This window comes from Cupriavidus sp. 05L411 (assembly GCF_056398045.1).
The window spans coordinates 1-57477 of the sequence record NZ_JBFTOQ010000008.1 but is presented as its reverse complement, the minus strand read 5'-3'; the positions used below and the strand labels follow the sequence as shown (position 1 = coordinate 57477).

At 66.2% G+C, this 57477-nt stretch carries 47 protein-coding genes (1 of these 47 only partly in view); 14 read left to right on the top strand and 33 right to left on the bottom strand.

Going from position 1 to position 57477, the window contains the following annotated elements; translation table 11 throughout:
- The 4 genes from AC1DQR_RS11550 to AC1DQR_RS11535 all read left to right on the top strand — a co-directional run.
- Positions 1 to 560, top strand: partial view of a prepilin peptidase gene (locus AC1DQR_RS11550; protein WP_416049738.1) — the 3' portion only. The gene continues 358 nt to the left of window position 1, outside the view; the window shows 560 of its 918 coding nt (coding positions 359-918); the start codon falls outside the window, past its left edge; its stop codon occupies positions 558 to 560.
- Between the two features lie 60 nt (positions 561 to 620).
- Positions 621 to 1232: a dephospho-CoA kinase gene (gene coaE / locus AC1DQR_RS11545; protein ID WP_416049739.1), complete on the top strand. Its 612-nt coding sequence runs from the start codon at positions 621 to 623 to the stop codon at positions 1230 to 1232.
- Between the two features lie 274 nt (positions 1233 to 1506).
- Positions 1507 to 2265: a cell division protein ZapD gene (zapD, locus tag AC1DQR_RS11540; protein WP_150986821.1), complete on the top strand. Its 759-nt coding sequence runs from the start codon at positions 1507 to 1509 to the stop codon at positions 2263 to 2265.
- Between the two features lie 4 nt (positions 2266 to 2269).
- Positions 2270 to 2455 carry a DNA gyrase inhibitor YacG gene (locus AC1DQR_RS11535; protein WP_043349767.1) on the top strand — a complete coding sequence of 62 codons (186 nt, stop codon included), beginning with the start codon at positions 2270 to 2272 and terminating at the stop codon, positions 2453 to 2455.
- 39 nt (positions 2456 to 2494) lie between these two features.
- Here the strand turns inward: AC1DQR_RS11535 and AC1DQR_RS11530 are convergent, their stop codons facing one another.
- The 5 genes from AC1DQR_RS11530 to AC1DQR_RS11510 all read right to left on the bottom strand — a co-directional run bounded on the left by AC1DQR_RS11530 (position 2495) and on the right by AC1DQR_RS11510 (position 9295).
- Entirely contained in the window at positions 2495 to 2935 is a 441-nt protein-coding gene (locus tag AC1DQR_RS11530) for an NUDIX domain-containing protein (RefSeq protein WP_183037048.1), read from the bottom strand.
- Positions 2932 to 3834 carry an ATP-binding protein gene (locus AC1DQR_RS11525; RefSeq protein WP_150986818.1) on the bottom strand — a complete coding sequence of 301 codons (903 nt, stop codon included), beginning with the start codon at positions 3832 to 3834 and terminating at the stop codon, positions 2932 to 2934. Before AC1DQR_RS11525 ends, AC1DQR_RS11530 begins: the two co-directional genes overlap by 4 nt.
- Positions 3835 to 3935: 101 nt before the next feature.
- Complete coding sequence (gene argJ / locus AC1DQR_RS11520; RefSeq protein ID WP_416049740.1) at positions 3936 to 5165, bottom strand: bifunctional glutamate N-acetyltransferase/amino-acid acetyltransferase ArgJ; 1230 nt, start codon at positions 5163 to 5165, stop codon at positions 3936 to 3938.
- Positions 5166 to 5305: 140 nt separating this feature from the next.
- On the bottom strand, positions 5306 to 8089 hold the full coding sequence (gene secA / locus AC1DQR_RS11515; protein ID WP_416049741.1) for a preprotein translocase subunit SecA: 2784 nt from the start codon (positions 8087 to 8089) through the stop codon (positions 5306 to 5308).
- Between the two features lie 270 nt (positions 8090 to 8359).
- A complete protein-coding gene (locus AC1DQR_RS11510; RefSeq protein WP_416049742.1) occupies positions 8360 to 9295 on the bottom strand; it encodes a M23 family metallopeptidase in 936 nt (311 codons plus the stop codon).
- 94 nt (positions 9296 to 9389) lie between these two features.
- Here AC1DQR_RS11510 and AC1DQR_RS11505 point away from each other — a divergent pair, with 94 nt between their 5' ends.
- Positions 9390 to 9902, top strand: a complete 513-nt coding sequence (locus AC1DQR_RS11505; protein ID WP_150986814.1) for a DciA family protein — start codon at positions 9390 to 9392, stop codon at positions 9900 to 9902.
- Positions 9903 to 10030: 128 nt separating this feature from the next.
- Here the strand turns inward: AC1DQR_RS11505 and lpxC are convergent, their stop codons facing one another.
- The 18 genes from lpxC to coq7 all read right to left on the bottom strand — a co-directional run bounded on the left by lpxC (position 10031) and on the right by coq7 (position 30935).
- Positions 10031 to 10948 (bottom strand): UDP-3-O-acyl-N-acetylglucosamine deacetylase, encoded by a 918-nt coding sequence (gene lpxC, locus AC1DQR_RS11500; protein WP_150986813.1) that lies wholly within the window; start codon positions 10946 to 10948, stop codon positions 10031 to 10033.
- Between the two features lie 173 nt (positions 10949 to 11121).
- Positions 11122 to 11628: a redoxin family protein gene (locus AC1DQR_RS11495; RefSeq protein ID WP_477133056.1), complete on the bottom strand. Its 507-nt coding sequence runs from the start codon at positions 11626 to 11628 to the stop codon at positions 11122 to 11124.
- A gap of 492 nt (positions 11629 to 12120) precedes the next feature.
- A complete protein-coding gene (gene ftsZ / locus AC1DQR_RS11490) occupies positions 12121 to 13320 on the bottom strand; it encodes a cell division protein FtsZ (RefSeq protein WP_006162527.1) in 1200 nt (399 codons plus the stop codon).
- Positions 13321 to 13484: 164 nt separating this feature from the next.
- The gene (gene ftsA / locus AC1DQR_RS11485; RefSeq protein ID WP_035875601.1) at positions 13485 to 14717 is read right to left on the bottom strand and encodes a cell division protein FtsA; all 1233 of its coding nucleotides are present in this window, start codon (positions 14715 to 14717) and stop codon (positions 13485 to 13487) included.
- The gene (locus AC1DQR_RS11480; protein ID WP_416049743.1) at positions 14714 to 15616 is read right to left on the bottom strand and encodes a cell division protein FtsQ/DivIB; all 903 of its coding nucleotides are present in this window, start codon (positions 15614 to 15616) and stop codon (positions 14714 to 14716) included. Before AC1DQR_RS11480 ends, ftsA begins: the two co-directional genes overlap by 4 nt.
- Positions 15617 to 15673: 57 nt before the next feature.
- Complete coding sequence (locus tag AC1DQR_RS11475) at positions 15674 to 16657, bottom strand: D-alanine--D-alanine ligase (RefSeq protein ID WP_416049744.1); 984 nt, start codon at positions 16655 to 16657, stop codon at positions 15674 to 15676.
- Positions 16654 to 18093 (bottom strand): UDP-N-acetylmuramate--L-alanine ligase, encoded by a 1440-nt coding sequence (murC, locus tag AC1DQR_RS11470; protein ID WP_416049745.1) that lies wholly within the window; start codon positions 18091 to 18093, stop codon positions 16654 to 16656. Before murC ends, AC1DQR_RS11475 begins: the two co-directional genes overlap by 4 nt.
- Positions 18094 to 18105: 12 nt before the next feature.
- Positions 18106 to 19176, bottom strand: a complete 1071-nt coding sequence (gene murG / locus AC1DQR_RS11465; protein ID WP_416049746.1) for an undecaprenyldiphospho-muramoylpentapeptide beta-N-acetylglucosaminyltransferase — start codon at positions 19174 to 19176, stop codon at positions 18106 to 18108.
- Positions 19177 to 19285: 109 nt separating this feature from the next.
- Entirely contained in the window at positions 19286 to 20527 is a 1242-nt protein-coding gene (gene ftsW, locus AC1DQR_RS11460; protein ID WP_006162532.1) for a putative lipid II flippase FtsW, read from the bottom strand.
- The gene (murD, locus tag AC1DQR_RS11455; RefSeq protein ID WP_416049747.1) at positions 20524 to 22050 is read right to left on the bottom strand and encodes a UDP-N-acetylmuramoyl-L-alanine--D-glutamate ligase; all 1527 of its coding nucleotides are present in this window, start codon (positions 22048 to 22050) and stop codon (positions 20524 to 20526) included. The genes ftsW and murD overlap by 4 nt, the downstream gene beginning before the upstream one ends.
- A 56-nt stretch (positions 22051 to 22106) precedes the next feature.
- Positions 22107 to 23276: a phospho-N-acetylmuramoyl-pentapeptide-transferase gene (gene mraY, locus AC1DQR_RS11450; RefSeq protein ID WP_017227540.1), complete on the bottom strand. Its 1170-nt coding sequence runs from the start codon at positions 23274 to 23276 to the stop codon at positions 22107 to 22109.
- Positions 23277 to 23356: 80 nt separating this feature from the next.
- Complete coding sequence (locus AC1DQR_RS11445) at positions 23357 to 24772, bottom strand: UDP-N-acetylmuramoyl-tripeptide--D-alanyl-D-alanine ligase (RefSeq protein ID WP_416049748.1); 1416 nt, start codon at positions 24770 to 24772, stop codon at positions 23357 to 23359.
- A complete protein-coding gene (locus AC1DQR_RS11440; RefSeq protein WP_416049749.1) occupies positions 24769 to 26316 on the bottom strand; it encodes a UDP-N-acetylmuramoyl-L-alanyl-D-glutamate--2,6-diaminopimelate ligase in 1548 nt (515 codons plus the stop codon). Before AC1DQR_RS11440 ends, AC1DQR_RS11445 begins: the two co-directional genes overlap by 4 nt.
- Positions 26313 to 28112 carry a peptidoglycan D,D-transpeptidase FtsI family protein gene (locus AC1DQR_RS11435; protein WP_150986803.1) on the bottom strand — a complete coding sequence of 600 codons (1800 nt, stop codon included), beginning with the start codon at positions 28110 to 28112 and terminating at the stop codon, positions 26313 to 26315. Before AC1DQR_RS11435 ends, AC1DQR_RS11440 begins: the two co-directional genes overlap by 4 nt.
- Positions 28109 to 28432 carry a cell division protein FtsL gene (gene ftsL / locus AC1DQR_RS11430; RefSeq protein ID WP_043349840.1) on the bottom strand — a complete coding sequence of 108 codons (324 nt, stop codon included), beginning with the start codon at positions 28430 to 28432 and terminating at the stop codon, positions 28109 to 28111. Before ftsL ends, AC1DQR_RS11435 begins: the two co-directional genes overlap by 4 nt.
- Positions 28429 to 29442: a 16S rRNA (cytosine(1402)-N(4))-methyltransferase RsmH gene (gene rsmH / locus AC1DQR_RS11425; RefSeq protein WP_416049750.1), complete on the bottom strand. Its 1014-nt coding sequence runs from the start codon at positions 29440 to 29442 to the stop codon at positions 28429 to 28431. Before rsmH ends, ftsL begins: the two co-directional genes overlap by 4 nt.
- Positions 29443 to 29449: 7 nt before the next feature.
- Entirely contained in the window at positions 29450 to 29878 is a 429-nt protein-coding gene (gene mraZ / locus AC1DQR_RS11420; protein WP_150986800.1) for a division/cell wall cluster transcriptional repressor MraZ, read from the bottom strand.
- 433 nt (positions 29879 to 30311) lie between these two features.
- Positions 30312 to 30935 carry a 2-polyprenyl-3-methyl-6-methoxy-1,4-benzoquinone monooxygenase gene (coq7, locus tag AC1DQR_RS11415; RefSeq protein WP_477133055.1) on the bottom strand — a complete coding sequence of 208 codons (624 nt, stop codon included), beginning with the start codon at positions 30933 to 30935 and terminating at the stop codon, positions 30312 to 30314.
- A 330-nt stretch (positions 30936 to 31265) separates the two neighbouring features.
- Here coq7 and AC1DQR_RS11410 point away from each other — a divergent pair, with 330 nt between their 5' ends.
- From AC1DQR_RS11410 to AC1DQR_RS11395, 4 genes are all read left to right on the top strand, one after another.
- Complete coding sequence (locus AC1DQR_RS11410) at positions 31266 to 32378, top strand: porin (RefSeq protein WP_416049751.1); 1113 nt, start codon at positions 31266 to 31268, stop codon at positions 32376 to 32378.
- A gap of 200 nt (positions 32379 to 32578) precedes the next feature.
- Positions 32579 to 33595: a Bug family tripartite tricarboxylate transporter substrate binding protein gene (locus AC1DQR_RS11405; protein WP_416049752.1), complete on the top strand. Its 1017-nt coding sequence runs from the start codon at positions 32579 to 32581 to the stop codon at positions 33593 to 33595.
- Positions 33596 to 33663: 68 nt separating this feature from the next.
- The gene (locus AC1DQR_RS11400; RefSeq protein WP_150986796.1) at positions 33664 to 34182 is read left to right on the top strand and encodes a MarR family winged helix-turn-helix transcriptional regulator; all 519 of its coding nucleotides are present in this window, start codon (positions 33664 to 33666) and stop codon (positions 34180 to 34182) included.
- Positions 34179 to 34637 carry a hypothetical protein gene (locus AC1DQR_RS11395; RefSeq protein WP_416049753.1) on the top strand — a complete coding sequence of 153 codons (459 nt, stop codon included), beginning with the start codon at positions 34179 to 34181 and terminating at the stop codon, positions 34635 to 34637. The genes AC1DQR_RS11400 and AC1DQR_RS11395 overlap by 4 nt, the downstream gene beginning before the upstream one ends.
- 82 nt (positions 34638 to 34719) lie before the next feature.
- On the opposite strand, the gene AC1DQR_RS11390 is transcribed toward AC1DQR_RS11395, so the two are convergent.
- Positions 34720 to 36402: a long-chain fatty acid--CoA ligase gene (locus tag AC1DQR_RS11390; protein ID WP_416049754.1), complete on the bottom strand. Its 1683-nt coding sequence runs from the start codon at positions 36400 to 36402 to the stop codon at positions 34720 to 34722.
- Positions 36403 to 36600: 198 nt separating this feature from the next.
- Positions 36601 to 37266, bottom strand: a complete 666-nt coding sequence (locus tag AC1DQR_RS11385) for a TetR/AcrR family transcriptional regulator (protein WP_477133054.1) — start codon at positions 37264 to 37266, stop codon at positions 36601 to 36603.
- Between the two features lie 217 nt (positions 37267 to 37483).
- Between AC1DQR_RS11385 and AC1DQR_RS11380 the strand changes: the two genes are divergently transcribed.
- From AC1DQR_RS11380 to AC1DQR_RS11370, 3 genes are read left to right on the top strand one after another with little or no spacing between them, the layout of a single operon-like run.
- Complete coding sequence (locus AC1DQR_RS11380; protein WP_477133053.1) at positions 37484 to 39214, top strand: AMP-binding protein; 1731 nt, start codon at positions 37484 to 37486, stop codon at positions 39212 to 39214.
- A gap of 51 nt (positions 39215 to 39265) precedes the next feature.
- On the top strand, positions 39266 to 42604 hold the full coding sequence (locus AC1DQR_RS11375; RefSeq protein WP_477133052.1) for an acetyl-CoA carboxylase family protein: 3339 nt from the start codon (positions 39266 to 39268) through the stop codon (positions 42602 to 42604).
- A gap of 20 nt (positions 42605 to 42624) precedes the next feature.
- Positions 42625 to 43968, top strand: a complete 1344-nt coding sequence (locus AC1DQR_RS11370) for a branched-chain amino acid ABC transporter substrate-binding protein (RefSeq protein WP_416049758.1) — start codon at positions 42625 to 42627, stop codon at positions 43966 to 43968.
- 8 nt (positions 43969 to 43976) lie between these two features.
- Here AC1DQR_RS11370 and AC1DQR_RS11365 read toward each other — a convergent pair whose 3' ends face one another.
- The gene (locus AC1DQR_RS11365; RefSeq protein WP_416049759.1) at positions 43977 to 45170 is read right to left on the bottom strand and encodes an aminopeptidase; all 1194 of its coding nucleotides are present in this window, start codon (positions 45168 to 45170) and stop codon (positions 43977 to 43979) included.
- A 5-nt stretch (positions 45171 to 45175) separates the two neighbouring features.
- Positions 45176 to 47302, bottom strand: a complete 2127-nt coding sequence (locus AC1DQR_RS11360) for a molybdopterin-containing oxidoreductase family protein (RefSeq protein ID WP_477133051.1) — start codon at positions 47300 to 47302, stop codon at positions 45176 to 45178.
- 312 nt (positions 47303 to 47614) lie between these two features.
- Here AC1DQR_RS11360 and AC1DQR_RS11355 point away from each other — a divergent pair, with 312 nt between their 5' ends.
- A complete protein-coding gene (locus tag AC1DQR_RS11355; protein WP_416049761.1) occupies positions 47615 to 48784 on the top strand; it encodes an ABC transporter substrate-binding protein in 1170 nt (389 codons plus the stop codon).
- 54 nt (positions 48785 to 48838) lie between these two features.
- Here the strand turns inward: AC1DQR_RS11355 and AC1DQR_RS11350 are convergent, their stop codons facing one another.
- From AC1DQR_RS11350 to AC1DQR_RS11330, 5 genes are all read right to left on the bottom strand, one after another.
- Positions 48839 to 49903: an ABC transporter ATP-binding protein gene (locus AC1DQR_RS11350; protein WP_416049762.1), complete on the bottom strand. Its 1065-nt coding sequence runs from the start codon at positions 49901 to 49903 to the stop codon at positions 48839 to 48841.
- Positions 49900 to 50898 carry an ABC transporter ATP-binding protein gene (locus tag AC1DQR_RS11345; protein WP_253930354.1) on the bottom strand — a complete coding sequence of 333 codons (999 nt, stop codon included), beginning with the start codon at positions 50896 to 50898 and terminating at the stop codon, positions 49900 to 49902. Before AC1DQR_RS11345 ends, AC1DQR_RS11350 begins: the two co-directional genes overlap by 4 nt.
- Before the next feature lie 21 nt (positions 50899 to 50919).
- Positions 50920 to 51837: an ABC transporter permease gene (locus AC1DQR_RS11340; RefSeq protein WP_150993204.1), complete on the bottom strand. Its 918-nt coding sequence runs from the start codon at positions 51835 to 51837 to the stop codon at positions 50920 to 50922.
- Positions 51838 to 51841: 4 nt separating this feature from the next.
- On the bottom strand, positions 51842 to 52819 hold the full coding sequence (locus AC1DQR_RS11335) for an ABC transporter permease (RefSeq protein WP_006163472.1): 978 nt from the start codon (positions 52817 to 52819) through the stop codon (positions 51842 to 51844).
- A gap of 240 nt (positions 52820 to 53059) precedes the next feature.
- Entirely contained in the window at positions 53060 to 54646 is a 1587-nt protein-coding gene (locus AC1DQR_RS11330) for an ABC transporter substrate-binding protein (protein WP_416049764.1), read from the bottom strand.
- A 311-nt stretch (positions 54647 to 54957) separates the two neighbouring features.
- Between AC1DQR_RS11330 and AC1DQR_RS11325 the strand changes: the two genes are divergently transcribed.
- Positions 54958 to 56151 (top strand): M20 aminoacylase family protein, encoded by a 1194-nt coding sequence (locus AC1DQR_RS11325; RefSeq protein ID WP_416049765.1) that lies wholly within the window; start codon positions 54958 to 54960, stop codon positions 56149 to 56151.
- 7 nt (positions 56152 to 56158) lie between these two features.
- Here AC1DQR_RS11325 and AC1DQR_RS11320 read toward each other — a convergent pair whose 3' ends face one another.
- Complete coding sequence (locus tag AC1DQR_RS11320) at positions 56159 to 57115, bottom strand: DUF3047 domain-containing protein (protein WP_416049766.1); 957 nt, start codon at positions 57113 to 57115, stop codon at positions 56159 to 56161.
- Positions 57116 to 57477: the final 362 nt, after the last annotated feature.

Sequence of the window (57477 nt, the reverse complement as noted above, 5' to 3'; positions counted from 1 at the left end):
CCGCGCCCATCGGCGCGCGCTATCCGCTGGTGGAAGCGGGCACCGCGGTGCTCACCGCGCTGGCCGCCGCGCACTTCGGCCCGACCTGGCAGGCTCTCGCGGCCATCGCCCTGATCTGGGCCCTGATCGCCCTCACCCTGATCGACGCCGACACGCAGCTACTGCCCGACCAGATCACGCTGCCGCTGGTATGGCTGGGCCTGCTGCTCAATCTCGGCGGGCTGTTCGCGCCGCTGGCGGATGCCGTGATCGGCGCGGCCGCCGGCTACCTGCTGCTGTGGACGGTGTACTGGATCTTCAAGCTGGTGCGGGGCAAGGAAGGCATGGGCTATGGCGACTTCAAGCTGATGGGCGCGCTGGGCGCCTGGTTCGGCTGGCAGGCCCTGCCGGCGCTGGTGCTGCTCTCCTCCGTGGTGGGGCTGGTTTTCGCGCTTGCCAATATCGCGCTGCGCCGTCAGGATCGCGATACGCACTTCGCCTTCGGCCCTTATATCGCCGGAGCCGGGCTGCTTGTGCTGTTCTTTGGGCCCAATGTGCTGCCGCTGGGCATTGCGGGCTGAACGGGCGCCGGCCACCCTAAGGCTGCCTTTATCACACCCACAGCAAGCTTCGAGACCTACATGCTGCAAATCGGACTGACCGGAGGCATCGGCTCTGGCAAGACCCGCGTGGCGGACCTGTTCGCCGCGCGCGGCGCCGCTCTGATCGACACCGACCTGCTCGCGCACGAGATCACCGCGCCGGGCGGGCTGGCCATCCCTGCCCTGCTGGAAGCCTTTGGCCCCGCCTGCCTGCGCGCCGACGGCGCCATGGACCGCAATGCCATGCGCGAGCTGGTGTTCTCGGACCCGGCGGCCAAGGCCCGGCTGGAGGGCATCACCCACCCCCTGATCCGCCAGTTGACCGAGGCGCGCGCCGCCGCGATCCGCGCCTCCGGACTGCATCCCTACCTGATCTACGTGGTCCCGCTGCTGGTCGAGTCGGGCTCATGGCGCACGCGGGTGGACCGGGTGCTGGTGGTGGATTGCAGCGAGGCCACGCAGGTTGCGCGGGTCATGGCACGCAACGGCTTTTCCCAGGGCCAGGTCGAGGCCATCATGGCCAGGCAGGCCAGGCGCAGCGAACGCCTGGTTGCCGCCGATGATGTGGTCGACAACGAGGGCCCGCCGGAAGCCCTGCCCGCCCAGGTGGATCGCCTGGATCAGTTGTACCGCACCCTGGCTCGCGGCTAGACAGTCGCAAGCCGAGTGACTGGCAGCATCCGGCACCATCTTTGTGCGGTGCTGCATGCGACACCCCAAGTCGGCTGTTTCATTGTCCTGTTTGGCGGTCTCGCATAGAATGCGCTGGAATCACGCGGGAAATGGCCGCATACTGCCGATATTGCGGGCCCGGGCCGAGTCGCATCGCGCAGGCCCGGATACACCGGGAGCCTCGCTGCTCCGGCAATGCCGCCCGGGTCAGATTGCCCACCCGCCAACCCGCCCTGTTGCACGGATACACCCATTGATTCTGTACGAATATCCTTTTAACGAACGCATCAGGACTCTCCTGCGCCTGGAAGACCTGTTCGATCGGCTGGATTATTTTCTCGGCCAGGATCACGCCCTGCAGCATCACGTGGCGTTGACGACGCTGTTCGAGATCATCGACGTCGCCGGCCGCGCGGACCTGAAGACCGACTTGCTCAAGGAACTGGAACGCCAACGCCAGGCGCTTGCCGCGCTGCGCGCCAATCCGCAGATCGACCAGGGTGCGCTGGATGGCGTCATCAGCGAGATCGAGCAGGCGGTCACCCAGCTTAACCAGTCGGTTGGCAAGGCCGGCCAGCTGCTGACCGATAACGAGTGGCTGACCAGCATCCGCAGCCGCGCCATCATCCCAGGCGGCACCTGCGAGTTCGATCTGCCGGCCTACTACGCCTGGCAGCACCGTCCCGTCGAAGACCGCCGCGCGGACATCCTCAAGTGGGCGCGCCCGCTGGTGCCGCTGCGCCTTGGCACCAACACCGTGTTGCGCCTGCTGCGCGAGTCCGGCCAGAGCGGCAAGGTCATCGCCACCGGCGGCAGCTACCAGCAGATGCTGTCCGGTCGCAGCTACCAGCTGATGCAGGTGCTGCTGGATGAATCGCTGTTGGCCTTTATCCCCGAGATGAGCGCCAACAAGTACATGCTGTGGGTCCGTTTCACGCAGCAGGATGGCGATTTGCGCCCCCGTTCGGTCGACGCCGACATCCCCTTCCTGCTCAAGCTCTGCAATTTCTGAAGCAATGACAACCGTAGTCAAATGCCCCACCTGCGGCACGGACGTGGCCTGGGTACCCGAGAGTAAATTCCGTCCCTTCTGCTCGAACCGCTGCAAGCAGATCGATCTGGGCGCGTGGGCGTCCGAGAAATACGTGATTGGCGGCAAACCCGGCGAGGAACCCTCGCCGGACGAGCAAGACGAGGACTAAGCACCGCGCGACCGTTGCGGCCCCGACGGCCCCGACGGTTCAGGCGGTGCCGCTCTCGGCTGCCAGCCAGTCCACCACGGGGATGGTAGCGGGCAGCAAGGGGCCCACGTCCACCGGCGCCGATTGCCATGAGAAGGCCTGGCCCTCGCGGCCAACCAGCTCGCCCGTCCACGCAGTGACCTTGCAGAAATGCAGGCGCACATAGGCATGCGGGTAATCATGCTCCAGCACGTGCCAGCGCACGCTGGCGCCCACCTCGATGCCGAGCTCCTCATGCAGCTCGCGCGCCAGCGCCTCTTCCACCGATTCGCCCGGCTCCAGCTTGCCGCCCGGGAACTCCCAGTAGCCTTCATAGGGCTTGCCCGCCGGCCGCTGCGCCAGCAGGAAGCGCCCGTCGGGCTGCACCAGCACGCCAACGGCAACCTCGGTCACCTTGCGCGCCGGCGCCGCCGCATCAGTCACCTGCGACGCCTCGCTCATGCCTGGCCGTCCTGCGCCGAGGCCATATAAGGCTTGCCATGCTTACCGCCCCAGTCGCGGGCGAACTGCCAGGCCACCCGCCCTGAGCGCGAGCCGCGCTCCAGCGCCCACACCAGCGCATCGCCACGCGCGGCAGCGATATCTTCGGCGCTGCAGCCAAAGTGCCCTAGCCAGTGGCCGACGATGGCCAGGTACTCGTCCTGCTTGGGCGGGTAGAACGACAGCCACAGCCCGAAGCGCTCGGACAGCGAGATCTTTTCCTCCACCACTTCGCCGGGATGGATCTCGCCATCGTCGGTGTGCCGGTAGGTCTCGTTGTCCTTCATGTACTCGGGCAACAGATGGCGGCGATTGGAGGTAGCGTAGATCAGCACATTGTCCGACTGCGCGGCCACCGAGCCGTCCAGCGCCGACTTCAGCGACTTGTAGCCCGACTCGCCTTCTTCGAACGACAGGTCGTCGCAAAAGATGGCAAAACGCTCGGGACGCCCCGACAACTGCTCGACGATATCGCCGAGGTCGCCCAGGTCATCCTTGTCCACTTCCACCAGGCGCAGGCCATCCTTGACGAAGGCATTGAGGCAGGCCTTGATCAGCGAGGACTTGCCGGTGCCGCGCGCGCCTGTCAGCAACACGTTGTTGGCCGGCAGGCGCTGCACGAACTGGCGCGTATTGGCCACGATGGCATCCTTCTGCCGCTCGATGTTCTTCAGGTCGTCGAGATGGATCGGCGGCAGCTGGCGGATCGCCTGCAGGTAGCCAATGTTGCCGAACAGGCTCTGCCGCTTGCGCCAGCGGAAGGCGACGGCCTGCTCCCAGTCAGCGTCGGTCAGCTGGGGCGGCAGCCATTGTTCAAGGCGGGCGAGGAAACTATCGAGGCGGGCAGCAAGATCTGACATGGCGGCTTGGGGGAAAAGCGGATCGTTGGCAGGAGAGCGAGGGGCTGGCGTGCCGTGCCCGCGCTGGCGGGAACGGCACGCAATGCGTGCCGGGCCGGTGCTTACGAACGATAGTCCGCGTTGATCGAAACGTAGTCGTGCGACAGGTCGCAGGTCCAGACCGTGGCGGTGGCGTCGCCACGGCCCAGCGCGATGCGCACGGTGATTTCGGCCTGCTTCATCACACGCTGGCCGTCTTCCTCACGATACTCGGGGTTGCGGCCACCATCGCGCGCGACCAGGACATCGTCCAGCCACAGATTGACGCGCTCCACGTCGAGATCGTCCACGCCGGCATAGCCCACCGCGGCCAGGATGCGGCCCAGGTTGGGGTCCGAGGCGTAGAAGGCGGTCTTGACCAGCGGCGAATGCGCCACCGCGTAGGCGATCAGGCGGCATTCGGCCACGTCCTTGCCGCCCTCGACCTGGATGGTCATCAACTTGGTGGCGCCTTCGCCATCGCGCACGATCATCTGCGCCAGTTCCTGCGACAGGTCGGTCAGCGCGGCACGCAGGGCCTCGAAGTCCGCACCCTCGGCACGGTCGACGGCCGGCGCGCCGGCCTTGCCGCTGGCGATCAGCACGAAGGAGTCATTGGTCGACGTGTCGCCATCGATGGTGATGCTGTTGAAGGAGTGATCCGCCGCGTACGACACCAGCGCCTGCAGCACATCCTGCGACACGGTGGCATCGGTGGCGACGAAGCCGAGCATGGTGGCCATATTGGGGCGGATCATGCCCGCGCCCTTGCTGATGCCGGACAACGTCACGGTCTTGCCGCCGATCTGCACGGTGCGCGAGGCGGCCTTGGGCTGGGTGTCGGTGGTCATGATCGACTCTGCTGCGGCCAGCCAGTTGTCGGGCTTGGCATTGGCGATGGCGGCAGGCAGCGCGGCGGTGATGCGGTCCACCGGCAGCGGCTCGAGAATCACGCCCGTCGAGAACGGCAGCACTTGCTCGGGTGCAATGCCGAGCTGCGCGGCCAGCGCATCACAGGTGGCGCGCGCATTGGCCAGGCCCGGCTCGCCGGTGCCGGCATTGGCGTTGCCGGTGTTGACCACGATCGCGCGGATGCCCTTGCCGGCGGCCAGGTGCTCGCGGCAGACCTGCACCGGTGCGGCGCAGAAGCGGTTGCGGGTGAACACGCCCGCCACGGTGCTGCCTTGGGCAACGCGCACCACCAGCACGTCCTTGCGGTTGGCCTTGCGGACACCCGCTTCGGCCCAGCCGAGCTCGACGCCGGCGACAGGTTTCAGGTTTTCTGCCAGCGGCAGGGGCAGGTTGACGGCCATGTGCGTTCCTCTATGCGTTCGACGTTGCTGGTTTTGCTGTTTCTGCTGCTGCCAGACGGCGGCGCTTTCTATTGAATGCGCCGCCCCTGACGAACATGCCCGCTTGCGCGGGCATGTTTGCTGACTTCACGGTGCGCGGCTTAGCTGAGCTTGCCGTGGCACTGCTTGAACTTCTTGCCGGAGCCGCATGGGCAGGGATCGTTGCGCCCCACCTTGGCCATGCCCGCGGCTTCCGCCGCGGCGGCGTAGGCAATGCCGGCGCGCTCGGGCGCGCTGCTGCCCACGCTCTCCGCGCCCTGCGTGGCCTCGTCGAACTCCTCGTGCTTGTACTGCACGTTGGCGAGGTGCGACAGGCCTTCCTCGATCTGCTCCGAGGCTTGCTCGAGCTCTTCCGGCGACTGGATCTGCACGTTGAAGATCACGCGGGTGACTTCCACCTTGATCACGTCCAGCAGGCGGGCGAACAACTCGAACGACTCGCGCTTGTATTCCTGCTTGGGATCCTTCTGCGCATAGCCGCGCAGGTGGATACCCTGGCGCAGGTGATCCAGCGCGGCCAGGTGCTCACGCCAGTGCGTATCGATGCTTTGCAGCATCACCGAACGCTCGAAGCCGGCAAACGATTCGCGGCCAACCTGCTTGACCTTGGCATCGTAGCGCTCGTCGGCCGCGTGCATGATCTTGTCCAGCAGCACCTCGTCCTCGATGCTCTGGGCGGCCTCGATGGTCGCGGCCAGCGGCACGTCCAGGGACCATTCCTCGCGCAGCTTGGTCTCCAGGCCCTTGATGTCCCACTGCTCTTCCATGGTGTCGGCCGGCACGTGGTCGCGGAACATCTCGACCAGCACGCTCTGGCGCAGGTTCTTCACCATCTCGCCAACGTCTTGCGACTCGAGCACCTCGTTGCGCAGCTTGTAGATTTCCTTGCGCTGGTCGTTGGCCACGTCGTCGTACTGCAGCAGCTGCTTGCGGATATCGAAGTTGCGGCCTTCCACCTTGCGCTGGGCGGATTCGATCGAGCGCGTGACGATGCCCGCTTCGATCGGCTCGCCTTCCGGCATCTTCAGGCGCTCCATGATGGCGCGCACGCGGTCGCCGGCGAAGATGCGCAGCAACTGGTCGTCCAGCGACAGGTAGAAGCGGGACGAGCCCGGATCGCCCTGACGGCCGGCACGGCCGCGCAGCTGGTTGTCGATACGGCGCGACTCATGGCGCTCGGTGCCCACGATATGCAGGCCGCCGGCGGCCTTGACCTGCTCGTGCAGCGACTGCCACTCGCCTTCCAGATGGGCGATGCGCGCGGCCTTGTCGGCCTCGGAGAGGCTTTCGTCGGCTTCAATGAAGCCAGCCTGCTTCTCCACGTTGCCGCCCAGCACGATGTCGGTGCCACGGCCCGCCATGTTGGTGGCGATGGTGATCATCTTGGGGCGGCCCGCCTGCGCCACGATCTCGGCCTCGCGCTCGTGCTGCTTGGCGTTAAGCACCTGGTGCGGCAGCTTGGCCTTGTCGAGCAGGCCGGACAGGTATTCCGAGGTCTCGATCGAGGTGGTGCCCACCAGCACGGGCTGGCCGCGCTCGTAGCAGTCGCGGATATCGCGCACCACGGCGTCGTAGCGTTCGTTCGAGGTCTTGTAGATCTGGTCCTGGAAGTCCTTGCGCTGGGCGCCACGGTTGGTGGGGATGACCACCACTTCCAGGCCGTAGATCTCCTGGAATTCGTAGGCTTCCGTATCGGCCGTGCCGGTCATGCCGGACAGCTTCTCGTACATGCGGAAGTAGTTCTGGAAGGTGATCGTCGCCAGCGTCTGGTTTTCCTGCTGGATCGTCACGCCTTCCTTGGCTTCCACGGCCTGGTGCAGGCCGTCGGACCAGCGCCGTCCGGTCATCAGGCGGCCGGTGAACTCGTCGACGATGACAACTTCGTCGTTCTGCACCACATAATGCTGGTCGCGATGGAACAGGCTCTGCGCGCGCAGCGCGGCGTAGAGGTGATGCATCAGCGTGATGTTCTGCGGCGCATAGAGCGATTCGCCCTCGCCGATCAGGCCTTGCTGCATCAGGATCTCTTCGGCCTTCTCGTGGCCCGCCTCGGTCAGGTAGACTTGGTGGCCCTTTTCGTCGACGAAGTAGTCGCCCGGCTTCTCGACGCCGGTGCCGTCGGCCTTTTCCTCGCCGATCTGGCGCACCAGCAGCTTGGGCACGCCGTTCATGCGCTGGTACAGGTCGGTCTGGTTCTCAGCCTGGCCCGAGATGATCAGCGGAGTGCGCGCTTCGTCGATCAGGATCGAGTCCACCTCGTCGACGATGGCGTAGTTCAGCGGACGTTGCACGCGCTGGCCAGGGTCGTAGACCATGTTGTCGCGCAGGTAGTCGAAGCCGAACTCGTTGTTGGTGCCGTACGTGATGTCGGACGCATAGGCAGCAGCCTTCTGGTCATGCGGCATCTGCGACAAATTCACGCCGACCGACAGGCCGAGGAAGTTGTACAGGCGCCCCATCCACTCGGCGTCACGCTGGGCCAGGTAGTCGTTGACCGTGACAACGTGCACGCCGCGGCCGGTAATGGCATTGAGGTACACCGGCAGCGTCGCGGTAAGGGTCTTGCCCTCGCCGGTGCGCATTTCAGCGATCTTGTTGTCATTGAGCACCATGCCGCCGATCAGCTGGACGTCAAAGTGGCGCATCTTCATGATCCGCTTGCTGGCCTCGCGGCACACCGCGAAGGCCTCGGGCAGCAACGCCTCGAGCGACTCCCCGGCGGCGTGGCGCTGCCGGAAAATCTCGGTCATGCCACGCAGGTCGTCATCCGAAAGTGCCTCGAACTTCGGTTCCAGCGCATTGATCTGCGCGACGGTCCTGCCATATTGTTTGATCAGCCGTTCATTACGGCTGCCGAAGACTTTCTTGAGAAGGCCCGTGATCATCGATTGCTTTCACCTACGCGAGTGGTACGCCGCCGTGGTACGCACTAGGGCGGCCTAGCCGCCGGCTTGGCCGGCTGCCCAGGGCGGACCGCGCGAGGAAATAGGAAGATTGGCGCAAAACGCCGAGTTTATCACGCGCGCGGGTCACGACCGGAACCAAGCGGCAGGTCAAACGCTGTGCAAACCACACCACGCATCCCCCGCCACTTGACGGCCCGGACACAACCCGCGCATCCAATCCTTCCGACATCGGGGCGACGCCGCGGTTCTTCAACGGATGAGATTGCGATCGGTGGGGTCCGGCGCCTGGGCAACCTGGGCTGGTGCAGGCTTGGCGATGGCCAGGAAGCGATTCGGGTTTTGCGGCACACCGTCCACATGCACCTCGAAATGCAGGTGCGCGCCGGTGGAGCGCCCGGTGGAGCCTACCAGAGCGATCTGCTGGCCAGGCTTGACAAGGTCGCCGGCCTTCACCTGCAGCCTGAACGCGTGCGCATAGCGGGTCTTGAGGCCGTTGCCGTGGTCGATGTCGATCAGGTTGCCATATTCTGGGTGCCATTCCGCCGCGACCACCACGCCGCCGGCCGCCGCCACGATCGGGGTGCCCGTGGGTGCCGAAAAATCCACACCATCATGCGGGGTGCGGCGCCCGGTGAACGGGTCGAAACGCCAGCCGAAGCCGGATGCATCGTAGCCGCTCGCCACCGGCAGCACGCGCGGGACACGGCGGCTCTCGCTCTGGCGGTCCAGCAAGGTGCTCGCCACCGCGTCGAAATAGTCCGCGTGCTGCTCGGCCTGGTCCGACAGGCGCGCCAGCGCAAGCTGCAGCTCCGGCAGGCTCGAGGTGCGCGACTGCGCGGATGCGGCCAAGCCGCCGCGCCCGGGCGGCTGCTGGAAGTTGAACTCCTTGGGCGCGATGCCGGCCAGCCCCGAGACCCGCTCGCCAAGCGCGTCCAACCGCACCATCCGGGCCTGGATCTCGCCCACGCGGGTCGCGAGCACATTGAGGTTGGCCCGCAGGTAAGCGTCGTCGCCTGGTGCCCGGGCCGGCGCTGCGATGCCCGAGCGGGCCACGGCCCAGGTCAGGGCCGACGACACCAGCGCGACGACCAGGCACAGCAACGCGATGCCGGCAAGGACCTTGCTCCGCGACAGGGTGAAATGGCGAACACGCGGTAGGCGTGGGTGAAGCAGGATGATCTGCATGGCGCAACTCCTTCTCATGCCTGGCCGGCGCAAGCCGGGCAGCCGCGACGCATAAGCCGCCGCACTGACGCGAACGGCACGCTAGAATGCGCGCATGCGCATGTTTACCCATTACGCCCTCCAGACGCCCGCCGCCAAGCCGCTTAACGACTGGCTGGATAAGGCTGGCCCAGTCTCGGCCCTGATGCAGACGGCACGGGAACTGGCGGTACTGGAGGCTGAGGTGCTATCGCTCCTGCCGCGCGGACTGCAGGATGGCATTGCTGTAGCCGGCGTCAAGCAAGACGCCCGCGGCATCGGGCAAGGCCAGTCGGAGCGAACTTTGCTGTTGCTTGCCGCCCATGGGGCCGCAGCGGCACGAGTCCGACAAGTGGTTCCTACGCTACTTTCCAGGCTGCAACAGCGGGGATCGCAGATTACCGCAATCCGGGTGAGGGTACAACCGGAGGTCGGGCGGCAGAGCGATTGGGACACCGGGCCGGTGGTGAAGCCCAAGGTCGCGCGGATGTCGGCAACCGGCTTGTCCAGCCTGACCCAGCTGGCCCAGGAACTGCCCGAGTCGCCGTTGCGCGATGCACTGAATACGCTGTTGTCACACCATCGGTGAAAGGTGAAAGCGCCGGCGGGCGCTGATACCTGAAGCGCAAGCCTGTTCGACGCCCAAACGTAAAAAAGCCGGCCTGGAGACCGGCTTTCACATAGGACCGTGCAGCGGCCCTGAACTCCCTTCCCGCGCTACGCGAACGCCGGCGCCAACTGCGGCAGGAACGCTGGCGGCGCATCCTCGACGCGCTCGAACGTCACCATCTCGTAGGCTTCCTGATCGGCCAGCAACGCGCGCAACAACTGGTTGTTCAGGCCGTGCCCGGACTTGTTGGCGATATACGCGCCAATCAGCGGATGCCCGACCACGTACAGGTCGCCAATCGCATCCAGGATCTTGTGGCGCACGAACTCGTCGCCGTAGCGCAGTTCTTCGTTGTTCAGCATGCGGTGCTCGTCGAGCACGATCGCATTGTCCAGGCTGCCGCCGCGCGCCAGGCCCATCTCGCGCAGGGCTTCCACTTCATGGGCAAAGCCGAAGGTGCGGGCGCGGGCGATTTCGCGCACATAACTGGTGTCGGCGAAGTCGATGGCGAAGGTCTGGCCGGTCTTGTCCACCGCGGGATGGCGGAAATCGATGGTGAACGCCAGCTTGAAGCCAAAGAAGGGCTCCAGCCGCGCCAGCTTGTCGCCTTCACGCACTTCCACGGCTTTCTTCACGCGGATGAAACGCTTGGGCGCCGATTGCTGCTCGATCTCGGCCGACTGCAGCAGGAAGACGAAAGACGCGGCGCTGCCGTCCATGATGGGGATTTCTTCGGCGTCGACATCCACATAGAGGTTGTCGATGCCAAGGCCCGCGCAGGCGGACATCAAATGCTCCACGGTCGAGACGCGCGCGCCGTCCTTCTGCAGGACCGACGCCAGGCGCGTGTCGCCAATGGCTGACGCGCTCGCGACGATTTCGACCGCTTCGGGCAGGTCGACGCGGGTGAATACGATGCCAGTATCCACCGGGGCCGGGCGCAGCGTCAGCGTCACTTTACGGCCCGAGTGCAAACCAATGCCAACGGTCTTGACCAGGGATTTGATGGTGCGCTGTTTTAGCATGACAGTCTCAGCTATTATTAAAATCTATCAAGTACACTTTCTAATATAGCGATTTTACCATTGCTTCGTTTGCTGCGCTGCGTCACTTTGTTTCGGTGTGTTAGCAAGAAGAAATAAATCACAATAAATGCACAAAAAATCACTTTAGTGACCTGTACTGACACACGCTCGTATTACGCGCGCAACGCAGCCAGCACGGCTTCAGCGCTGCTGACCTTGAACTCGCCGGGCGCTTCAAGCCACAGATGGGACACCACGCCATCGTCAAGCACCATGGCATAGCGCTTGGAGCGTATGCCCATGCCGCGTGCGGTCAGGTCTTGCTCCAGGCCCAGCCGGCGGGTCCATTCGGCGCTGCCGTCGGCCATCATGCGCACACGGCCGCCGGTCTGCTGCTCGCGGCCCCAGGCGCCCATGACAAAGGCGTCGTTGACCGATACACACCAGATCTCGTCCACCCCGGCGGCGCGCAGCGCGTCGGCCTGCGCGACAAAGCCTGGCACATGCTTGGCGGAGCAGGTCGGCGTAAAGGCACCGGGCAGGCCGAACACCACGATCTTGCGGCCACGCGCGAGTTCCAACGCCGAGAAGGAACTGGGCCCAAGGGCGCAGCCGCCGGTTTCGACCTCAAAGAACTCATTCAGCGTGGCGTCCGGCACACGCGCTCCAATAGCGATCATGTTGTGTCTTCCTGTCTCGGTAAAAACCCTGTTTAGCATCATAGTGCGCCCGCCGCGGGTGCCCAAGGCGGTTCACCGTCCGTTACTTCGTCGGAATCCTCCGACAAGGCGGTACCCAGGCTCTTACGCAGGGAGCATCGGGCGGCTCGCGCCACGTGGCACACGACGCCTACATCACTTGAAGGCGGCTTCTCATGCTGCGGGCCGCACTGTTCTTGAAATAAATTCGCGCGCCGATCTTGCGATCGACGCGCGGACGACGGCACATCCCGGCCGGGAGGGGCGGGAGACCAGTCCGGGGAGGCGGCCGGAGGCACGCCTGTCCCGGCGACGGGATGCAGCCTGAGCGTCAGCGAAAGGGCAGCCTGGCTGGTTGCCGCTCAGTCCGAAACCACCGGGCGGAACACGAGCGTAGGGAGCGCTTGCGTGTTTCGCTGGTCCGGGGTCGCGGCCTGATGGCAACCGGCCCTGCCGGCACCTTGCCGAGCCAACTCAGTCCGCCTGCTTGCGCAGGAAGGCCGGGATGTCGTACGTATCCACACCCTTTTCCTGCAGCGCAGCCACGTGGGCGGACGCAGACTCGCGCGAGCTGCGCCATACCGCCGGCGTGTCCAGATTGCTGTAGTCCGGCGCGCTGCTGTGGCTTACGCCCACGTTGCTGGTCATGTTGCCCATCATCTGCACCGGCATGTTGTCGGTACCGGTCTTGAGCAGGGTCATCGGCTGTTGCTTCTTGGCCGAACGGCCCAGGCCCGTCGCCACCACGGTCACGCGCAGTGCATCGCCCATGGCGTCGTCGTACACCGTGCCGAAGATCACGGTGGCATCTTCCGCGGCGTAGCTGCGGATGGTGTTCATGACTTCCTTGGTTTCCGACAGCTTGAGCGAGCGGCTGGCCGTGATGTTGACCAGCACGCCGCGTGCGCCCGACAGGTCCACGCCTTCCAGCAGCGGGCTGGCGACAGCCTGCTCGGCAGCCAGGCGGGCGCGGTCAACGCCCGACACGGTGGCCGTGCCCATCATGGCCTTGCCCTGCTCGCCCATGACCGTCTTCACGTCTTCGAAGTCGACGTTCACCAGGCCATCGACATTGATGATCTCGGCAATGCCGGCAACCGCGTTGTGCAGCACGTCGTCGGCGCACTGGAAGCACTTGTCCATCTCGGCGTCATCGCCCATCACTTCGAACAGCTTTTCGTTGAGCACAACGATCAGCGAATCGACGCAGGACTCCAGCTCGCCCGAGCCAGCTTCCGCCACCTTGGCGCGGCGCGCGCCTTCGAACTCGAAGGGCTTGCTGACCACGCCCACGGTCAGGATGCCCATTTCCTTGGCAACCTGGGCCACGACCGGGGCAGCGCCGGTACCGGTGCCGCCACCCATGCCGGCAGTGATGAAGACCATGTGCGCACCACGCAGCGAGTCGGCGATCTGCTCGCGCGCCTGATCTGCACAGTTGCGGCCGACCTCCGGCTTGGCGCCGGCCCCCAGGCCGGTGTTGCCGAGCTGCAGCACGCGCGAAGCGCTGGAGCGCTTGAGCGCCTGCGCATCGGTGTTCATGCAGATAAATTCGACGCCTTGCACGCCACGGCTGATCATGTGCTGCACAGCGTTACCGCCCGCGCCGCCCACGCCGATCACCTTGATGATGGTGCCGTCCTGCAATTCCGTTTCGATCATGTCAAAGTCCATCACTGCCTCCAAGAAGAATCAGCCGCCAAACGCTGCAGCCTCCCCGCCGCAACCCTTGGTTACTGAACAAGAAACCATCAAAAAACTGCGTGTTCAACGGCCTGCCCGCCATTCGGTGGACAGGCCCGCCATTCAATCCAGTGCAATCCAGTCGCCTGCAACGTTCAGAAGTTGCCGACGAACCATTCCTTCATGCGGGTCCACACCTGCTTGACCGAGCCGCTCTGCACCGCCACCTTGCGCCCGCGCATGCGCTGCACGCGGCCTTCGAGCAGTAGTCCCATTACGGTCGAATAGCGCGGACTCTTTACTACTTCGTGCAAATTTCCGCGATATTCCGGCACGCCGACCCGAACCGGCTTGAGGAAGATGTCCTCGCCCAGTTCCACCATGCCCGGCATCATCGCGGTGCCGCCGGTGATCACGACCCCCGACGACAGCAATTCCTCATAGCCCGACTCGCGCACCACCTGGTGCACCAGCGAGTACAACTCCTCGATACGCGGCTCGATCACGGCCGCCAGCGCCTGGCGCGATAGCGAACGCGTGCCGCGGTCGCCAACGCCAGGGACCTCGATCATGTCTTCCGGGTCGGCGATGGCCTGCTTGGCGATGCCGTACTGGATCTTGACGTCCTCGGCATCGGGCGTGGGCGTGCGCAGCGCCATGGCGATGTCGTTGGTGATCTGGTCGCCGGCGATGGGGATCACGGCCGTATGCCGGATCGCGCCTTCGCTGAAGATGGCGATATCGGTGGTGCCGCCACCGATATCGACCAGCACCACGCCGAGTTCCTTCTCGTCCTCGGTCAGCACCGCCAGGCTGGAAGCCAGCGGCTGCAGGATCAGGTCGTGCACCTCCAGGCCGCAGCGGCGCACGCACTTGACGATGTTCTGCGCCGCGCTGACCGCGCCGGTGACGATATGCACCTTCACTTCCAGGCGGATGCCGCTCATGCCGATCGGCTCGCGCACGTCCTCCTGGCCGTCGATGATGAATTCCTGCGTGAGGATGTGCAGGATCTGCTGGTCGGTCGGGATATTGACCGCCTTGGCGGTCTCGATCACCCGGGCCACATCGGTCTGGGTGACCTCCTTGTCCTTGATCGCCACCATGCCGCTGGAATTGAAGCTGCGGATATGGCTGCCGGCGATGCCGGTAAACACCTCGGAGATCTTGCAGTCGGCCATCAGCTCAGCCTCCTCCAGCGCACGCTGGATGGACTGCACGGTGGCCTCGATATTGACCACGACCCCTTTCTTCAGACCCTTGGACTCTGACTGGCCCATCCCGATCACTTCGTAGCTGCCGTCGGGGCGCAACTCCGCCACCACCGCGGCCACTTTGGAAGTGCCGATATCGAGACCGACCAGTAGGTCCTTGTATTCCTTGCTCATCGGTTTTTCTCCGCGTTCTTGCTCTTGAGTCGCGTCGGATTGTTGTTCGGATTGGTGCTGGCGTTCGTGTTCGCGCTGGTGCTCGTGCTGGAACCGGCTGCTCTCGCCTTGGCCGCCGCTGCTGCCTGGGCGTCGGTCAGGAAGCGCACGTTAGCCGCGCGAATCGCGAACCCGTTGGGGTATCGCAGGTCCGCATACTCGATCTGCTTGCCCCACTGCTCCGTGACCTGGGGCCAGGCCACCACGAAGCGCTTGACGCGCTGGTCCATGGCGTCGCGCTCCTCGTCGTTCTGTTCACGGCCAAGCTCCACCACCATGCCGTTGGAGAGCTTGGCGCGCCAGGCGTAGCGGGACGACAGCGTGACCGCCAGCGGCTCCACCTTCAGCGGCTTGAACCACTCGCGCATGACTTCGAGCTTGTCCACCACGTCGCCCTCGCTGTCCGGCGGGCCATCGAGTGCGAGCAACTGGGCATCTTCCTCGGCTTCGGCCGGATTGGCGACGAAAACTTCACCATAAGTGTTGATCAGGCGGCCACTGTCGGCATTGCCCCACGTACCAAGGGCTTCGTGCTCCTCGACCTCGACCGCCAGCCCGTTGGGCCATTCGCGCCGCACGCTGGCACGGCGCACCCAGGGTACCGACTCGAAGATCTGGCGCGCCTCGTTCAGGTCCAGCGTGAAAAAGCTCCCCGACAGCTTGCCCAGGGCGTTGGCGCGCACGCTCGGCGCATTGACATGGCGCAGGGTGCCGCCTTCCATCGACACCAGCTCGACGTGGGTAATGGCAAACACCGGCCGCTGCGCCAGCCATAGCAAGCCGGCCGCGAACGCCATCATCGCCACCAGCGCGTAGAGCGTGGAGGCGATCAGGTTAAGCAGGCGAGTGTTGTGCCACATGGCGTTGGGTTGTCCCGGTTCCGGTCAGTCAGGGTTCAGTGTTGGCTCGGTCTATGCTCAATCGGGCTTCCAGGCCGCACTGGGATGCAGGTCCAGCGTGGCCGCGGCAATCACCTGCATGACGAAGTCCTCGTAGCTGATGCCCACCGCGCGCGCGGCCATCGGCACCAGCGAATGGCCGGTCATGCCGGGCGAGGTATTCATCTCGAGCAGGTAAGGCTTGTTGTCGGCGCTGAGCATCACGTCGGCGCGCGCCCAGCCGCGGCAACCCAGCACGCGGAAGGATTGCACCGCCAGGCGCCGGACTTCGGCTTCCACGTCGGCCGGCAGGCCCGACGGGCACAGATACTGGGTATCGTCAGTAAAGTACTTGTTTTGATAGTCGTAGTTCGCGCCGGGGGCAACGATGCGGATCACCGGCAGCGCTTCGGCGGTGGCGCCCTCCCCCACGATCGGGCAGGTCAGCTCCGCGCCGTCGATAAAGGTTTCGGCGATCACGTCGTTGTCCAGCGCCGCGGCCTTCTCGAAGGCGGCACGCATCTGGCCGGCTTCGGTCACCTTGGTCAGGCCAATGGACGAGCCCTCGCGCGCCGGCTTGACGATGAGGGGCAGGCCCAGGTCGGTCACCACGGCATCGAAATCGGTATCGGCGTGCAGCATGGCGAAGCGCGGCGTGGGCAGGCCGTGCGTGGTCCACAAGCGCTTGGTGGCCTGCTTGTCCATGGCCAGCGCCGAGGCCAGCACGCCGCTGCCGGTATAGGGCACGCCGAGTTGCTCGAGCAGGCCCTGGATGGTGCCGTCTTCACCGTAGCGGCCATGCAGGGCAATAAAGACGCGGTCAAAGCCAGCCGTGGCCAGTTCGGCCACCGACTGCAGGCCGGGATCGAAGGCATGGGCATCGACGCCGCGCGAGCGCAGCGCTGCCAGCACGCCGTTGCCCGACAGCAGCGAGATCTCGCGTTCGGCCGAGCGGCCGCCGAGCAGCACGCCAACCTTGCCCAGCGCCTTGGGATCGATATTGGGATGGGCGACGAAGCTCATGCCTGCCCCCCGGCTTGCTGAGAAACCAGTTGTCCGGGCACGGTACCAATCGTGCCCGCGCCCATCGTCACCACCACATCGCCGGGACGCACGGCGTTCAGGATAGCCTGCGGCATTTCGTCGATCTGCTCCACAAAAACGGGTTCAACCTTGCCTGCCACGCGCAGCGCGCGCGTCAGCGCGCGGCCATCGGCGGCCACGATCGGGGCTTCGCCGGCGGCATAGACCTCCGCCAGCAGCAGCGCATCCACGGTGCCCAGCACCTTGACGAAGTCCTCGAAGCAGTCGCGCGTGCGGGTATAGCGGTGCGGCTGGAACGCTAGCACCAGCCGGCGCCCCGGGAACGCACCGCGCGCGGCGGCCAGCGTCGCGGCCATCTCGACCGGATGGTGGCCGTAGTCGTCCACCAGCGTGAAGGTGCCCGCGCTCTTGGCCTCGCCCGGCTCGATAGTGCCGACGCAGGCCACTTCGCCATAGCGCTGGAAGCGGCGTCCCACCCCGTGGAACTCGCGCAGCGCCTTGACGATGGCGGCGTCCGGCACTTCCAGCTCGGTCGCGATGGCAATCGCCGCCAGCGCGTTCTGGATGTTGTGCATGCCCGGCAGGTTCAGCACCACCTCCAGCGGCGCCTCGGCGTGTCCGTTCAACTGGCGCAGCACGGTGAAATGCATCTGGCCGTCGACGGCGCGGGCATTGACCGCGCGCACCTGCGCATCTTCGGCAAAGCCGTAGCGCACGATCGGCTTGGACACGAACGGCATGATCTCGCGCACGTTGGGGTCGTCCACGCACAGCACCGCGATGCCGTAGAACGGCAGGCGCTGGGTGAACTCCACGAACGCCTGCTTGAGCCGGGCAAAGTCATGCCCGTAGGTGTCCATGTGGTCGGCGTCGATGTTGGTGATGACCTCGATCACCGGGAACAGGTTCAGGAACGAGGCATCCGACTCGTCAGCCTCGGCCACGATGAAGTCGCCCGTGCCCAGGCGCGCGTTGGCGCCCGCCGAGTTGAGCCGGCCGCCGATCACGAAGGTGGGATCGAGTCCGCCTTCGGCCAGCACCGACGCCACCAGGCTGGTGGTGGTGGTCTTGCCATGCGTGCCGGCGATGGCCACGCCCTGCTTCAGGCGCATCAGCTCGGCCAGCATCACCGCGCGCGGCACCACCGGGATGCGCTTGGCGCGCGCGGCCAGCACCTCGGGGTTGTCGTTGGTCACGGCGGTGGACACCACCACGGCGTTGGCGCCGTTGACGTTGGCGGCATCATGCCCGTGCATCACGGTCGCGCCGAGCGACGCGAGGCGCCGCGTGGCGGCATTGCTGCCCACGTCGGACCCTGAGACCTTGTAGCCCAGGTTCAATAGGACCTCGGCGATGCCGCTCATGCCGGCGCCGCCGATGCCTACGAAATGGATGTTCTTGACGATGTGCTTCATGAATCCGTTGGTTCAATCCCTGGCCATCTGGCTGCAGATCTCCGCCACGCGCCGGGTCGCTTCGGGCTTGGCAAGACCGCGCGCCTGATGCGCCATCTCTCTGAGTCGGGGCCGCGACAGCGAGGCCAGCGTCTGCGCCAGCCCGCTCGCGGTCAGTTCGTTCTGTTGGACCAGCAAGGCGGCATCCTGGGTCGAGAGGAATTCCGCATTGGTGGTCTGGTGGTCATCGACCGCATGCGGGAACGGCACGAACAGTGCCGCCACGCCTGCCGCCGCCACCTCCGACACGGTCATTGCGCCCGCGCGGCAGATCACCAGATCCGCCTCTGCGTATGCCGCCGCCATGTCGTCGATAAAAGGCAAGGCTTCCGCCGCCACGCCGGCGGCCTGGTAGTTGGCGCGCAGCGTGTCGATCTGCTTCGCGCCGGCCTGGTGCTTGACCAGCGGGCGCTCGCCTTGCGGCAGCAGCGCCAGCGCCTTGGGCACGACCTCGTTGAGCGCCGCCGCGCCCAGGCTGCCGCCCACCACCAGCAGCCGCAGCGGGCCGGTGCGGCCGTCGTAGCGCGCCTCGGGCGCCGGCATGCGCGCCACTTCGTCGCGCACCGGGTTGCCGGTCCACTCGCTGTCCGGCAGGGCATTCGGAAACGCGCACAGCACCCGGTCCGCGACCTTGGCCAGCACCTTGTTGGCCAGCCCGGCAATCGAGTTCTGCTCGTGCAGCACCAGCGGCCGCCCCAGCAGCGAGGCCATCATGCCGGCGGGGAACGTAATATAGCCGCCCATGCCCAGCACCACGTTGGGCCGCACCCGGCGCAGCGCCTGCAGGCTTTGCCAGAAGGCGCGCAACAGGTTCAGCGGCAGCATCAGCTTGGTCAGCGGGCCCTTGCCGCGCAGGCCGCCAAACTGGATGAACTCCATCGGGATGTCGTACTTGGGCACCAGCGTGGCTTCCATGCCGGTGCGGTTGCCCAGCCATACCACCCGCCAGCCCTGCTCACGCAGCGCGCGCGCGACCGCCAGCCCGGGGAAGACGTGCCCCCCGGTGCCGCCAGCCATCACGAGCAAGGTGCGCGGTGCGGTCATACTTTCCCTCCGCGCATCATTGAATGGTTCTGGCTACGGCCGCTGCGCTTAACTTCCTGCTTACGCAGGAAGTTAGCCTCCGCCGGAACCAAGTGATGCTGCGCTACGGTCATACCTTCCCTCCGCGCATCATCACCCGATTCTCATAGTCGATACGCAGCAGGATCGCCAGCGCCACGCAGTTCATCAGGATGCCCGAGCCGCCGTAGCTCACCAGCGGCAAGGTCAGCCCCTTGGTGGGCAGCAGGCCCAGGTTCACGCCCATATTGATAAAGGTCTGCCAGCCAACCCAGATGCCGATGCCCTTGGCCACCAGGCCGGCAAAGGTGCGGTCGAGCTGCAGGGCGGTGCGGCCGATCTCGAAGGCGCGGCGCACCATCCAGTAGAACAGCACGATCACCACCAGCACGCCCACAAAGCCGAACTCCTCGCCAATCACAGCGAGGATGAAGTCGGTATGCGCCTCGGGCAGGTAGTGCAGCTTCTCGATGCTGCCGCCCAGCCCCACCCCGGTCCACTCGCCGCGGCCGAAGGCGATCAGCGAATGGGTGAGCTGGTAAGCCTTGCCCAGCGCGTTGGCTTCTTCCCACGGGTTCAGATAGGCGAAGATCCGCTCGCGCCGCCAGGGTGACGCCGTGATCAGCAGCGCAAAGGCGCCCACCGCCACGCCAACCAGGCCGGCGAACAGCTTGCCGTTGATGCCACCGAGGAAGAGGATGCCCATGGCGACGGTGGCCACCACCAGGAAGGCGCCCATGTCGGGCTCCAGCAGCAGCAGCATGCCGACCACCACCACGGCCACGCCCATCGGCAGGAAGCCCTTGCCCACGTTCTGCATCCACTCCTGCTTGCGCACGGTGTAGTTGGCGGTGTACAGCACCACCGCCAGCTTCATGAACTCGGACGGCTGGAAGTTCATGATGCCCAGCGGAATCCAGCGCCGCGCGCCATTCACGCCCTTGCCCACGAACGGCACCAGCACGACGATCAGCATCACCAGCGCGATCACGAACAGCTTGGGCGCGTACTTATCCCAGAACTTGACCGGGATCTGGAAGGCCAGCAGTCCCATCGACAGCCCGATGAACAGCGCAAACGCGTGGCGCGCGAGGAAGTGGCTCTCGCGGTAGTTGGCATAGCGCGGCGAGTCAGGCAGCGCGATCGAGGCCGAATAGACCATCACAAGGCCAAGCGCGAGCAGCACGATCGCCACCCACAGCAGTGGCTGGTCGTATTCCATCATGCGCGAGCGCGTCGGCTTGACGCCGGACACCGCATCGCGCAAGCCGCCCCAGGCGTTGCCGATGGTGGCCCCGATAAAGCCGCTACGCTTGACCTGTGCGTCGCTCATGGCACGATCCCCCTGGACATCGCCAGTTCTTCCACCGCGGCGCGAAAGACTTCGGCACGGTGCACATAATTACGGAACATGTCGAGGCTGGCGCACGCCGGCGACAGCAGCACGGCGTCGCCGCCCTGCGCTGCGCTGGCAGCCAGCGTGACCGCCTGCTCCAGCGTGGCGGCATCGGCCAGCGTGACCCCGGTGTCCTGGAGCGCGCGGCGCAGCTCGCCGGCATCCTTGCCGATCAGCACCACGGCGCGCGCGTACTGCGCCACCGGCGCGGCCAGCGGCGAAAAATCCTGTCCCTTGCCTTCCCCGCCGGCAATCAGCACCACCCGCTTGTCCAGGCCGGACAGCGCGGCGACGGTGGCGCCCACATTGGTGCCCTTGCTGTCATCGAAGAACTCGACATCATCCACCGTGGCGACCCACTCCACACGGTGCGGCTCGCCGCGGTACTCGCGCAGGCCATGCAGCAACGCGTTCATCGGCAGGTCGATGGCGCGGCACAGCGCCAGCGCGGCCATGGCGTTGGTAGCGTTGTGCATGCCACGGATATGCAGCGCATCGGCCGGCATCAGGCGCTTGTGGCGCACCGGCACGGCTTGCTCGCTCTCGGCGGCCGCGGCCTTGCGGCGGCGCGGCTTGTTCTCGCCTTCGGCTTCGCTATCGGGCTCGGCCACCACCAGCCAGGGCATGCCGCCCTCGCGTTGGACGCCGAAGCAGCCCGGGAATTCGGGCAGATCGGTGCCGAAGGTCACCAGTGCGCTGGCCGGGCGGGCCATTTCCAGGCTGAGACGGTCGTTGCGGTTCAGGATCTGCAGGCAGCCGGCTTCGCCGGCCGCCGGCGCCGGGCCGAAGATCCGAGCCTTGGCGGCGGCATAGGCTTCCATGCTGCCGTGCCAGTCAAGATGGTCCTGGGTGATGTTGAGCACCGTGGCCGCGTGCGGCGCCAGCGTATGCGTGGTCTCCAGCTGGAAGCTCGACAGTTCCAGCACCCAGACCTCGGGCAGCGTGGCCGAGGCAATGCAGGCGGCCAGCTTGTCCAGCGCCGACGGACTGATATTTCCCGCCACCGCCACGCTCTTGCCGGCGCGCTCCACCAGGCGGCCGGTCAGCGCGGTAGTGGTGGTCTTGCCGTTGGTGCCGGTGATGGCCAGCAGCTTCGGCGCGTAGCCCGACTCTGCCCGCAGATGCGCGAGCGCGCGCGCGAACAGCTCGATTTCGCCCCATACTGGAATGCCACGCTCGCGCGCCACTGCCAGCAGCGCGGCGGTATCGCTCTCCAGCGGCGACAGGCCAGGGCTGATCGTCACCAGTTCGATGCCGTCGAGCAGCGCTTCGGCCAGGGCGCCGCCATGAAACTCGGCCGAGGGCAGCTCGGCCTGCAGGAAGACCAGGTTGGCGGGAGCCTCGCGCGTGTCGGCAACGCGCACGGGGGCACCATACAGGCCGCACCAGCGCGCCATCGCCAGCCCCGATTCGCCGAGGCCCAGCACCAGCACATGAGGTTTTTGCAACTCGCCAAACACTTCGATTCCCGCCTTTCTTGCGTTACTGCGTTAATAGATACGGATACGCGCTGGTTTCAGCGCAACTTGAGCGACGACAGCCCGATCAGCACCAGCAACATGGTGATGATCCAGAAGCGCACCGTCACCTGCGTTTCCTTCCAGCCGGACAATTCAAAGTGGTGGTGCAGCGGCGCCATCTTGAACAACCGCCTGCCCTCGCCATAGCGCCGCTTGGTGATCTTGAACCAGCCCACCTGCAGCATCACCGACAACGTTTCCACCACGAAGATGCCGCCCATCACGAACAGCACAATCTCCTGGCGCACGATCACTGCCACCGTGCCCAGCGCGCCGCCCAGCGCCAGCGCGCCAACGTCGCCCATGAAGACCTGGGCCGGGTGCGCGTTGAACCAGAGGAAGGCCAGCCCCGCCCCCGCCAGCGCCGAGCAAAAAATCAGCAACTCGCCGGCCCCGGGAATATGCGGGAACAGCAGGTACTTGCTGTAGACCGAACTGCCCATCACGTAGGCAAACACGCCCAGCCCGCTGCCGACCAGCACCACCGGCATGATCACCAGGCCGTCCAGCCCATCGGTCAGGTTCACCGCATTGCTCGAACCCACGATCACCAGATAGGTCAGCACGATGAAGCCGGCCACGCCCAGCGGATAGCTCACTTCCTTGAAGAAAGGCACGATCAGGTTGGACTTGTAAGGCATGTCGAGCGATAAACCGCCTTCGACCCAGCCCAGGAACAGGTCCCACACCCGCACATTGCTGCTTTCCGATACCGAAAACGCCAGGTAGACCGCGGCCACCAGGCCGATCAGGGTCTGCCAGAAAAACTTCTCGCGGCTCGACATGCCGCGCGGATCGCGATAAACCACTTTGCGGTAGTCATCCACCCAGCCGATCGCGCCGTAGCCCAGGGTCACCAGCATCACGACCCAGATAAAGCGATTGCCCCAGTCGCACCACAGCAACGTGGAGATGGCGATCGACACCAGCACCAGCACGCCGCCCATGGTGGGCGTGCCGGCCTTGACCAGGTGCGACTGCGGGCCGATGGTGCGCACCGCCTGGCCGATCTTGAGTTCGGTCAGCTTGCGGATCACCCACGGCCCAAGGCCGAGCCCGATCAAAAGCGCGGTGAGGTTAGCCATCACCGCGCGGAAGGTCAGGTAGTTGAAGACCCGCAGGAAGCTGTAGTCGTTTTGCAGCCACTGGGCCAGAGCCAATAACATCGTGTGTCCGTATTCCTTTCGACAACCACCCAGCGGCGCCGGGCTATCTGATTGATTGCGTAAATAACTGTTGATGACGATTAATGCGCGGGAGTGTTTGCGACCAGCGCATTGACCATCCGTTCCATCCGCATGAACCGAGATCCCTTCACCAGTACCGCGCTTGCTGCCGCCACGGCACCGTCCTTGTCTTGCGCCAACGCCTGGGCGAGGTCCTCGGCCCGCTCGAAATACCGGGCTGTGGCGCCGAATGCCTGCACGGCGTGCACCATGGCCTCGCCGGTTGCCCACAGCGCCTCGATGCCGCGCGCGTTCGCGTAGGCGCCGATCTCCGTGTGAAAGGCCGGCCCCTGGTCACCCACTTCACCCATGTCGCCCAGCACCAGCAAACGCGGCGCGGCAAACCCGGCCAGCACGTCGATGGCCGCACGTACCGAATCGGGATTGGCGTTGTAGCTGTCATCGATCACCAGCGTGCCGCCGGTGGCATGCTTGACCTGCAGCCGGCCCTTGACCGCGGCAAACCCGGCCAGCCCCTGCTGGATCGCCTCGATGCCGACGCCCGCGCCCAGCGCGCAGGCGATCGCCGCCAGCGCGTTGCGCACGTTGTGGGTGCCAAGTACCGACAGGCGGACCTCGAACGCAGCACCAGGCGCGCTGACCTGCATCACTTGCACGCCGTCGTCCAGAGCCACATCGGCGCGGACATCGGCGCTGGCATCCAGGCCAAACGACAGCACGCGGCGCGCACCGGCTGCCTGGCGCCAGATGCCGGCATGCGCGCCGCCGCCTTCGGCGTCGAGCGGGAACACCGCCACGCCGTCTGCGGGCAACGCCGCAATCGCCGCGGCGTGTTCATGCGCCACGGCCTCCACGTTCACCATGAACTCCTGGTGCTCGCGCTGCGCGTTGGTCACCACCGCCACGGTAGGCTGTGCGATGCTGGCCAGGTAGACGGTCTCACCCGGGTGGTTCATGCCGAGCTCGAGCACGGCGAGCCGGTGCACGGCGGACAGCCGCAGCACGGTCAGCGGCAGGCCGATATCGTTGTTCAGGTTGCCGCCCGTTGCTAGGCGGGCGCCCTCCCCTACCGCCGCCGCGAAGATCGCGGCGATCATCTCCTTGACGGTGGTCTTGCCGTTGCTGCCCGTCACCGCGACCGCGGGCAGGCTGAAACGGCGGCGCCAGCCGGCGGCCAGCTGGCCCAGCGCCAGGCGGGTATCGGGCACCACGATGGCGGAAATGCCAAGCGCGGCGTCGGGCTCACGGTCCACCAGCACCGCGGCGGCGCCACGCGCCACCACGTCGGCCAGGAAATCGTGCGCATCGAAGCGCTCGCCCTTGAGCGCGACAAACAGGTCGCCGGGCTGGACCGTGCGGCTGTCCGTCAGCACGCGCGAGAACGCCCGGCTGGCTGCGCCATCGGGCCCGGAAAGACGCGCGCCGGCGATCCAGCCGGCGGCTTGCTGCAAATCGGTCATGGTGTATTGCGTCATGCTGACACCCCACGCGTGCCCAGCGTCAGCCGGACATGCTCGCGGTCGGAGAAAGGCCGCTTGCGGCCCTGCACCTCCTGGGTGGCTTCGTGCCCCTTGCCGGCCACCAGCACCACATCGGCTACGGTGGCGTGCTTGATGGCATACAGGATGGCGGCTGCGCGGTCCTCGATCAGGTGCGCGCGGCTGCGATCCGCCATGCCGTCGGCAATGGCGTTCAGGATGTCTTGCGGGTCTTCGCTGCGCGGGTTGTCGCTGGTCAGCACCACCTCGTCGGCAAGCCGCTCGGCCACTTCGCCCATCAGCGGGCGCTTGATCGGGTCGCGGTCGCCGCCACAGCCGAACACGCACCACAGCCGGCCCTTGCGGGCCTGGGCCACGGGGCGCAGCGCGTCCAGCGTCTTTTCCAGTGCATCCGGGGTGTGGGCATAATCGACCACTGCCAGCGGCCCGTCCTGGCCGCCATGGCTGCCGCCGAACAACTCCATGCGGCCATCGACCGGCTTGAGCGTGCGCAGCGCGTCGATGGCAGCGTCCCAGGCAATGCCGTTGGCCAGCGTGGCGCCCAGCACGGCGAGCAGGTTGCTGACATTGAAAGCGCCGATCATCGGCGTGCTGACATCGGCGCTGCCAAAGCTGCCATCCACATGGAAGGCCGTGCCGGCAGCGGTGGCGCGCACGTTGGTCGCGCGCAGCCACTGGCCTGCCTTGCGGGTCGGGCCGGCCGCGCCATCGATGCCGTACTCGATCACCGGCGCGGCGAGCGCGGGGCCGACCAGCAGGCGACCACCCATGGCGTCGTCGCGGTTGATCACGGCGGCACGCAGGCCGGGCCATTGGAACAACAGGGCCTTGGCCGCCTCGTATTCGGCCATGGTGCCGTGGTAGTCGAGATGGTCCTGGGTCAGGTTGGTCAGCACCGCCACCGCGAAGTGCGTGCCGGCCACGCGGCCTTGCTCCAGGCCGTGCGAGGACACTTCCATGGCGACCGCGCGCGCGCCGGCGCCATGCAGCGCGGCCAGGCTGTCCTGCAGCTGGACGGCGTCGGGCGTGGTGAAGCCGGTCGCCGTGAGCGCATCAGGAAACCCGGTGCCAAGCGTGCCGATGGTGGCGCAGCGCTTGCCCGCGACCTGCAGCACGCGCGCCAGCCACTGGCAGCACGACGTCTTGCCATTGGTACCGGTAATGCCGGTCACGGCGAGATCGCGCGCGGCGTTGTCATACCAGCCGGCGGCAATCGGGCCGGCGAGCTGGTGCAGGCCCGACACGCCAAGATGCGGCACGCCTTCGCCATGCGGCCAGGCGAAACCATCGGCCTCAAAGACCACGGTGCTGGCGCCACGGGCAATCGCCTGAGCAATATGGGGGCGGCCATCGGTCGACAGGCGCGCATTGCCCAGCACATAGGCAAGGAACACGTCGCCCTGGGCCAGCCGGCGCGTGTCGCCCGTCAGCTTGGCGCCGGCGGGCGCGTGCTGGCGCAGCCAGGCCAAGGCATCGCCAGCCAGCGCGGCCACTTCGAGAGGGAGCAGCGTCCGGGTCATTGCGTCGCGCTCCACGGTTCGCTTTCCTGCACCTTGTCGCTCACGACCAACTGCCGGATCGGCGAATCCGGTTGCACATTGAGGGCGCGCAGCGCGCCGCCGGTAATCGCGGAGAAGGCCGGGCCCGCCGCAGCGCCACCATAGTGGCTGCCGGAGGTAGGCTCATCCACGCTCACGGCCACGATCACGCGCGGGTTGGACATCGGCGCCAGGCCGATGAAGGAAGCCCTGTACTTGCTGCGGTCGTAGCCGCGGCCCACGTGCTTGTACGCCGTGCCCGTCTTGCCGCCAACCCGGTAGCCCATCACCTGGGCTTCGGGCGCAGTGCCGCCAGGCGCCGTCACTGTCTCCAGCATGGCCCGCACCTGGCGCGCCACCTCGGGCGACAGCACGCGCTCGCCAGTGACCGGGCCCTGGTTCCGGAACATGGTGACCGGGATCAGTTCGCCATCATGGGCGAAGATGGTGTAAGCGTGGGCGATCTGGAACAGCGACACCGACAGGCCGTAGCCATAGGACATGGTCGCCTGTTCGATGGGCCGCCAGCTCTTGTACGGGCGCACCCGTCCGGCCACGGCGCCGGGGAAGCCGATCTTGGGCGCCTGGCCCAGACCCACGCTCATATACATATCCCACATTTCCTGCGGCTTGAGCAGCATCGAAATCTTGGTCGTGCCGATGTTGCTGGACTTCTGGATGATGCCGGCCACGGTCAGCGCCCCGTAGTTGTGGGTGTCGCTGATGGTGGCGCCTTCGTAATTGAACTTGCCCGTCGTGGCAAATACCGTCGACGGCGTGACACGCTTGAGCTGCAGCGCCAGGCCGATCGTGATCGGCTTCATCATCGATCCCGGCTCGAAGGTGTCGGTCAGGACCCGGTTGCGCAGCTGCTCGCCCGACAGGCGGGTGCGGTCGTTGGGGTTGTAGGTCGGCCAGTTGGCCAGCGCCAGCACCTCACCGGTCTGCGCGTCGAGCACCACAGCGCTGGCCGCCTTCGCCTTGCTGCGCTCGACGATGGCCTTGACCTCGTTGTAGGCCAGGTACTGGATCTTGGCGTCGATGGAGAGCTGCTGGTCCTCGCCGTCGCGCGGCGTCTTGAGGATGCCCACATCCTCCACCACGCGGCCAAGGCGGTCCTTGATCACCTGGCGCGCGCCGGACTTGCCGGCCAGCACGCCCTCGCGTGCCAGCTCCACGCCTTCCTGGCCGCGGTCTTCGACATTGGTAAAGCCGACGATGTGCGCCATCGCCTCGCCTTCCGGATAGAAGCGCTTGTATTCGCGGGTCTGGTGAATGCCTTCGATCTTGAGCGCGGCGATCTTGTCCGCGACATCCGGCAGCACCTGGCGCTTCAGGTAGACGAAGCTCTTGTCTTCCGTGAATTTGCGGCGCAGTTCCTTGTCGCTCATGTCGAGCAGCTTGCTCAACTGGCGGATCTTGTCAGCGTCGATCTCGTCGGGCACGTCCTCCGGGACCGCCCAGATGGCCTTCACGGGCAAGCTGGTCGCCAGCACCAGCCCATTGCGGTCGAGGATCTTGCCGCGCGTTGCGGGCAGCTCGAGCGTGCGCTGGAAGCGCTTCTTGCCTTCGGCCTCGTAGAACTGGTTGCCCGGACCCTGGATCCAAAGCGCGCGCCCAGCCAGGGCGACGAAGGCGGCGAACATCATGAACACCACCAGCTTCGAGCGCCACATCGGCAGGCGCAGGCCAAGCACGGGGCTAGCGGCGAACTGGCCGGTGCGCGGGCGCGAAGGGTTGCCGCGCTGGGCGTTTTGCGAGGGCCGGGCGATGGTCATGGCTTACTCCCCTCGGGTGCTGCAGCCGCGGGCGCGCTGGCGGGCGGCGCGTCCAGCACCACGCCGGCCAGGTATTGGGTCCTGCCGGGAAGCACCGGCGTCATCTTCAGCTGTGTCCGGGCTGCGTCCGCGATGCGCGCGCTCTTGCCGAGCGAGCTCTGCTGGTACTGCAAGCGGGACCAGTCGATGTCGAGCTGCTTTTCTTCCGCCTGCGCGCGCTCGTGGGCAACGAACAGGGTGCGGGCCTGGTGCTGCGCGCTCACCAGCGAGAGCGCGCACAGCATCAGGGCAGCCAGCAGGAAGAAAGTCAGGCGGTTCATGGGCGGCCCGCCTTCTGAGTGGAGGCGGACGAAGGGGACGCCGGGGACGGCAGCTTCTCGGCCACGCGCATCACCGCGGAGCGGGCACGCGGATTGGCGGCAACCTCTTCGGCGCCCGGCTTGACCCGGCCGAGCAGCTTCAGCGTGGGCTGCGGCAGCTGGTCCGCGCGCAGGGGCGCGCGGCGCATGGCGGGATCGGCATTCTGCTGCGGACGGGCGTGCGCCTGCATGAACCGCTTGACGATGCGGTCCTCAAGCGAATGAAAACTGATGACCACCAGCCGCCCGCCTTCCTGCAATAAGTCGTAAGCGGCGCTCAGGCCGCTTTCGAGGTCCGCAAGCTCTTGATTGACGTGAATCCGTAGAGCCTGAAAGGTGCGGGTCGCAGGGTCCTGACCCTTCTCGCGTGTTTTGACGGCTTTCGCCACGAGCGAGGCAAGCTCGGCAGTAGTGGTAAGCGGTCCGCCATGGCCGGGTTCGCTCCGGCGAGCAACAACCGCCTTTGCAATCTGTACAGCAAACCGTTCTTCCCCATAGTCCCGTATCACCCTTGCGATGTCTTGCTCATCCGCTTGCGCCAGCCACTGCGCGGCGGTCATGCCGCGCGTGGTGTCCATGCGCATGTCCAGCGGTCCCTCGAAGCGAAAGGAAAAACCCCGCTCCGCGTCGTCGATCTGGGGTGAGCTGATGCCCAGGTCGAGCAATATCCCGGCGACCTTTCCGTGGCCCGCCAGCGCCGCCGGCATCTCGGCGAAGCTGGTGTGCTCAATGGAGAAGCGGGCATCCTTGATGGTGCCCGCCTCTGCGATTGCTGCCGGATCCTTGTCGAAGGCCACCAGTGCCCCGGCCGGGCCCAGCCGGGCCAGAATTGCCCGGCTGTGCCCCCCTCTGCCGAAGGTGCCGTCCACATAGACGCCATCGGGCCGCCAGACCAGGGCTTCGACAGCCTCGTCCAGCAACACGGTGCGATGGCGCAGGGCGGTGGTCCCCGGCGTTTGGGTTGAGCTCATGACCTCGTCAGAAAGAGAAATTCTTTAATGCTTCCGGCATGCCCTGCGCCATCGCCTGCTGTTCCTTGGCGGCGTAGGTTGCGGCATCCCAGACTTCGAAATGGCTGCCCATACCGAGCAGCATGACTTCCTTGTCGAGCAAGGCGGCGCTACGCAGCTCGGGCGCGATCAGCACCCGGCCCGCGCCGTCCATGTCGACGTCAGCGGCATTGCCCAGGAAGATGCGCTTCCACCAGTGCGCGTCCATCGGCAAAGCCGCAATGCGACCACGGAAATTTTCCCATTCAGGGCGCGGAAACAGCAGCAGGCAGCCGTCCGGGTGCTTGGTCAGCGTTACCCGGCCCTCGGCCTGCTGTTGTAGCGCTTCACGGTGCCGCGCCGGAATCGACATCCGGCCCTTGGCATCCAGTGACAGCGCCGATGCGCCCTGAAACAAGCTAGCTCCCCGGTCCGCGCCGGCATGCTTGCCACCGGCTGGCGCGTGAATCCTTTAAATCCGACGTTGGGCGATGATCCCATAGCCAGACTGCGTTTTCACACAAAAACACACTTCCTCACACTATTTCCCACTTTAGAGGAAGCGATTTCACGGGTCAAGGCTCGTTATGGGGCAACAATCCGGGTTTTTTTAATTAGAACAATGACTTAGCGCGCACACCTCGCGCACCGAAAAAGTGAATTCCCAATGAAATGAAGATCTTATGGAAGAAAGCAGAGAAACCACCTGAGAACAACTGAGGAAGGAACTGCCTGCAGCAGGAAAAACGGCCGAGCCGGACCGATGGAAGGATACAACGTTTTCGCGTCTACCCCGCGCACGGGGGGTACCTGGCTGGCGGGGGCGGGGCTTCCCGCTCCGGCGCCGTCCCTCAGATCCGATACGCGGCGGTGGTCATCACCTTGGAGGCCGCCCGCATCATCGCGCGCACCGGCGAGGGCAGCGGCATGCCGCCCGCCTCGCGCGCGGCGGCGCCGTGCCTCACCTCGTCATCGCGCATCTGCTCCAGGATCGCGCGCGACCGGTCGTCGGCAACGGGGATCTGCTCGAGATGGCCATTGAGGTGCTGCTCGACCTGGTACTCGGTCTCGGAGACGAATCCCAGGCTGACCCGGTCGCCCGCTCGCCCCGCCGCCCAGCCAATGGCAAACGCGCCCGCGTACCAGAGCGGGTTGAGCAGGCTGGGACGCGAGCCGAGCTCGCGCAGGCGTTCGGCGCACCAGCCGAGGTGGTCTTCTTCCTCGCGCCCGGCCTCATCCATCTGCGCGCGGACCTGCGGCGTGCGCGCGGTCAGCTTCTGGGCCTGGTAAAGGGCCTGTGCGCAGACCTCACCCACGTGGTTGATGCGCATGAGCCCGGCCACGTGGCGGCGTTGCGTCTCGTCGAGGCTCTGCGCATCGGGCGCAAGCGCCTCGGCGGGATTGGCGCGGCTGGCGCGGGTGACGCCTGCGATCGCGCGCAAGGCCACATCGAATTCGCGAATCAAGGTATCCATGGATGCATGCGCTGGTGGTTGCTCGGAGCGGCTCCGCGTTCCACGCCCTGGCTGAAGGGGGAGATGGACCGATGAATACGCCCTCGGGATTTCCCGCATTGTACCGTGGCGGCTTGCCGGGCTTCTCCCGCCTGGCCCGCGCCGGCAAGGGCCGGATACTCCAAAACCCTGAGTTGTGAAAAGCTGACAAGGGCAGTGAACCCGATTGTGAATCGAAGGCGGTTTGTTACAGTAGTTGGCAGCTTCTGACGAAGTTGGGTAAGCGGAAAATGGAGACTCAGGAGGTTTCTCCGCTGGCCACCAATAATTCTTACACGGAGATCATCGAGCATGAAAAAATCGCTTCTCGCGCTGGCTGCGTTGGGTGCATTCGCGGGTGCCGCACAGGCCCAGTCCAGCGTGACGCTGTACGGCGTTGCGGATATGAACCTCGAATACGTCAATCACCTCGGCGTTGCACCGTCGGTCGCCAACGGCCTCAATACCGGTCGCGGCAACTCCGTCTTTCGCATGTCCTCCGGTGGCCTGTCCGGCTCGCGTTGGGGCCTGCGCGGCGTGGAAGACCTGGGCGGCGGCTTGAAGGCGCTGTTCGTGCTCGAAAACGGCTTCTCCCTCGACTCCGGCTCGCTGCAGCAAGGCGGCCGCCTGTTCGGTCGTCAAGCGTACGTGGGTATCGAAAGCGCCCAGGCTGGCCGCTTCACCTTTGGTCGCCAGTACACCACGCTGTTCGACCTGCTCGCCAACTTCTCGCCCAGCGGCTACGCCACCCAGTATGAGCCGGTTGTCGCCCAGCTCGGCCTGAATTTCCGCTCCGACAACACCGCCAAGTACACGGGCGTATTCGGTCCGGTGACCGCGATCGCGCACTGGTCCTTCGGCAACGGCGTGGCAGGCAACGGCGAAGTCCCGGGCCAGTTCCGCCGCGACACCGGTTACGGCGCCGGCGTGGCCTACGCTGCCGGTCCGTTCGGCGCGACCATCGCCTACGACCAGTACAACCCGACCCTGAGCGCGACCGGCGACACCGGTACGTTCAAGAAGGCGGCAGTGGCGGGCAGCTATGCCTTCGGTCCGGCCAAGATCATGGGCGGCTATCGCTGGGGCCAGGCCAAGGCACAGAACGGCGCGCCCATTCTGCGCGACAACTACTACTGGATCGGTGCCAACTACCAGGTCACCGCACCGCTGGGCCTGACGCTGCAGTACAACTATGACGACGTCAAGAACCTCGGCGGCGTCAACGTCAAGAACCCGTGGCAGGTTTCGTTCATCGCCGACTACAACCTGTCCAAGCGCACCGACATCTACCTGACGGCCGCGTACGCGAAGAACGCCGGCCTGAATTTCGACACCTCGGCAATCAGCTTCGCCAACGGCTACTTCCTCGGCTCCAACAACGACAACATGCTCGGCGTCGGCGTCGGTATCCGCCACAAGTTCTAAGCCCATTCGCTTGGCACGGCAAAGGCACCTTCGGGTGCCTTTTTTCATGGCGCTGCCTCGCCTCTCGGCCCTAGGGCATCACCTTATCGGCACATTGTTATGCCGACACTACAATGCAGCAGCCTTCCGGATGTATCGGCGATGCGTACTGCGGCGTCGCGCCGTCCGGCAGAAAACGCAGGCACCCATAAGGAGACCCCATGCACCGCACCCGCCGCCGCGCGACCCAAAGGCTGCTTGCCACCCTCGCCGGTGCCTGCCTTGGCCCCCTCGCCTGGCAAGCGCCCGCGCAAGCCGCGGATCCCTACCCCAACAAGCCGATCCGCCTGGTGGTGCCGTTCCCCGCCGGCGGCACGACCGACATCCTGGCGCGCGCAGTGGCCGCCGAGCTGTCGAAGCTCCAGGGCTGGAACGTAGTCGTCGACAACCGGCCGGGCGCGGGCGGCAACATCGGCACCGACATGGTCGCCAAGGCCGCGCCGGACGGCTACACGCTGCTGATGGGCACGGTGGGCACGCATGGCATCAACCAGTCTCTGTACGGCAAGCTGCCGTTCGACCCGGTCAAGGACTTCACCCCCATCACCGAGGTGGCCTCTGTGCCCAATGTGCTGGTGGTCAACCCCGCCTTCGCGCAGCAAAACCGCATCAACGGCGTCACCGACCTGATCGCCTATGCGCGCGCCAACCCCGGCAAGCTCAATATGGCTTCGAGCGGCAACGGTACCTCGATCCACCTGGCGGGCGAGCTGTTCAAGACCCAGACCCGTACCTTCATGGTGCACTTCCCCTACAAGGGCAGCGGCCCGGCCCTGACCGACCTGGCCGGCGGCACCATGCAGCTCATGTTCGACAACCTGCCCTCGTCGATGGCGCTGATCAAGAGCGGCAAGCTCAAGGCGCTGGCGGTCACCAGCGCCAAACCCTCGCCGGCGCTGCCGGGTGTGCCAACGGTGGCAGAGGCGGCCCGCCTGCCGGGCTTCGAGGCCAGTTCCTGGTTCGGCTTGCTGGCGCCTGCCGGCACGCCGCATGAGGTCGTCGCACGCATCCAGCAGGAAGTCGCGCGCGCGCTGGCCACGCCGGCCATGCGGGAAAAGATGCTGGGCCAGGGCGCCGACCCGGTCGGCAACACGCCGGAGCAGTTCGCCGCCTTTATCCGCGCCGAGCTCACCAAGTGGGCCAAGGTGGTCAAGGACTCGGGCGCCAAGGTGGATTGAGGCGCGCGCCGGCCCGTGGCGGCATGCAAGCGCATATACTTGAGGCATCAAACAACCAGCGTGCCGCGATGCCCACCCCACCTGCCGCCGAGGCCCCGCCCAAGGCCGGCGCCGAAGAGGCGCCGGTCGATCTCGAAACCAGCGCCGACGATAACGCCCACGACGCCCTGCGCCTGTGGCTGCGCCTGTTGACCTGCACCAATCTGGTCGAGGCCGACATCCGCTCCCGGCTGCGCCAGGATTTCGCCTGCACCCTGCCGCGCTTTGACCTGATGTCCCAGCTCGACCGCCATCCGGAGGGCCTGAAGATGGGCGAGCTGTCGCGCCGCATGATGGTCACCGGCGGCAACGTCACCGGCATCACGGACCAGCTCCAGCAAGAAGGCCTGGTCTCGCGCGAGGCTTTGCCAAGCGATCGCCGCGCTTACCTGATCCGGCTCACGCCGGCCGGACGCACCGCGTTTTCCAAGATGGCGCGCGCGCATGAAGACTGGATCGAGCAATTGTTCGGCGGCCTGCCCCAGACCGACCGGCGCGCACTGTTCCGCTTGCTGGGCCGGCTCAAGACCGGGCTGGTGAGCGCATGAACGCAGCCCGCTCGGGACCGGGCACGCTTTGCGCCTTGCTGCTGACGCTGCTCCTCGCAGCTTGCCGGAGCACGCCGCCAGGACCCGAGGTGTCACCACTCAACGTCACCATCAAACTAGGGCGCATCGGCGCGAAGACGCTGGTGGGCCAGGTCGACATGCCGGACAACGGTGCAGTGAGCACCGGCGTGGGCGTTGGCGGCGGTGCGTGGAACGGTGGTAGCTGGAGCGGCGCAGGCGTTGGCTTTGCCGTCGACCTGAACTCGTTGTTACGCCCGCAGCCGCGGCCGCGCATGGACCTGTTCCAGTACACGGTGGCACCACTGGATGGCAGCGGCGGCAACGTCATCGTCAATGGCCCTGCCGCGCCTGGTCTGGAGCCCGGCGCCTGCGTGCGGATGGTCTATCCCGACGGCGCCCCCGAGCCGCTGCTCGTGCCCTCGCGGGAATGCTGACGCGCGCCGCCGAATGAAAAACGGCCTCCCTTGCGGGAGGCCGTTCTTGCTGCGGCGTGCGTGGCTGGCTTGCGCTCTTCGCTCAGGCCGCCTTGCGGCTGTCGCGCAGCTCGCGGCGCAGGATCTTGCCCACATTGGTCTTGGGCAACTCGCTGCGGAACTCCACGAACTTGGGCCGCTTGTAGCCGGTCAGGCGCTCCTTGCAGAAGGCGATCAGCTCGGCTTCTGTCAGCGCGGGATCCTTGCGGACCACGTACAGCTTGACCACTTCGCCCGAATGCTCGTCGGGCACGCCCACCGCGGCCACCTCCAGCACGCCCGGGCACTCTGCGGCCACGCCTTCGACCTCGTTCGGGTACACGTTGAAGCCGGACACCAGGATCATGTCCTTCTTGCGGTCGACGATCTTGGTGTAGCCGCGCGCGTCCATCACACCGATGTCGCCGGACTTGAAGAAGCCGTCGGCCGTCATGACCTTGGCGGTCTCGTCCGGGCGGTTCCAGTAGCCGGCCATCACCTGCGGGCCGCGGATGCAGATCTCGCCAGCCTGGCCGAGCGGCACGTCCGCGCCGTCGTCGTCGCGAATGGCAATGTCGGTCGACGGCAGCGGCAGGCCGATGGTGCCGGAGAACGCGTCGGAATCAGTCGGGTTGCAGGTCGCCGAAGGCGAGGTCTCCGACAGGCCGTAGCCCTCGATGATCGGGCAGCCCGTCCTGGCCAGCCACTTCTTGGCCACCGCTTCCTGCACCGCCATGCCCCCGCCGTTGGCCACGCGCAAGCCAGAGAAGTCGACCTTGTCGATATCCGGGCTGTTGATCAGCGCGTTGTACAGCGTATTGACCGCCGGGAACATGTTGAACTTGTACTTCTGCAGCTCCTTGATGAAGCCGGGGATATCGCGCGGGTTGGGAATCAGCACGCTCAGGCCGCCGCTGCGCATGCCCAGCAGGCAGCAGACCGTCAGCGCGAAGATGTGGTACAGCGGCAGCGCCGTGATGGTGATCACCTGGTCGATCGGTGCGCCCTTGGCCAGCGCCGGCTGCATCCAGGCTTCGGACTGCAGCACGTTGGAGACGATGTTCCGGTGCAGCAGCACGGCACCCTTGGACACGCCAGTGGTGCCACCGGTGTATTGCAGGAAGGCAACGTCGTCCGGGCCCGTGGTGGCGGGCTGCAACTGCATGCCGCGCCCCTCTGCCAGCACTGCGTTAAAGCGCACGCAGTTGGGCAGCTCCCACTCCGGCACCATCTTCTTGACGTTGCGCACCACGAAATTGACGATCGCGCCCTTGAGGCCGCCCAGCAGGTCGCCCATGCTGGCCACCACCACATGCTTGACCGGCGTGGCGGGCAGCACTTGCTGCAGCGTGGTGGCGAAGTTCTCGAGGATGACGATCGCTTCGGCGCCGCTGTCCTTGAGTTGATGCTCGAGTTCGCGCGGGGTGTAGAGCGGATTGACGTTGACGACGACAAAGCCGGCACGCAGCACCGCGGCCAGCACCACCGGATACTGCAGCACGTTGGGCATCATGATGGCCACGCGCGCGCCCGGCTTGAGCCCGCGCGACTGCAGCCACGCCGCGAATTGCCGCGACATGCGGTCAAGTTCGCCGTAGGTGATCGACTTGTCCATGCACACAAAGGCACGGCGATCAGCATAGGTGCGGAAGGACGCCTCGAGCAATTCGGCCAGCGAGCGGAACTGACTGCTATCGATCTCGGCAGGCACGCCGGCCGGGTAATGCTTCAGCCACAGTCTTTCCATGCACCGTCTCCTGATTTTCTGAATGGTCGTTCGATTTTCGACAGATGCTAAACGCGCGACCCGGTTAAGACAACACGTTAGATGAAGTCCTCTGGACCTTCCCCATCGTCTGACGTGAAGTTTAGCGCACAGTTCAACCCGGACTGGGGAATTCCCCTAGCGGCTTGCGCCAGGCCGCAACGAAAAGCCTTGCCGAAGTCAGGCGTTCACCGGCAACACGATCTTCATCATGCTCGTGGCCAGCTCTTCCGCCAGCGCCTGCACCCCCATGCGTTCAGGCTGGTGCCACGTGTACATGAAGCCAACCACGCTGCCGATCGCATGCGCGGTCACGCGCGCGTCGCCATAGCTGAACACGCCCGTGCGCTTGCCTTCCTCCATCAACGCATAGAGGTCGCGGTAGAAGGCGCGCGCCATATTGCCCAGCCACGTCACCGTTTCCGGCCGCAGGTACTGGTTGTCGCGAAAGCTGAGCGTGGCGGGCACGTAGCAGGCAATGCAACGCCGCGCCATTTCCAGCAGACAGGTATGCAGGCGCTCGCGCACCGGCAGTGCCGGGTCGGCGGTCTCGCGGATGACCGGCAGGCAGGTCTGCGCGGACTCGCGGCACAAGATGTCGAAGATCTCGTACTTGTCGGTGAAGTAGTAGTACACCGCCGGCTTGGTCACGCCCAGCGCGCGGCACAGGTCGTTCATCGTCATGCCGGGATAGCCTTTGGTATAGAACAGCTGGGCAGCGGCATCGAGGATCTGGCGGCGGCGCGCTTCCTGCCGCTCGGCGATATGCGAGCGGGCGGGTACGGCTTCCGGAGCGATTTCCGGAGCGGCCTCGGCGGCGGGAGCGGTTTTCTGTGCAGTCGGCATGACGCGATTCTCGCATGGCGCCGCGGCTGGAAGGCCCGGCAGTCCGTTTTGGCGTTGACCCGCGCCCCCTGAAACCTGGATTCACGCGGGCGGCATCTGGCTTGACGCATGACGGCAATGCCAATACGATCATACCTAAGGGTAAACAAATATACCAAAGAGTAAATTTCGCCAACCCAAGCCGGCTTGGCGGCCCATCAGCAAGGAGACACCGCCAATGGACGAAACGACCTACCTGGCCGACATGCATGCGCGCTGGCAGCGCGCATGGCCCGAGCGCACCCCGCGCACACCGCAATATCCGCTGGGGCGCCAGCCGCTCACGGACATGCTGCGCCACTGGGGCCGCACCCGGCCAGACCGCCCTGCGGTGATCTTCTACGGCCACGAAACCACCTACGCGGAGCTGGACGCGCAGAGCGAGCGCTGCGCCGCGCTGCTGGCAGCACACGGCGTCGGCGCCGGTGACCGCGTGGCGGTGCTGATGCCGAACTGCCCGCAGTTCCACATCGTGTTCTTCGGCATCCTCAAGCTGGGCGCCGTGTACGTGCCGATCAGCCCGCTCTCGCAGCGCGCCGAGTTGCAGCACGCGCTCACCGACAGCACGCCGCGCGCGCTGATCGCGCTGGACCAGCTGGTGCCGCTGGTACGCGAAACGCGCGCCGCGCTGGGCGCGCGCGATCCGCTCGCCCTGCTGTTCTCGACCAGCTTTGCCGATGTGATTCCCACCGAGCCCACACTGCCGCTGCCGCCCATGGTGAAGGCCCCGCGCCATGACTGCGAAGCGGACGGCCACGCCATCGACCTGCTGTCCGCGATGGCGGCGTGCACGCACGCAGCCCCTGCCACACCGGCCTCGCTCGATGCCGTGGCCGCGCTCAACTACACCGGCGGCACCACCGGCCTGCCCAAGGGCTGCATCCACACCCAGGGCGATATGGTGGACATGGCGGCCGCGTTCGGCACGGTCTCGCTCGACATCGCCGACGACAGCGTCATGCTGGGCTTCTTCCCCGAGTTCTGGATCGCGGGCGAAAACCTCTGCCTGATCTTCCCCGCCTTCTTCGGCATCCCACTGGTGCTGCTGGCGCGCTGGGATCCCGAGACCTTCATGGCGGCGGTGCAGCGCTACCAAGTCACCAACGCTTCGATGCTGGTGGACAACGCGGTGGAGGTGATGGAGCACCCGCGCGCGGCGCAGTACGCATTGCGCTCGCTGCGCTACGTGGGCGTATCGTCCTTCGTCAAGAAGCTCAACCTGCCTTATCGCCGTGCGTGGCAGGCGCTGACCGGCTCGGTCATCGCAGAGACCGCCTGGGGCATGACCGAGACGCAAACCTGCAACACCTTTGCCTACGGCATGCAGGACGATGACCTGGACCTGCGCGCCCAGCCCATCTTTGTCGGCCTGCCCGTGCCCGGCACCGAGTTCAAGATCTGCGACTTCGCCAGCGGCGAGCTGCTGCCGCCGGGCGCCGAGGGCGAGCTGTGCGTGCGCACGCCGACCCTGCTCAAAGGCTACTGGAACAAACCCGACGCCACGCGCGAATCGCTGCGCAACGGCTGGTTCCACACCGGCGACATCGGCCTGATCGACGAGCACGGCTATCTGCACTACCTGGGCCGGCGCAAGGAGATGCTCAAGGTCAACGGCATGAGCGTGTTCCCGGCCGAGATCGAGGCGCTGCTGGGCCAGCATCCGGCCATTCTCGGCTCGGCGGTGCTGGGCCGCGCGGATGAGGACCGAGGCCAGTTGCCGGTGGCCTTTGTCATGCTCAAGCCCGAAGCCATCGGCACGCTAGACAACGCGGCGCTGGTGCAATGGTGCCGCGCCAACATGGCCGTCTACAAGGTGCCGCTGGTGCATATTGTCGACGCCCTGCCGCTGACCGCCACGGGCAAGGTGCGCAAGCAGGACCTGGCGCCGCTGGCCGAGCAGCTTGGCTGATCCCGCGATGCCCTTGCCTATGAAATCCGCCACACTCACCTTCTTCGCATCATGACGTTGCGCAAGCTACTGATCGCCAATCGCGGTGAAATCGCCATCCGCATCGCCCGCGCCGCCGCGGCAATGGGCCTGGAAAGCGTGGCGCTTTATAGCGAGGACGATCGCGACGCCCTCCACGTGCGCAAGGCCGATGGCGCGGTGGCGCTGCCCGGCACCGGCCCGCGCGCCTACCTCGATATCGCGCAGGTAGTGGACGCCGCGCGCCGCAGTGGCTGCGACGTGGTCCACCCGGGTTACGGCCTGTTGTCCGAGAACGCGGAGTTTGCCCAGGCCTGCCTGGATGCCGGCCTGGCCTTCGTCGGCCCCGCACCCGATGTGCTGCGCCTGTTCGGCGACAAAGCGCGCGCGCGCGCGCTGGCGCACGAGTGCGACGTGCCGGTGGTGCCGGGCTCCACCGGGCCGACGACGCTGGAAGCGACGCATGCGTTCTTTGCCTCGCTGCAAGCGCCAGGCAAGGCGGCGGGCATGATGATCAAGGCGCTGGCCGGCGGCGGCGGGCGCGGCATGCGCGCGGTGCACGCGGCAGCGGACATCGACGAGGCTTATGCCCGCTGCGTCTCCGAGGCCACGGCCGCATTCGGCAATGGCGCCGTCTACGTGGAGCGCATCGTGCATGCGCCGCGCCATATCGAGATCCAGGTAGTGGCAGATGCGGCCGGCGGCGTGATCGCCCTGGGCGAGCGCGAATGCAGCCTGCAGCGCAGGCACCAGAAGCTGGTTGAAGTGGCACCCAGCCCTTCGCTCGATGCAGGCATGCGTGCGCGCCTGGCCCAGGCCGCGATCACGCTGGCGCGCGCCAGCGCCTATCGCGGCATCGGCACCTTTGAGTTCCTGCTGGGTGCGGCTGCTGCGAATGGTGCGGATGGCGAGTTCTGGTTCATGGAGGCCAACCCGCGCCTGCAGGTGGAGCACACCGTCACGGAAATGGTGACCGGCGTGGACCTGGTCCAGGTGCAGCTGGCCATTGCCGCCGGACAGGATCTCGGCCGCCTCGGGCTGGCGCAGGCGCCCGCGCCGCGCGGCATCGCGGTGCAGTTGCGCATCAACGCCGAGCACCTCGACGCGCAGGGCCAGTTGCGCCCCGCCAGCGGCCGCATCGATGCCTACGAGCCGCCCAGCGGCCCCGGCGTGCGGGTCGATGGTGCGGGCCATGCCGGCATGACGGTCAACCCGCGTTTCGACTCGCTGCTGGCCAAGCTGATCGTGCATGAGCCCGGCGGCAACTACGCGCGCGCGCTGGCCCAGGCCTATCGGGCGCTGTGCGAGTTCCGCATCGAGGGCATCGACACCAACCGCAGGCTGCTGCAGGACCTGCTGCTGCGCGACGATGTGCGGCGCAACGCAGTCCACACGCAGTACCTGGACGCGGCGCTACCGGCCCTCGCTGCGCAGTCGCAGGGCAGCGATCCCGGCCATCCGGCGCTGCATGCGGTGGCCGCGGCCAGCAGCCCGCAAGCGCTCGCATCCACGCTGCCGGACGACCTGCCCGAGGATGCCGAGCTGCTCAGCGCGCCCATGGACGGCGCGCTGGCAGCGGTGCAGGTGCGCCCCGGCGACCGCGTGCGGCGCGGCCAATCGCTGGCCATCATCGAAGCCATGAAGATGGAGCACCCGCTGGAAGCGCCGGGCGCGGGCGAAGTGCTGCGCGTGCTGGCCGCGCCCGGCGACGTGCTGCGCGCGGGCGCGCCGGTGATCGTGCTGTCGCTGGATGAAGGCGGCCATCATGGGGCGCAGGCCGGCGCCGCCGTGGATCCCGCCCATATCCGCGCGGACCTGCGCGACGCCCTGGCCCGCCACGCGCTCACGCAGGACGCGGCCCGCCCGCAGGCGGTGGACAAGCACCATGCCCGCGGCGGGCGCACCGCGCGGGAGAACATCGCCCAGCTGTGCGATGCAGGCTCGTTCATCGAGTACGGCGCGCTCGCCATCGCCGCACAGCGCCAGCGCCGCAGCGTGGAAGACCTGGAGCGCGCGACGCCGGCCGACGGCATCGTCACCGGCATTGGCACCGTCAACGCCGAACGCTTCCCGGCCACGGATGCGCGCTGCATGGTGCTGGCGTACGACTACACGGTGCTGGCCGGCACACAGGGCTTCTACGGCCACAAGAAGCTGGACCGCATGCTGGCGCTGGCGCGCCAGTGGCGCCTGCCGGTGGTGCTGTTCGCCGAAGGCGGCGGCGGGCGGCCCGGAGACACCGACACCCCGGTGGTGGCCGGGCTGGATTGCACGTCCTTCATCCAGTTCGCGCGGCTGTCCGGCCAGGTGCCGCTGGTGGGCATCGTCTCCGGGCGCTGCTTTGCCGGCAATGCCGCGCTGCTAGGCTGCGCCGACGTGATCATCGCCACGCGCAACGCCACCATCGGCATGGGCGGCCCGGCCATGATCGAAGGCGGCGGGCTCGGCGTGTTCGCTCCGGAGGAAGTCGGCCCGGTGAGCGTGCAAGCACCCAATGGCGTGATCGATGTGCTGGTCGACGACGAGATAGCGGCGGTGGAGACGGCGCGCCGCTACCTGTCCTATTTCCAGGGCGACCTGCCCGACTGGGAGGCTGGCGATGCGCGCGCGCTGCGCCACCTGATTCCTGAGAACCGGCTGCGCAGCTACGACATGCGCGGCGTGCTCGCAGCGCTGGCCGATCACGACTCCGTCCTGGAGCTGCGCGCCGCCTTTGGCGCGGGCATCATCACCGCGCTGATCCGCATCGAGGGCCGCGCCTTCGGCTGCATCGCCAACAACCCGCGGCACCTGGGCGGCGCCATCGATGCCGCGGCCGCCGACAAGGCCGCGCGCTTCATGCAGTTGTGCGATGCGCACGGCTTGCCCATCGTCTCGCTGTGCGACACGCCCGGCTTCATGGTGGGACCGGAGGCGGAGAAGACCGCCACGGTGCGCCACGTCTCGCGCCTGTTCGTCACCGCCGGCGCGCTGCGCGTGCCCTTCTTCACCGTAGTGCTGCGCAAGGGCTATGGCCTAGGCGCGCAAGCCATGGCGGGCGGCAGCTTCAGCGCGCCGTTCTTTACCGCAGCCTGGCCCAGCGGCGAGTTCGGCGCGATGGGCATCGAGGGCTCGATCCGGCTGGGCTTTCGCAAGGAACTGGAGGCGGTGGCTGACCCGGACGAGCGCGAAGCCTTGTTTGCGCGCATGATCGAGGGCGCCTACCAGCGTGGCCGAGCGCTTAATATGGCTAGCCACCTGGAAATCGACGCCGTCATCGACCCGGCCGACACACGCCACTGGCTGCTGCGCGGCCTGGCCTCGGCGCTCCCGGCATCGGCCGCGCGCGATACGCCGGCGGCCGGATCGCGCCGTTTCATCGACACGTGGTGACAAGCAGAAGGAGAGGATCGATGTCCCATGACTTGAGGCGCGCGGCACGCGCCACCGCCAGGGTCGCCGCGCTGGCGCGTGGCGTGTTCATGCGCAGCGTCGCCGTTGCCGCGCTCGCGCTGGTCGGCGCGCTGCCGCTACAGGCCCAGGAAAAGGCCCAGGAAAAAACGCAAGACGCCGCCGCCGCACCCATCAAGGTGGCGTTCATCGACCAGTTGTCCGGGCCGCTGGCCAACGTGGGCCAGATCTTCCAGGCCAACCTGAAATTCGCGCTCGACGACGCCAACGCCCAAGGCGGCGTGCTCGGGCGCAACTACGCGCTGGTGAGCTACGACAACAAGCTCTCTGCGCAGGAAAGCCTCATCGCGTTGCAAAGCGCGATCGACGCCGGCGTGCACGTGGTGTTCACCGGCGCATCTGGCTCGCCGGTGGTCACGGCGCTGGTGGAGGCCGTCAACCGGCACAACGAGCGCAACCCCGGGCAGCGCGTGCTGATCATGAACTACGCCTCGCTCGACCCCGACCTGACGGGCGTGCGCTGCAGCTTCTGGCACTTCGCCACCGAGGCGAACACGGCAATGAAAATGCGCGCGCTGGCCAATTTCGCGCGCGAGCAAAAGGGCATGCGCAAGGTCTACCTGCTCAACCAGGATTACACCCAGGGCCGCATCTGGGCAGCACTGGGCCGGCAGATGATCGCGGGAGCGCGGCCCGACGTGCAGTTCGTCGGCGAGGCGCTGCACCCGCTGGCGCGAGTCAAGGACTTCGCGCCGTACATGAGCCGGATCAAGGAAAGCGGCGCCGATACCGTGGTCACGGGCAACTGGGGCCAGGACCTCAGCCTGCTGATCAAGGCCGGCGGCGAGGCCGGCTACGCACTGAACTACCTGAACCATAGCGGCGGCGGCGCGCCCGGCACGGTACTGGCCGTGTCGCAGGCAAAGAACGCGCACCTGACCTGGGTGGCCGAGTACCTGCCCAACGGCGACGATCCGGAGCTAGCTGCGCTGGCGGCGCGGGTCAGGCAAACCCCGGCGGGCGAGTACTTCGCCCCGCGCGTGCTGATCGCCGTGCAAATGCTCAGCGAGGCGATTCGCCGCGCCAGATCCGACGACCCGACCAGCATCGCGTTTGCGCTCGAGGGCATGCAGTACCGCTCGCCCGTTGGCGACGTGCTGATGCGCAAGAGCGATCACCAGTTGCTGCTGCCGCAGGTGGTCTCGACCATTGCGCCGGTGGACGGCAAGACCGTCAAGGTTGGCGTGGAAGGCACGCAGTACGGCTTCCGCCTCGACAGCACGACGGCAGGGGGAGACCTGAACCTGCCGTCGGTCTGCCGGATGAAGCGTCCAACGGGCACCTAGTCAGTCCATCAGGGCTTGGCACCCGCCGCGGGCGCGGATGGCGTGTCAGGCGCGCCGCTGGCGCGTGCCGCGCCGATCGCGGCCCCTACCGCGGTCCCGCTCTCGCCGGCGGTCAGCGCGTCGCCGCCACTGGCCGGCGGCGCCAGCTGGCGCAGGCGGGCATCGCGTTCGGCGCGCGGCAGATCGCCGATGCGCCGGACCTCGGCATAGAACGCGGGCCAGTCGCCACCATTTTGCGCCAGGAGCACCGTGAAAGCCGGCACCCATTGCTGGTAGGTCGCCACCGCGGCAAGCTGCGCATTGGTCAGCGGCCGCTCGAACCAGCGATCGTAGCCGCTGTAGCCGCCCCACTCTTGCTTGAGCTTCGCATAGCGCGCACGCAGGCCGGCGAAGATTTCCGCCTTGCCCGCGCGCTTGGCATCGTCTGACAGGGGCGAGTGATAGAGCGCATCGAGGCGATCGCGCGCGTCCAGCAGCATCGCGCGAAATTGCTGGCGGCGCAGGTCGTATTGGCGGTAGCTGGCGCGGGCATCGGGCGACGCCGCCAGCGCCAGCCAGCGCTCCACCCCGGCCGTTTCCACCGCGGTGGCAAAAGATTCGTTGAAGGTGGTGTCATTGCGCACATAGACCACTTGGTGCGCCAGTTCGTGGAAGATCAGCCGTGCCAGCTCGCCTTCGGGCTGGTAGACAAAGGTATTGAGCAGCGGGTCGTCGAAATAGCCCAGCGTGGAATACGCCGGGATGCCGGCGACATACGGCTCCAGGCCCTCCTTGCGCAGGCCCTGCGCATAGCCGTCGGCATCCGCCTGCGCGTAATAGCCGCGGTAGCTGATGCAGCCCACCACCAGGAAGCACCACTTGTGCAGTTCCATCGACAGCTCGGGGGTGGCGAACACGCTCCACACCACATACGACCGGTGCAGGTTGGCGTAGCGCCGGTAGCTGCCGTTGTCCGGCAGCTTCAGCTCATGCGAGGCAAAATCGCGGATGGTGCCGGCGAGAGCCAGGCGCTGAGCCAGCCGCGTGTCCTTGGCTTGCTGGGCCGCGGCAATGGCGTCGGGCAATGGCCGGGAATCCGCCATCACCCCAAGGTGGCCGCCGATCGACTGCGCGTAGTAGCCGACCGTGTCGCAGCCGGACAGCAGCGCGGCAAGCCCCAGTGCAGCCAGGGCTTGAAGCGTGCGTGCCGGGCGCAGGTTCATGGTGGCTAGGCGGTGGCAGCGGCGGCGGCCGTGGCCGTGGCCGTGGCCGGCGCAGCTTCCACTTGCACCAGGCAATCGTAGAACACCGGCGCACGGCCCAGGTCGGTCAGCCGCTGGCTGGTGAGCTCGTTGGCGTTCTTGCCATCCGGCGCCAGCTTCTTCCACCAGATCGACAGCCCCACCACCAGCCCGCGGCGGGCCCGGTCGGTCACGCGGGCCCGCGCCAGCATGCTGCCGCGGTCGTTGAAGGCGCGCACCATGCTGCCACTGGCGATGCCGCGCGGAGCGGCGTCGTCAGGATGGATGTCCAGGTGCGGCTCGCCTTCGGTGGCGCGCAGGCTGTCGACGTTGACAAACGAGCTGTTGAGGAAATTGCGCGCCGGCGGCGAGATCATCGCCAGCGGATAGCGCGCAGCCAGTTCCGGCGCGGTCGCGGGGGTCTCGTACGGGGGCACGTAGTCGGGCAAGGGATCGAGGCCGTCGCGGCGCATGATCTCCGAATAGAACTCGCACTTGCCGGAGGCCGTGGCAAAGCCGCCCTCGGCGAGCGGCGCCGCCGGCAGGTTGAGCTTTTGCCAGCCCTGTGCCTTGAGGGACTCCCAACTGATGCCTGCCGCGCGCGGGTCCGTGGTCACGATGGCCTGGGCGGCGATATCTTCGTCGCTATCGGCAAAGCACGGCTCGGTAAAGCCCATGCGCCGGGCCAGGCGGCGGAAGATCTCGGTGTTGGGCACGGCCTCGCCCAGCGGCGCGATGGCCTGGTTGTTGGCCAGGAAATACGTATGGCCGTAGGCCTTGTGCACATCCACGTGCTCGAGCTGGGTGGTGGCCGGCAGCAGGATGTCGGCATAGTCAGCCGTATCGGTGCGGAACTGCTCCAGCACCACGGTGAACAGGTCCTCACGGGCGAAGCCTTCGGCCACCTTGGTCGACTGCGGCGCCACCGCCACCGGGTTGCTGTTGTAGACCACCAGCGCCTCGATCTTCGGGTTGCCCGCGCCGTCACCGGCATCCAGCAGCGCGTCGCCGATGGTGCTCATGTTGACCGTGCGCGGCAGCGCCGGCAGGCCCGGCAGCAGGTCCGGGCGCTGCAGCGCCAGGTTGTCCACCGGGAAGAAGCCCGACGTGGACAGCTGCAGGCCCCCGGCCGCGTGGCGCCAGGCCCCCACCAGCGACGGCAGGCAGGCCACAGCGCGCACCGCCTGGCCGCCGCCGTGCGAACGCTGCATGCCATAGTTCAGGCGGATCGCCACCGGCTGGCGCTCGCGCACCGCGAGTTGCCCGTAGAGGCCGGCCAGCCATTCGATGTCGTCCACGCTGACGCCACAAATCTCGGCCGCGCGCTTCGGGGTGTAGGCCTGGGCACGCTCGCGCAGCGCCTCGTAGCCCACCGTGTGGCTCGCGATGTACTCAAAGTCGAGCAGGTCGTCGCGCATCAGCACGTGCATCATCGCCAGCGCCAGCGCGCCGTCGGTGCCAGGCATCAAGGCGATGTGGCGATGGCATTTCTCGGCGGTCAGCGAGCGGTACGGGTCGATCGCCACCAGGGTGGCGCCACGCCGCTTGGCTTGCTGCACCCGCGTCCAGAAATGCAGGTTGGAGGCGATGGGGTTGCCGCCCCAGATGATGATGAGCTTGGCATCGGGCACATGCTCGATATCCATGCCGATGCTGGCGCCGTAGGTGTAGCGCAGCGCGGTGGCACCGGCGCTGGCGCAGATCGTGCGGTCAAGCAGCGAGGCGCCCAGCTTGTGAAAGAAGCGCGCCGCCATGCTCTCGCCCTGCACCAGCCCCATGGTGCCGGCATAGCTGTACGGCAGGATGGCCTGCGGGTCGCGCGCGGCGATGGCAGACAAGCGCGTGGCCACGGTATCCAGCGCCTCGTCCCAGGAAATCGGCTCGAACTTGCCTTCGCCCTTGCGGCCGACCCGCTTCATCGGCGTCAGCAGGCGGTCGGGGTGGTAAGTGCGGTCCGTGTAGCGCGAGACCTTGGTGCACAGCACGCCCTGGGTGCCGGGATGGTCGGGATCTCCCGCCACCTTGGTCGCGCGGCCGTCTTCGACGGTGACGAGCAAGGCACAGGTATCAGGACAATCGTGCGGGCAAGCGGCACGGACGATGCGGGAAGCCATGGATTCTCCTGGCAAGCAATTGGGGACGGGCGGCGCGACTGCCATGGGGCAGCAGCATTGGGGCGGCTGAGCGGCCACACGCGGCGGGGCCTGGTCACCGTGCAGAAAGGCCGTTGCCGGACTAGCCTGGTGGCGTCGCGTGTTGTATGCCGGCGTCGCCCCGACGGGCACCGCCGGGGGAAATTGTTAGGCTCCGATTGTATTCGATTATGATAGCCCGACGCTGCGCCAGGGGATGGCGCCAGGGCAGCGCCGGCACAGACCGGCAAGGCATTCACGGGTAAAGAACACACCGTTTTTCACGGGGAAACCATGCAAGTGCATTCTGGGGTCAGGGCCTGGCGCATTGCCGGCCTGCTGGTGGCATGCGCCATCGGCTCATTCGTTGCCAATGCCAGCGCCGAGAACGGCGTCAGCGCGGACACCATCCTGCTGGGCCAGTCGGCTGCGCTCACCGGGCCTACCGCCATGCTAGGCAAGCAGCTCAATTCTGGCGCACAGCTCTACTTCGACTACATCAACCAGCACGGCGGCATCTATGGCCGCAAGATCGAGCTCAAGGTGCTGGACGACTTCAACGAGCCGGAATCCGCCGCCAAGAATACCCGCGCGCTGATCGACGAGGACCACGCCTTCGCGCTGTTCGGCTACGTCGGCACGGAGACCGGCGAGGCCTCGCTGCCGCTGGCCACCCAGGCCAGGGTGCCGTTCTTCGCCCCCTACAGCGGCGCCCAGTCGCTGCGCGAGCCGTTCAACCGCTATGCCTTCCACGTGCGCGCCGGCTTCAACGAGGAAGCCGCGGCCATCCTGCGCCAGGTCCGCGTCACCGGCCTCAAGCGGGTCGCCGTGGTCTACAACGAGGACGCCTACGGCAAGGCCGGCCTGGAAGCGCTCGAGCGCGCCCTCAAGGCCGCGCCCGACAGCGGCGTGCAGATCGTCGCCCGCGAGGGCGTGGTGCGCAATACGGTGGAGATCGGCGACGCCATGCAGGGCTCCATGAAGTCCAAGCCCGACGCGGTGGTGATGATCAACGCGTACCGGACCACTGGTGCCTTCGTAAAGGAAGCGCTGCGCCGCGGCTTCAATGGCCAGTTCTATAACGTCTCGTTCGTCGGCACCCAGGCACTCGCCAAGGAAGTCGGCGCCAAGGGCAGCGGCGTGATCATCTCGCAAGTCATGCCCCACCCAGGCAATGCCACGCTGCCGGTGGTGCGCGAATACCTGCGCCTGCTGCAGGCGGCCGGCAAGCCCAACGAGTTCGACTACGCCAGCATCGAAGGATTCATCGCCGCCAAGGCCTTTGTCGAAGGCACGCGCCGCGCCGGCAAGGACCTCACCCGCGAAAAGCTGATCACCGCGCTGGAAAGCATGAGAAACGTCGACCTCGGCGGCTACATCATCAACTTCAGCCCGGACAGCCACGTCGGCTCGAAATTTGTCGAGATGACCATCATCAACTCGCGGGGGCAGGTCATCCGCTGATGGGCACATGGCCCGTCTCGCGCACGCGTGAGACGGGCCAGATGCTGACAGCACCTACGCCATGTCGTTCAGGTGGCAAGCCGAAAACCGCATCGGCGCGATTTCCTTCAGCAACGGCTGCTCCTCCCGGCAACGCGGCATCGCATGCGGGCAGCGCGGATGGAAATGGCAACCCGGCGGCGGATTCAGCGGCGAGGGAATCTCGCCTTTGATCGCCACGAACGTCTTCTTGCCCACCTCCAGCTTCGGGGCCTCGGCCAGCAGCGCCTGCGTGTAGGGATGGTTGGGGCTGGCGAAGACATCTTCCGCCGGCGCCGACTCCACCACCCGCCCCAGGTACATGATCACCACCCGGTCGCTGATGTGCTTGACCACGCCCAGGTCATGGCTGATGAACAGGTAGGTCAGGTTCAGGTCCTGCCGCAAGCGCATGAAGAGATTCAGCACCTGCGCCTGGATCGAGACATCCAGCGCCGCCACCGACTCATCGCACACCAGGAATTCCGGCTTGACCGCCAGCGCGCGCGCTATGCCGATGCGCGCGCGTTGCCCGCCCGAGAACTGGTGCGGAAAGCGGCGCAGCACGGTGGGGTCCATGCCCACGCGCACCAGCATGTCTTCCACGTAGCGCTTCTGCTCGCTGGCCGGCACCATGCCGTGCACGACCGGCGCCTCGCCAACGATATCCATCACGCGCAGGCGCGGATTCAGCGATGCATACGGATCCTGGAAGATCATCTGGATCGCCAGCTGCTTCTCGCGCTTCTTTTCCGGCGGCAGGCGGTCCAGGTCAACGCCCCGCCACAGGCGTGAGCCTTCGGTCAGCGAATGCAGGCCCACCGCCATGCGGCCCAGCGTGGACTTGCCACAGCCGGACTCGCCGACGAGGCCCACCACCTCGCCCGCGCGAATGGACAGGTCGACCCGGTCGACCGCATGCACTACCTCCTCCTTCGCCCCAGCGCCGAAGAGGTTGGCGATCTTGGCTGCGGCGTCGAGCGATTTGACGAAGCGCTTGGACACGCCTCGCAACTCAAGGATGGGCGCGTTGGGCGTGGGTTCCGCGCTGGAATCAGTTGTCATGGCGGCGAGGGCGGGATCAACAACGGCGGCGCTCATGCGGCCTCCTGCTGGGAGAGAACCGGATGAAAGCAGCGCAGGCGGCGCCCGTCTGCCGCAGTGTCGAGCGGCGGCGCGGTCTTGCACACATCGGTGGCGTAAGCGCAGCGCTCGCGGAAAGCACAACCGGCCGGCAGGTTCAGCAACGATGGCGTCATGCCAGGAATCTGCCGCAGCGGCGCGCCACGCGGGTTGCGCGACGGCGCGGAGCTGATCAGGCCATGCGTGTAGGGATGCTCGGGCCGCTCCAGCACCTGGCGCACATCGCCGGCTTCGACGATCTTGCCCGCGTACATCACACACACGGTATCGGCCAGGCCGGCCACCACGGACAGGTCGTGGGTGATCCAGATCAGCGCTGTGCCGGACTCGCGGCACAGCTTCTGCATCTCGTACAAGATCTGGCCCTGGATGGTTACGTCCAGCGCGGTAGTGGGCTCGTCGGCGATGATCAGGTCGGGCTTGTTCAGCAGCGCAATGGCAATCGCCACGCGCTGGCGCATGCCGCCCGAGAACTGGTGGGGATAGGCGCGCAAGCGCTCGTCCGGCGAAGGAATGCCGACGCGGGCCAGCGCGTTGCGGGAGCGCTCGCGCGCCACCGCCTTGTCGACTTTTTCATGCGCCAGCACGGCCTCGATCATCTGCGTGTCGATGCGCAGGACCGGGTTCAACGTCATCATCGGATCCTGGAAGATCATCGCGATGCGGTTGCCGCGCACATCGCGCATCTGCGCCGGCGTGAGGTTGCGCAGGTCGCGCGTGACGCCGTCGCGGCTGGTCAGCTCGATGCGGCCATCCACCACTTTGCCGGGCGGATCGATCAGGCCCATGATCGAGTAGCCGGTCATCGATTTGCCCGATCCGGACTCGCCCACCAGGCCCATGATCTCGCCGCGGCCAACCGAGAACGAGACATCGTCGACGGCTCGCGCGACACCGCCGCGCGTGAAAAACTGGGTTTTGAGGCCTTCCACCACAAGGGTCGGTTTGCTCATGTTCGCTCCTGTCGTGCTGCGTTACTGCGTTTGCAGGCGCGGATTGAGTACATCGCGAAGCTGGTCGGCGACCAGGTTCATGGCCACGATGGTGACCACCAGCGCAATGCCCGGGAAGAAGCTGATCCAGTACTTGCCGGACAACATGTATTGCTGTCCGTTGGCGATCAGCGAGCCCAGCGATGGCTCGGTAATGGGCACGCCCAGGCCGAGAAAGGACAACGTGGCCTCCAGCGTGATGGCGGACGCCACCTGCAGTGCCGCGATCACGATCAGGGGCGGCAGGCAGTTGGGCAGCAGATGGCGGAACATGATCCGCCCCGGCGGCAGGCCCAGGCAGGTGGCGGCCTCGATATATTCCTTGCGCCGCTCCACCAGCGCCGCGCTGCGGGTGGTGCGGGCGTAGTAAGCCCACTGCACCGCCACCAGCGCGATCACGATATTGCCGATGCCGGGCCGCAGGAACGCCAGCAGGATCAACGCCAGCAGGATGGGCGGAAACGACAGCTGCAGGTCGGCCACGCGCATGATGATGGCCTCGACGCGGCCGCCGAGGAAACCGGCGATCAGGCCGAGCGTGGCACCCAGCAGCAGCGCGATCACGGTGCTGACCACGCCCACGCCGATGCTGATGCGCAGGCCGTACATCACGGCCGAGAGAATGTCGCGGCCCTGCTCGTCCGAGCCAAGCAGGAAGGTCATGCCACTGCCGGACTGTTCGCCCGGGGCCATGCGCGCATCGAGCACGTCGAGCGTAGCGAGGTCATACGGGTTCTGCGGCGACAGCCAGGGCGCCAACAGCGCGATCAGCAGGATGACGATCAGCAAGGTCAGGCCGGTCACGGCGATCTTGCTCGAGAAAAACTGGCTGGCAAAGCGCCGCAGCGGGGTCTGCTCGGCTAGCGGCGGGGCCGCGGTGGTTTCGGTTGCGGTTGTCATGAGCTCAGCCCTTGTTGTCGGCGATACGCACGCGCGGATCGAGCACGCTGTAGATGATGTCCACCAGCAGGTTGATCAGGATGAACAGCGTCACGATCACCATCAGGTAGGCCACGATGACCGGGCGGTCGAGCAACTGGATGGAATCGATGATCAGCTTGCCCATGCCGGGCCAGGCGAAGATCGATTCGGTCACGATGGCAAAGGCGATGATCGAGCCGAACTGCAGGGCAATCACCGTGACGATGGGGATCATGATGTTCTTGAGCACGTGCACGCCCACGATGCGCGTATTCGACAGGCCCTTGGCCCGCGCGAACTTTACGTAGTCCATCAGCATCGCTTCCTGCGTGCCGGCCCGCGTGAGACGGATCACCATGGCGATATTGAGCAGCGACAGCGTCACCGCCGGCAGCAGCAAGTGGCGCAGGCCGTCCACCGTCAGGAAGCTGACGGGGATGCCGAGCAGCGAGGTGGTTTCACCGCGCCCGTTGGACGGCAGCCAGCCCAGTTGCACCGCGAACACCATGATCAGCATCAGCCCGACCCAGAAGGTGGGCAGCGAGAAGCCGAGGATGGAAACACCCATGATGGTCTTGCCGGCCACGCCGCCAGGACGCAGGCCCGCCCACAGCCCGAGCGGGATGCCGAGCAGCACGGCCAGCAGGATGGCGCACACGGCCAGTTCCATGGTGGCTGGCATGCGCTCGAAGATCAGCTTGAGCGCGGGCGTGCCGTGCGCGAACGAGGTGCCGAGGTCCCCGTGCAGCGCGTTGCGCAGGAAGATCCAGTATTGTTCCCAGAGGGGCTTGTCGAGCCCGAGCGCCGCGATGGTGCGCTTGATGTCTTCCTGGTCGGCCTGAGGATTGATCAGGATATCGACCGGGTTGCCGATGGCAAAGACGCCCAGGAAAACCAATAGCGACATGACGAAGAGCACGACTACGCTCTGCATCAGGCGCCGAATAATGAAAACCAGCATGTTCGGAAGCTTTCCTTCGCCGATGACAGGCCACGGCGCCTGTGGGCGCCGCCTGGCTGCACCGGCAGTCGGCTCGTGGCTAGGCCCGGCTACCGTCCGGGGATGATTCGCCGGGAAGCGGCCACCCAGACCGCGGACGCTTCCCGCTTTTACCTGCAGATGATCTTGTGTCCGGGGAGCGCGACATTGTGGTCGCGCTCCCCGGCCTCACCTCTAACCTCTACTGCTCAGGCCTTCGCTTCACTGCGGCTTGAAATTGTGCGCGTACGTGCGTTCGTCGGTACGCGGCACGTATGTGATGCCCTTCTGGGTGGCCCAGGTGGTCACCTGCTGGTGGATCGGGATGATACCGCCATCGTTGATGGCGATCGCGGTAGCTTCCTGCAGCAGCTTGGAACGCTCGCCGTCATCCACGGTGGCCAGCGCCTTTTCCAGCACCACGTCCATCTTGGGATTGCAGTACTCGCCCCAGTTGGTCGTGCCAAAGCCCTTCTTCGGATCCTCGCACGCCAGCAGCGCGCGCAGCGGCGAGCTCACTTCGCCGGTTTGCGCACCCCAGCCCAGCAAGCCGAACGAGAATTCGTGCTTGATACCCTTGGAAGAATAGGTTGCCATCGGCATCCCCTCTACCTTGGTCGCAATGCCGATGCGGGTCAGGTTCTGCGCAATGGTCTGAGCGATCTTCTCGTCGTTGACGTAGCGGTTGTTCGGCGTGTGCAGCGTGATGCCGAAGCCGTTCGGATAGCCCGCCTCGGCCAGCAGCTTCTTGGCGCCTTCCGGGTCGTACTTGACCGTCTTCAGGCTCGGGTTGTAGCCGAACAGCGTGGGCGGCACCAGGTTGTTGGTCGGCTCGGCGAGGCCTTCCATCAGGCGGTCCTTGATGCCCTGGCGGTTGATGGCCATGCTGATGGCATTGCGCACGCGCGCATCCTTCAGCGGGTTCTTGTCCATCGGCGCGCCTTCCTTGGTGGTGACAAAAGGCGACTTGTCTTTCTTGTCATCGGTGTACAGGTAGATCACGCGGTGCGAGATCTTGGAGAAGAAGGACAGCTTCGGATCCTTGCGCACCTGCGGCAGGTCCGGCGTCGGCACGTTCTCGATCGCCTGCACGTCGCCGGACAGCAGCGCTGCCATGCGGGTCGCCGGGTTCGGGATGAAGCGCAGCGTCACCTTGTCCCAGGCGGGCTTGGGGCCCCAGTAGTCGGGGTTCTTCATCAGCTCGACCCGGTCGTCGCGCGCGTAGCTGACGAACTTGAAGGGGCCGGTGCCGATCATGCCCTTGCCTTGCGCGAAGTCGTCCGAGGTCAGGCCCTGCGTGGCCTTCTTCTGCACGATGAAGATCGACGTCAGGTCGTTCAGCATCAGCGGGTACGGCGTGTTGGTGGTGAGCTGGATGGTGTACTTGTCGATCACCTTCTTGTTGATGATCGCCTTGGTGTAGACGTCGAACTTGCCCGGGCTGTTCTGGATGGTGGACGGACGCTCGAGCGACCAGACGATATCGTCGGTGGTGAGTTCCGAGCCGTCGTGGAACTTCACGCCCTTGCGGATCTTGAATTCCCAGGTCAGGTTGTTCACCAGCTTCCAGGACTCGGCCAGGCCGGGAATGATCTTGCTGTCCGCATCCATCTTCACCAGGCACTCGAACATGTGCTCGGAGACGTTGATGTTGGAGAACAGGTTGTAGAAGTGCGGATCCATCGAGGTCGGGGGCGAACTCATGGCCAGCTTGAAATCGACCGCGTGGGCCTGGCTGGCAAAACCGAAGCTCATGGCCGCGGTTACCACCATGGCACCGAATGCCTTCTTGCATGTGCGAAGGGACATCGCGCAACTCTCCCGGGAAGAAATGTAGCAAATGACTACTAAGGGCAGCGCAGGCAAATCGCGCCAGGCGCCGCATTTTGGTGCGGCTACGGACGCAACAAGCGGCAACGTTGCCAGGCAAGCACATCAAGCATGAACTGTTCCAGCACTGCACCATACGGGGCAATGCGGGGAAACCCCCGCGCTGATTGGCGATGATGCGCTGCGCAAGCGCTGGTGAAAGTGGCGGAAGTGTCCTGCCGGGCGCCTGTTTTGGCGCTTTGGACTAAGGCGTCGTATGATCGGGGTATCCATCGCCCTCAACTGGCATCATGACACTCATCCCCGAAATTCTTCAGGCGCAGCCTGAAATCCGCAGCATCCGACGCGACATCCATGCCCATCCGGAGCTTTGCTTCAAGGAGGAACGGACCTCCGACGTGGTGGCGCAGAACCTCGCTGCCTGGGGCATCGAGGTCCATCGCGGCCTTGGCACCACTGGCCTGGTCGGCGTGATTCGCAACGGCAGCAGCAAGCGCAGCATCGGCCTTCGCGCCGACATGGATGCCCTGCCGCTGCAGGAGGCCAACACCTTCGGCCACCGCTCGCAGCACGACGGCCGCATGCATGCCTGCGGCCATGACGGCCACACCGCAATGCTGCTGGGTGCGGCACGCTATCTGGCCGAGCACCGGAATTTCGATGGCACCATCAACCTGATCTTCCAGCCGGCCGAAGAAGGCGGAGGCGGCGCGCGCGAGATGATCAAGGATGGCCTGTTCGAGCGCTTCCCGTGCGATGCCGTGTTCGGCATGCACAACTGGCCCGGCATGCCGGCCGGCAGCTTCGGCACCACCGCCGGCCCGCTGATGGCGTCGAGCAATGAATTCCGCATCGTCGTGCGCGGCAAGGGCGCGCATGCTGCTTTGCCGCACAACGGCAACGACCCGGTTTTCACCGGTGCGCAGATCGTGTCCGCGCTGCAGGGCATCATTACGCGCAACAAGCGCCCGATCGATGCCGCCGTGATCTCGGTCACGCAGTTCCATGGCGGCGATGCGACCAATATCGTGCCGGACCAGGTCTGGATCGGCGGCACGGTGCGCACCTTCACGCTGCCGGTGCTGGACCTGATCGAGCGCCGCATGGAGGAAGTCTCCAAGGCGGTTGCGAGCGCCTTCGATTGCACCGTTGAATTTGAGTTTCACCGCAACTATCCGCCCACTGTCAACAGCGCAGCGGAAACCGCGTTCGCCGTCGACGTGGCGAGCGAGCTGGTGGGTGCGGGCAATGTCGACGGCAAGATCGAGCCGACCATGGGCGCCGAGGACTTCTCCTTCATGCTGCTGGAAAAGCCCGGGTGCTACCTGTTCATCGGCAATGGCGAAGGCGTACACCGCGAGGCCGGCCACGGCCTTGGTCCCTGCATGCTGCACAACCCCAGCTACGACTTCAACGACGAGATCCTGCCGGTCGGCTCGACCTTCTTCGTGAAACTGGCGGAGAAGTGGCTCGCGCCGGCTTGAGCGCTCGTCAGTCCAGCGCGATGTCGCCGTACCAGCTTTCGGCGCGGCTCTTGGTGTTGTCGGTATCGGTCATGAGGCCGATCGCCACCACCTTGCCCGGATCGGCTCCGAAGGCCTTGCGATAGTCGGCGCGCAGGTCGCGCCGGTGGCAACGCCATTCGCCGGCATGCCGGGTACCGGAGTCGACCACGATCATCCGCACACGTTCGGTGTGCGGATTCGACACCACGGATCCTTCAGGCTTGCGCCCGCCCCAGATGTACATCAGCGTGGCATAGGGCATCTCGCGCCCCGTTGTCAGCCGCGCCATTTCATACATCAGCTGATCCTTTAACGAGAGGCTGCCTTTGTCGCCATCGAAGGCGACGAAGATGCGCAGCGGCGAGTCTTCGCGCGGGGCCAGTGAGTTGTCAGCGCTACGGATGACGTCGCGCGTCTTCCATGTCCAGTTCAGCATGCCCGGGTCGCGCCCGACCAGTGGTACGTACAGCCCGGATGCAGAACTGTCGGCTTCGGCATGCAACACCATGCGTTGGTCGACTTCTGTCAGGGTATAGCGCGTGGGAATTTTGTTGCGATTGACGGTCCAGGGCTGCCAGCCTGCCGGCTTGCTAAGCCCGCTTGGTGCCGCGGAGAACAAGGGCAGGCGCTTCAGCGTAGGGGGCTCTTCCGGCTCGCTGGACTCGGCATGATCGGCTTCGGCCGGGTCCTGGCTCGTTGCGATCAGGCCCGCTGTTGCGCTCTCGGCGGAAACCGGCGTCTGCATCGGTTCGGCTAGCCTGAGCTGCTCAATGTGCGCCGCAAAACTGCTGCAGTCGTTCGACGAGAGCGCAGCCATGGCGCCGGGCCCCGACAGCGGGATCGGTCCCTGCGGCGTGGACGCCGTTCCGAGTGTGCTGCAACCCGTCAAAGCAAGCGCACCTACCACGCTGGTCAGTGCCAACAGGCAAAATCTGGCCGCCATTCATCCCCCAAACCTGGATGCCACCGCCTGGTCACGCCTGTTGGCGCGCATCGGCCCGGACTTATTTCAATCTTTCGAACTGCGTCAATGCATCGAACTGCGTCACGCCGGGCCAAGCCGGAGCTTGAGACAAACGGTAACAGAAGGATATGGGGGAAGGAAGGCTCGGGTACCCTGACGCGGGGATTCCTGGTGTAGCGACAGCGCTATTTCGATCGCGCTTTTGATCGCACAAAAGCAAAACCCCCCAGTACTTTCGTACTGGGGGGTTTCAAGGGAGAGCCTGGCGATTACCTACTTTCACACGGGTATCCGCACTATCATCGGCGTGGAGTCGTTTCACGGTCCTGTTCGGGATGGGA

Excerpts from the sequence above, each read along its gene's own strand:
- coaE (WP_416049739.1), top strand. The coding sequence starts at position 621 with ATGCTGCAAATCGGACTGACCGGAGGCATCGGCTCTGGCAAGACCCGC.
- AC1DQR_RS11535 (WP_043349767.1), top strand. The coding sequence starts at position 2,270 with ATGACAACCGTAGTCAAATGCCCCACCTGCGGCACGGACGTGGCCTGG.
- AC1DQR_RS11530 (WP_183037048.1), bottom strand. The coding sequence starts at position 2,935 with ATGAGCGAGGCGTCGCAGGTGACTGATGCGGCGGCGCCGGCGCGCAAG.
- AC1DQR_RS11525 (WP_150986818.1), bottom strand. The coding sequence starts at position 3,834 with ATGTCAGATCTTGCTGCCCGCCTCGATAGTTTCCTCGCCCGCCTTGAA.
- argJ (WP_416049740.1), bottom strand. The coding sequence starts at position 5,165 with ATGGCCGTCAACCTGCCCCTGCCGCTGGCAGAAAACCTGAAACCTGTC.
- secA (WP_416049741.1), bottom strand. The coding sequence starts at position 8,089 with ATGATCACGGGCCTTCTCAAGAAAGTCTTCGGCAGCCGTAATGAACGG.
- AC1DQR_RS11510 (WP_416049742.1), bottom strand. The coding sequence starts at position 9,295 with ATGCAGATCATCCTGCTTCACCCACGCCTACCGCGTGTTCGCCATTTC.
- AC1DQR_RS11505 (WP_150986814.1), top strand. The coding sequence starts at position 9,390 with ATGCGCATGTTTACCCATTACGCCCTCCAGACGCCCGCCGCCAAGCCG.
- lpxC (WP_150986813.1), bottom strand. The coding sequence starts at position 10,948 with ATGCTAAAACAGCGCACCATCAAATCCCTGGTCAAGACCGTTGGCATT.
- AC1DQR_RS11495 (WP_477133056.1), bottom strand. The coding sequence starts at position 11,628 with ATGATCGCTATTGGAGCGCGTGTGCCGGACGCCACGCTGAATGAGTTC.
- ftsZ (WP_006162527.1), bottom strand. The coding sequence starts at position 13,320 with ATGGACTTTGACATGATCGAAACGGAATTGCAGGACGGCACCATCATC.
- ftsA (WP_035875601.1), bottom strand. The coding sequence starts at position 14,717 with ATGAGCAAGGAATACAAGGACCTACTGGTCGGTCTCGATATCGGCACT.
- AC1DQR_RS11480 (WP_416049743.1), bottom strand. The coding sequence starts at position 15,616 with ATGTGGCACAACACTCGCCTGCTTAACCTGATCGCCTCCACGCTCTAC.
- AC1DQR_RS11475 (WP_416049744.1), bottom strand. The coding sequence starts at position 16,657 with ATGAGCTTCGTCGCCCATCCCAATATCGATCCCAAGGCGCTGGGCAAG.
- murC (WP_416049745.1), bottom strand. The coding sequence starts at position 18,093 with ATGAAGCACATCGTCAAGAACATCCATTTCGTAGGCATCGGCGGCGCC.
- murG (WP_416049746.1), bottom strand. The coding sequence starts at position 19,176 with ATGACCGCACCGCGCACCTTGCTCGTGATGGCTGGCGGCACCGGGGGG.
- ftsW (WP_006162532.1), bottom strand. The coding sequence starts at position 20,527 with ATGAGCGACGCACAGGTCAAGCGTAGCGGCTTTATCGGGGCCACCATC.
- mraY (WP_017227540.1), bottom strand. The coding sequence starts at position 23,276 with ATGTTATTGGCTCTGGCCCAGTGGCTGCAAAACGACTACAGCTTCCTG.
- AC1DQR_RS11445 (WP_416049748.1), bottom strand. The coding sequence starts at position 24,772 with ATGACGCAATACACCATGACCGATTTGCAGCAAGCCGCCGGCTGGATC.
- AC1DQR_RS11440 (WP_416049749.1), bottom strand. The coding sequence starts at position 26,316 with ATGACCCGGACGCTGCTCCCTCTCGAAGTGGCCGCGCTGGCTGGCGAT.
- AC1DQR_RS11435 (WP_150986803.1), bottom strand. The coding sequence starts at position 28,112 with ATGACCATCGCCCGGCCCTCGCAAAACGCCCAGCGCGGCAACCCTTCG.
- ftsL (WP_043349840.1), bottom strand. The coding sequence starts at position 28,432 with ATGAACCGCCTGACTTTCTTCCTGCTGGCTGCCCTGATGCTGTGCGCG.
- rsmH (WP_416049750.1), bottom strand. The coding sequence starts at position 29,442 with ATGAGCTCAACCCAAACGCCGGGGACCACCGCCCTGCGCCATCGCACC.
- coq7 (WP_477133055.1), bottom strand. The coding sequence starts at position 30,935 with ATGGATACCTTGATTCGCGAATTCGATGTGGCCTTGCGCGCGATCGCA.
- AC1DQR_RS11410 (WP_416049751.1), top strand. The coding sequence starts at position 31,266 with ATGAAAAAATCGCTTCTCGCGCTGGCTGCGTTGGGTGCATTCGCGGGT.
- AC1DQR_RS11405 (WP_416049752.1), top strand. The coding sequence starts at position 32,579 with ATGCACCGCACCCGCCGCCGCGCGACCCAAAGGCTGCTTGCCACCCTC.
- AC1DQR_RS11400 (WP_150986796.1), top strand. The coding sequence starts at position 33,664 with ATGCCCACCCCACCTGCCGCCGAGGCCCCGCCCAAGGCCGGCGCCGAA.
- AC1DQR_RS11395 (WP_416049753.1), top strand. The coding sequence starts at position 34,179 with ATGAACGCAGCCCGCTCGGGACCGGGCACGCTTTGCGCCTTGCTGCTG.
- AC1DQR_RS11390 (WP_416049754.1), bottom strand. The coding sequence starts at position 36,402 with ATGGAAAGACTGTGGCTGAAGCATTACCCGGCCGGCGTGCCTGCCGAG.
- AC1DQR_RS11385 (WP_477133054.1), bottom strand. The coding sequence starts at position 37,266 with ATGCCGACTGCACAGAAAACCGCTCCCGCCGCCGAGGCCGCTCCGGAA.
- AC1DQR_RS11380 (WP_477133053.1), top strand. The coding sequence starts at position 37,484 with ATGGACGAAACGACCTACCTGGCCGACATGCATGCGCGCTGGCAGCGC.
- AC1DQR_RS11375 (WP_477133052.1), top strand. The coding sequence starts at position 39,266 with ATGACGTTGCGCAAGCTACTGATCGCCAATCGCGGTGAAATCGCCATC.
- AC1DQR_RS11370 (WP_416049758.1), top strand. The coding sequence starts at position 42,625 with ATGTCCCATGACTTGAGGCGCGCGGCACGCGCCACCGCCAGGGTCGCC.
- AC1DQR_RS11365 (WP_416049759.1), bottom strand. The coding sequence starts at position 45,170 with ATGAACCTGCGCCCGGCACGCACGCTTCAAGCCCTGGCTGCACTGGGG.
- AC1DQR_RS11360 (WP_477133051.1), bottom strand. The coding sequence starts at position 47,302 with ATGGCTTCCCGCATCGTCCGTGCCGCTTGCCCGCACGATTGTCCTGAT.
- AC1DQR_RS11355 (WP_416049761.1), top strand. The coding sequence starts at position 47,615 with ATGCAAGTGCATTCTGGGGTCAGGGCCTGGCGCATTGCCGGCCTGCTG.
- AC1DQR_RS11350 (WP_416049762.1), bottom strand. The coding sequence starts at position 49,903 with ATGAGCGCCGCCGTTGTTGATCCCGCCCTCGCCGCCATGACAACTGAT.
- AC1DQR_RS11345 (WP_253930354.1), bottom strand. The coding sequence starts at position 50,898 with ATGAGCAAACCGACCCTTGTGGTGGAAGGCCTCAAAACCCAGTTTTTC.
- AC1DQR_RS11340 (WP_150993204.1), bottom strand. The coding sequence starts at position 51,837 with ATGACAACCGCAACCGAAACCACCGCGGCCCCGCCGCTAGCCGAGCAG.
- AC1DQR_RS11335 (WP_006163472.1), bottom strand. The coding sequence starts at position 52,819 with ATGCTGGTTTTCATTATTCGGCGCCTGATGCAGAGCGTAGTCGTGCTC.
- AC1DQR_RS11330 (WP_416049764.1), bottom strand. The coding sequence starts at position 54,646 with ATGTCCCTTCGCACATGCAAGAAGGCATTCGGTGCCATGGTGGTAACC.
- AC1DQR_RS11325 (WP_416049765.1), top strand. The coding sequence starts at position 54,958 with ATGACACTCATCCCCGAAATTCTTCAGGCGCAGCCTGAAATCCGCAGC.
- AC1DQR_RS11320 (WP_416049766.1), bottom strand. The coding sequence starts at position 57,115 with ATGGCGGCCAGATTTTGCCTGTTGGCACTGACCAGCGTGGTAGGTGCG.